Source organism: Mesorhizobium sp. B2-6-4 (assembly GCF_006441495.1).
In the GTDB taxonomy this organism is placed as follows: domain Bacteria; phylum Pseudomonadota; class Alphaproteobacteria; order Rhizobiales; family Rhizobiaceae; genus Mesorhizobium.
The window spans coordinates 166,477-222,368 of sequence record NZ_VFUE01000007.1 but is presented as its reverse complement, the minus strand read 5'-3'; the positions used below and the strand labels follow the sequence as shown (position 1 = coordinate 222,368).

General features: G+C 63.9%; 54 protein-coding genes and 2 pseudogenes (2 of these 56 only partly in view). 31 read left to right on the top strand and 25 right to left on the bottom strand.

What is annotated here, in order from left to right:
* A protein-coding gene (locus FJ426_RS12210) for a methylated-DNA--[protein]-cysteine S-methyltransferase (protein ID WP_140524866.1) crosses the window boundary here: on the top strand, positions 1–20 show its 3' end. Its footprint begins 550 nt before the window's first position; only the last 20 of its 570 coding nucleotides appear in the window; its start codon lies off the left edge, out of view; its stop codon occupies positions 18–20.
* 28 nt (positions 21–48) lie between these two features.
* Here the strand turns inward: FJ426_RS12210 and FJ426_RS12205 are convergent, their stop codons facing one another.
* On the bottom strand, positions 49–378 hold the full coding sequence (locus tag FJ426_RS12205) for a hypothetical protein (protein WP_140675544.1): 330 nt from the start codon (positions 376–378) through the stop codon (positions 49–51).
* Between the two features lie 275 nt (positions 379–653).
* Here FJ426_RS12205 and FJ426_RS12200 point away from each other — a divergent pair, with 275 nt between their 5' ends.
* The 3 genes and pseudogenes from FJ426_RS12200 (at position 654) to FJ426_RS12195 (ending at position 1,582) form a co-directional block, all read left to right on the top strand.
* Positions 654–866, top strand: coding sequence for a cold-shock protein (locus FJ426_RS12200; protein ID WP_010910991.1), 213 nt, complete (start codon positions 654–656; stop codon positions 864–866).
* 267 nt (positions 867–1,133) lie between these two features.
* A pseudogene (locus FJ426_RS31335) lies at positions 1,134–1,331 on the top strand (hypothetical protein); the annotation flags it as partial.
* Positions 1,329–1,582, top strand: a pseudogene (locus FJ426_RS12195) (hypothetical protein). The pseudogenes FJ426_RS31335 and FJ426_RS12195, both read left to right, overlap by 3 nt.
* Before the next feature lie 101 nt (positions 1,583–1,683).
* Here the strand turns inward: FJ426_RS12195 and FJ426_RS12190 are convergent.
* From FJ426_RS12190 to FJ426_RS12180, 3 genes are all read right to left on the bottom strand, one after another.
* Positions 1,684–2,292: a glutathione S-transferase family protein gene (locus FJ426_RS12190; RefSeq protein ID WP_140825216.1), complete on the bottom strand. Its 609-nt coding sequence runs from the start codon at positions 2,290–2,292 to the stop codon at positions 1,684–1,686.
* A 112-nt stretch (positions 2,293–2,404) separates the two neighbouring features.
* Positions 2,405–3,253: an EAL domain-containing protein gene (locus FJ426_RS12185; RefSeq protein ID WP_140495948.1), complete on the bottom strand. Its 849-nt coding sequence runs from the start codon at positions 3,251–3,253 to the stop codon at positions 2,405–2,407.
* On the bottom strand, positions 3,250–4,140 hold the full coding sequence (locus FJ426_RS12180) for an EAL domain-containing protein (protein WP_140556021.1): 891 nt from the start codon (positions 4,138–4,140) through the stop codon (positions 3,250–3,252). Before FJ426_RS12180 ends, FJ426_RS12185 begins: the two co-directional genes overlap by 4 nt.
* Positions 4,141–4,355: 215 nt before the next feature.
* Between FJ426_RS12180 and FJ426_RS12175 the strand changes: the two genes are divergently transcribed.
* Positions 4,356–5,558: a pyridoxal phosphate-dependent aminotransferase gene (locus FJ426_RS12175; protein ID WP_140728571.1), complete on the top strand. Its 1,203-nt coding sequence runs from the start codon at positions 4,356–4,358 to the stop codon at positions 5,556–5,558.
* Between the two features lie 56 nt (positions 5,559–5,614).
* On the opposite strand, the gene FJ426_RS12170 is transcribed toward FJ426_RS12175, so the two are convergent.
* Entirely contained in the window at positions 5,615–6,010 is a 396-nt protein-coding gene (locus FJ426_RS12170) for a cupin domain-containing protein (protein ID WP_140495951.1), read from the bottom strand.
* Between the two features lie 325 nt (positions 6,011–6,335).
* Between FJ426_RS12170 and FJ426_RS12165 the strand changes: the two genes are divergently transcribed.
* Positions 6,336–8,387, top strand: coding sequence for an elongation factor G (locus FJ426_RS12165; protein ID WP_140560644.1), 2,052 nt, complete (start codon positions 6,336–6,338; stop codon positions 8,385–8,387).
* An 880-nt stretch (positions 8,388–9,267) separates the two neighbouring features.
* A complete protein-coding gene (locus FJ426_RS12160) occupies positions 9,268–9,765 on the top strand; it encodes an isoprenylcysteine carboxylmethyltransferase family protein (protein WP_140560643.1) in 498 nt (165 codons plus the stop codon).
* A gap of 21 nt (positions 9,766–9,786) precedes the next feature.
* On the opposite strand, the gene FJ426_RS12155 is transcribed toward FJ426_RS12160, so the two are convergent.
* Both FJ426_RS12155 and trxB read right to left on the bottom strand, forming a co-directional pair.
* On the bottom strand, positions 9,787–10,683 hold the full coding sequence (locus FJ426_RS12155; protein ID WP_140495954.1) for a LysR family transcriptional regulator: 897 nt from the start codon (positions 10,681–10,683) through the stop codon (positions 9,787–9,789).
* A gap of 89 nt (positions 10,684–10,772) precedes the next feature.
* Complete coding sequence (trxB, locus tag FJ426_RS12150; protein ID WP_140516807.1) at positions 10,773–11,747, bottom strand: thioredoxin-disulfide reductase; 975 nt, start codon at positions 11,745–11,747, stop codon at positions 10,773–10,775.
* Positions 11,748–11,997: 250 nt separating this feature from the next.
* Between trxB and FJ426_RS12145 the strand changes: the two genes are divergently transcribed.
* Both FJ426_RS12145 and FJ426_RS12140 read left to right on the top strand, forming a co-directional pair.
* Positions 11,998–12,477 (top strand): Lrp/AsnC family transcriptional regulator, encoded by a 480-nt coding sequence (locus tag FJ426_RS12145; RefSeq protein ID WP_140495956.1) that lies wholly within the window; start codon positions 11,998–12,000, stop codon positions 12,475–12,477.
* Between the two features lie 173 nt (positions 12,478–12,650).
* The gene (locus tag FJ426_RS12140; protein WP_140560642.1) at positions 12,651–13,445 is read left to right on the top strand and encodes a glycosyltransferase family 2 protein; all 795 of its coding nucleotides are present in this window, start codon (positions 12,651–12,653) and stop codon (positions 13,443–13,445) included.
* 15 nt (positions 13,446–13,460) lie between these two features.
* On the opposite strand, the gene gmhB is transcribed toward FJ426_RS12140, so the two are convergent.
* From gmhB to FJ426_RS12120, 4 genes are all read right to left on the bottom strand, one after another.
* The gene (gene gmhB / locus FJ426_RS12135; protein ID WP_140560641.1) at positions 13,461–14,111 is read right to left on the bottom strand and encodes a D-glycero-beta-D-manno-heptose 1,7-bisphosphate 7-phosphatase; all 651 of its coding nucleotides are present in this window, start codon (positions 14,109–14,111) and stop codon (positions 13,461–13,463) included.
* On the bottom strand, positions 14,104–14,676 hold the full coding sequence (locus tag FJ426_RS12130) for an SIS domain-containing protein (protein ID WP_140556028.1): 573 nt from the start codon (positions 14,674–14,676) through the stop codon (positions 14,104–14,106). Before FJ426_RS12130 ends, gmhB begins: the two co-directional genes overlap by 8 nt.
* A gap of 7 nt (positions 14,677–14,683) precedes the next feature.
* On the bottom strand, positions 14,684–16,177 hold the full coding sequence (gene rfaE1, locus FJ426_RS12125; protein WP_140495960.1) for a D-glycero-beta-D-manno-heptose-7-phosphate kinase: 1,494 nt from the start codon (positions 16,175–16,177) through the stop codon (positions 14,684–14,686).
* Positions 16,178–16,299: 122 nt separating this feature from the next.
* Entirely contained in the window at positions 16,300–16,932 is a 633-nt protein-coding gene (locus FJ426_RS12120) for a LysE family translocator (protein WP_140495961.1), read from the bottom strand.
* A 215-nt stretch (positions 16,933–17,147) separates the two neighbouring features.
* On the opposite strand from FJ426_RS12120, the gene rfaD reads away from it, so the two are divergent.
* Genes rfaD through waaC form a run of 3 tightly spaced genes read left to right on the top strand, consistent with a single transcriptional unit; the run spans position 17,148 to position 20,064 of the window.
* On the top strand, positions 17,148–18,098 hold the full coding sequence (rfaD, locus tag FJ426_RS12115; RefSeq protein ID WP_140495962.1) for an ADP-glyceromanno-heptose 6-epimerase: 951 nt from the start codon (positions 17,148–17,150) through the stop codon (positions 18,096–18,098).
* Positions 18,071–19,078 (top strand): lipopolysaccharide heptosyltransferase II, encoded by a 1,008-nt coding sequence (gene waaF / locus FJ426_RS12110; protein WP_140516816.1) that lies wholly within the window; start codon positions 18,071–18,073, stop codon positions 19,076–19,078. The genes rfaD and waaF overlap by 28 nt, the downstream gene beginning before the upstream one ends.
* Positions 19,075–20,064 (top strand): lipopolysaccharide heptosyltransferase I, encoded by a 990-nt coding sequence (waaC, locus tag FJ426_RS12105; RefSeq protein ID WP_140516818.1) that lies wholly within the window; start codon positions 19,075–19,077, stop codon positions 20,062–20,064. The genes waaF and waaC overlap by 4 nt, the downstream gene beginning before the upstream one ends.
* Before the next feature lie 221 nt (positions 20,065–20,285).
* On the opposite strand, the gene greA is transcribed toward waaC, so the two are convergent.
* Together greA and FJ426_RS12095 are read right to left on the bottom strand one after the other, a co-directional pair.
* Positions 20,286–20,759, bottom strand: a complete 474-nt coding sequence (greA, locus tag FJ426_RS12100) for a transcription elongation factor GreA (protein WP_008877613.1) — start codon at positions 20,757–20,759, stop codon at positions 20,286–20,288.
* A 267-nt stretch (positions 20,760–21,026) separates the two neighbouring features.
* Positions 21,027–21,560, bottom strand: coding sequence for a tetratricopeptide repeat protein (locus tag FJ426_RS12095; RefSeq protein WP_140495965.1), 534 nt, complete (start codon positions 21,558–21,560; stop codon positions 21,027–21,029).
* A 150-nt stretch (positions 21,561–21,710) separates the two neighbouring features.
* On the opposite strand from FJ426_RS12095, the gene FJ426_RS12090 reads away from it, so the two are divergent.
* From FJ426_RS12090 to FJ426_RS12075, 4 genes are all read left to right on the top strand, one after another.
* Positions 21,711–22,136, top strand: a complete 426-nt coding sequence (locus FJ426_RS12090) for a DUF3775 domain-containing protein (protein WP_140524880.1) — start codon at positions 21,711–21,713, stop codon at positions 22,134–22,136.
* 199 nt (positions 22,137–22,335) lie between these two features.
* A complete protein-coding gene (locus FJ426_RS12085) occupies positions 22,336–23,316 on the top strand; it encodes an extensin family protein (protein ID WP_224646967.1) in 981 nt (326 codons plus the stop codon).
* A 109-nt stretch (positions 23,317–23,425) separates the two neighbouring features.
* A complete protein-coding gene (locus FJ426_RS12080; RefSeq protein WP_140524881.1) occupies positions 23,426–24,241 on the top strand; it encodes an extensin family protein in 816 nt (271 codons plus the stop codon).
* Between the two features lie 61 nt (positions 24,242–24,302).
* Positions 24,303–25,010: an LssY C-terminal domain-containing protein gene (locus tag FJ426_RS12075; RefSeq protein WP_140825215.1), complete on the top strand. Its 708-nt coding sequence runs from the start codon at positions 24,303–24,305 to the stop codon at positions 25,008–25,010.
* Positions 25,011–25,019: 9 nt separating this feature from the next.
* Here FJ426_RS12075 and FJ426_RS12070 read toward each other — a convergent pair whose 3' ends face one another.
* Positions 25,020–26,042 (bottom strand): NAD(P)-dependent alcohol dehydrogenase, encoded by a 1,023-nt coding sequence (locus FJ426_RS12070; protein WP_140560638.1) that lies wholly within the window; start codon positions 26,040–26,042, stop codon positions 25,020–25,022.
* A gap of 124 nt (positions 26,043–26,166) precedes the next feature.
* Here FJ426_RS12070 and FJ426_RS12065 point away from each other — a divergent pair, with 124 nt between their 5' ends.
* A complete protein-coding gene (locus FJ426_RS12065) occupies positions 26,167–27,081 on the top strand; it encodes a LysR family transcriptional regulator (protein ID WP_140556038.1) in 915 nt (304 codons plus the stop codon).
* Between the two features lie 81 nt (positions 27,082–27,162).
* A complete protein-coding gene (locus FJ426_RS12060; protein ID WP_140516828.1) occupies positions 27,163–28,473 on the top strand; it encodes a hemolysin family protein in 1,311 nt (436 codons plus the stop codon).
* A gap of 64 nt (positions 28,474–28,537) precedes the next feature.
* On the opposite strand, the gene FJ426_RS12055 is transcribed toward FJ426_RS12060, so the two are convergent.
* The 4 genes from FJ426_RS12055 to FJ426_RS12040 all read right to left on the bottom strand — a co-directional run bounded on the left by FJ426_RS12055 (position 28,538) and on the right by FJ426_RS12040 (position 34,356).
* Positions 28,538–29,854 carry an HlyD family type I secretion periplasmic adaptor subunit gene (locus FJ426_RS12055; RefSeq protein ID WP_140560637.1) on the bottom strand — a complete coding sequence of 439 codons (1,317 nt, stop codon included), beginning with the start codon at positions 29,852–29,854 and terminating at the stop codon, positions 28,538–28,540.
* 3 nt (positions 29,855–29,857) lie between these two features.
* Positions 29,858–31,603 (bottom strand): type I secretion system permease/ATPase, encoded by a 1,746-nt coding sequence (locus tag FJ426_RS12050; RefSeq protein ID WP_140560636.1) that lies wholly within the window; start codon positions 31,601–31,603, stop codon positions 29,858–29,860.
* A gap of 42 nt (positions 31,604–31,645) precedes the next feature.
* A complete protein-coding gene (locus FJ426_RS12045; protein ID WP_140560635.1) occupies positions 31,646–33,070 on the bottom strand; it encodes a family 16 glycosylhydrolase in 1,425 nt (474 codons plus the stop codon).
* A 407-nt stretch (positions 33,071–33,477) separates the two neighbouring features.
* Complete coding sequence (locus FJ426_RS12040) at positions 33,478–34,356, bottom strand: DMT family transporter (protein ID WP_140516990.1); 879 nt, start codon at positions 34,354–34,356, stop codon at positions 33,478–33,480.
* Between the two features lie 277 nt (positions 34,357–34,633).
* Here FJ426_RS12040 and FJ426_RS12035 point away from each other — a divergent pair, with 277 nt between their 5' ends.
* Together FJ426_RS12035 and FJ426_RS12030 are read left to right on the top strand one after the other, a co-directional pair.
* Entirely contained in the window at positions 34,634–35,011 is a 378-nt protein-coding gene (locus tag FJ426_RS12035; RefSeq protein ID WP_246675535.1) for a gamma-glutamylcyclotransferase family protein, read from the top strand.
* Positions 35,012–35,197: 186 nt separating this feature from the next.
* Positions 35,198–35,719, top strand: coding sequence for a hypothetical protein (locus tag FJ426_RS12030; protein WP_181169647.1), 522 nt, complete (start codon positions 35,198–35,200; stop codon positions 35,717–35,719).
* 61 nt (positions 35,720–35,780) lie between these two features.
* On the opposite strand, the gene FJ426_RS12025 is transcribed toward FJ426_RS12030, so the two are convergent.
* Positions 35,781–36,758 carry a zinc-binding dehydrogenase gene (locus tag FJ426_RS12025; protein ID WP_140560634.1) on the bottom strand — a complete coding sequence of 326 codons (978 nt, stop codon included), beginning with the start codon at positions 36,756–36,758 and terminating at the stop codon, positions 35,781–35,783.
* Between the two features lie 97 nt (positions 36,759–36,855).
* On the opposite strand from FJ426_RS12025, the gene FJ426_RS12020 reads away from it, so the two are divergent.
* Complete coding sequence (locus FJ426_RS12020; RefSeq protein WP_140560633.1) at positions 36,856–37,257, top strand: helix-turn-helix domain-containing protein; 402 nt, start codon at positions 36,856–36,858, stop codon at positions 37,255–37,257.
* Positions 37,258–37,310: 53 nt separating this feature from the next.
* On the opposite strand, the gene FJ426_RS12015 is transcribed toward FJ426_RS12020, so the two are convergent.
* Positions 37,311–37,916: an NADPH-dependent FMN reductase gene (locus FJ426_RS12015; protein WP_140495977.1), complete on the bottom strand. Its 606-nt coding sequence runs from the start codon at positions 37,914–37,916 to the stop codon at positions 37,311–37,313.
* A gap of 104 nt (positions 37,917–38,020) precedes the next feature.
* Here FJ426_RS12015 and FJ426_RS12010 point away from each other — a divergent pair, with 104 nt between their 5' ends.
* Entirely contained in the window at positions 38,021–38,389 is a 369-nt protein-coding gene (locus FJ426_RS12010) for a helix-turn-helix domain-containing protein (RefSeq protein ID WP_181165214.1), read from the top strand.
* A gap of 94 nt (positions 38,390–38,483) precedes the next feature.
* Here FJ426_RS12010 and FJ426_RS12005 read toward each other — a convergent pair whose 3' ends face one another.
* Both FJ426_RS12005 and FJ426_RS12000 read right to left on the bottom strand, forming a co-directional pair.
* Positions 38,484–38,879, bottom strand: a complete 396-nt coding sequence (locus tag FJ426_RS12005) for an acyl-CoA thioesterase (protein ID WP_140560632.1) — start codon at positions 38,877–38,879, stop codon at positions 38,484–38,486.
* A 128-nt stretch (positions 38,880–39,007) separates the two neighbouring features.
* A complete protein-coding gene (locus FJ426_RS12000; RefSeq protein ID WP_140560631.1) occupies positions 39,008–39,949 on the bottom strand; it encodes a phosphoribosylaminoimidazolesuccinocarboxamide synthase in 942 nt (313 codons plus the stop codon).
* 206 nt (positions 39,950–40,155) lie between these two features.
* On the opposite strand from FJ426_RS12000, the gene FJ426_RS11995 reads away from it, so the two are divergent.
* From FJ426_RS11995 to FJ426_RS11985, 3 genes are read left to right on the top strand one after another with little or no spacing between them, the layout of a single operon-like run.
* Positions 40,156–41,772, top strand: coding sequence for a GMC family oxidoreductase N-terminal domain-containing protein (locus FJ426_RS11995; RefSeq protein ID WP_140560630.1), 1,617 nt, complete (start codon positions 40,156–40,158; stop codon positions 41,770–41,772).
* Positions 41,769–42,983: a mandelate racemase/muconate lactonizing enzyme family protein gene (locus tag FJ426_RS11990; protein WP_140560629.1), complete on the top strand. Its 1,215-nt coding sequence runs from the start codon at positions 41,769–41,771 to the stop codon at positions 42,981–42,983. The genes FJ426_RS11995 and FJ426_RS11990 overlap by 4 nt, the downstream gene beginning before the upstream one ends.
* Positions 42,980–43,897 carry an NAD(P)-dependent oxidoreductase gene (locus FJ426_RS11985; protein WP_140560628.1) on the top strand — a complete coding sequence of 306 codons (918 nt, stop codon included), beginning with the start codon at positions 42,980–42,982 and terminating at the stop codon, positions 43,895–43,897. Before FJ426_RS11990 ends, FJ426_RS11985 begins: the two co-directional genes overlap by 4 nt.
* Before the next feature lie 90 nt (positions 43,898–43,987).
* Here FJ426_RS11985 and FJ426_RS11980 read toward each other — a convergent pair whose 3' ends face one another.
* Complete coding sequence (locus tag FJ426_RS11980; protein ID WP_140560627.1) at positions 43,988–44,926, bottom strand: diacylglycerol kinase family protein; 939 nt, start codon at positions 44,924–44,926, stop codon at positions 43,988–43,990.
* Positions 44,927–45,721: 795 nt separating this feature from the next.
* On the opposite strand from FJ426_RS11980, the gene FJ426_RS11975 reads away from it, so the two are divergent.
* The 3 genes from FJ426_RS11975 to FJ426_RS11965 all read left to right on the top strand — a co-directional run bounded on the left by FJ426_RS11975 (position 45,722) and on the right by FJ426_RS11965 (position 48,222).
* Entirely contained in the window at positions 45,722–46,852 is a 1,131-nt protein-coding gene (locus tag FJ426_RS11975) for a hypothetical protein (protein ID WP_140825214.1), read from the top strand.
* A gap of 208 nt (positions 46,853–47,060) precedes the next feature.
* A complete protein-coding gene (locus tag FJ426_RS11970; RefSeq protein WP_140495985.1) occupies positions 47,061–47,576 on the top strand; it encodes a hypothetical protein in 516 nt (171 codons plus the stop codon).
* A 151-nt stretch (positions 47,577–47,727) separates the two neighbouring features.
* A complete protein-coding gene (locus FJ426_RS11965) occupies positions 47,728–48,222 on the top strand; it encodes a DUF2314 domain-containing protein (RefSeq protein WP_140495986.1) in 495 nt (164 codons plus the stop codon).
* Positions 48,223–48,238: 16 nt separating this feature from the next.
* Here the strand turns inward: FJ426_RS11965 and FJ426_RS11960 are convergent, their stop codons facing one another.
* Both FJ426_RS11960 and FJ426_RS11955 read right to left on the bottom strand, forming a co-directional pair.
* Complete coding sequence (locus tag FJ426_RS11960; RefSeq protein WP_140560713.1) at positions 48,239–49,207, bottom strand: DUF3137 domain-containing protein; 969 nt, start codon at positions 49,205–49,207, stop codon at positions 48,239–48,241.
* Positions 49,208–49,371: 164 nt separating this feature from the next.
* Positions 49,372–50,400, bottom strand: coding sequence for a CapA family protein (locus FJ426_RS11955; protein ID WP_140524894.1), 1,029 nt, complete (start codon positions 50,398–50,400; stop codon positions 49,372–49,374).
* A 143-nt stretch (positions 50,401–50,543) separates the two neighbouring features.
* Here FJ426_RS11955 and FJ426_RS11950 point away from each other — a divergent pair, with 143 nt between their 5' ends.
* From FJ426_RS11950 to uvrB, 3 genes are all read left to right on the top strand, one after another.
* Positions 50,544–51,797 carry a hypothetical protein gene (locus tag FJ426_RS11950; protein ID WP_140495988.1) on the top strand — a complete coding sequence of 418 codons (1,254 nt, stop codon included), beginning with the start codon at positions 50,544–50,546 and terminating at the stop codon, positions 51,795–51,797.
* Positions 51,798–52,415: 618 nt separating this feature from the next.
* Complete coding sequence (locus tag FJ426_RS11945) at positions 52,416–54,101, top strand: DUF2778 domain-containing protein (RefSeq protein ID WP_140560625.1); 1,686 nt, start codon at positions 52,416–52,418, stop codon at positions 54,099–54,101.
* A 127-nt stretch (positions 54,102–54,228) separates the two neighbouring features.
* Positions 54,229–55,892, top strand: partial view of an excinuclease ABC subunit UvrB gene (gene uvrB / locus FJ426_RS11940; RefSeq protein WP_140560624.1) — the 5' portion only. It continues 1,498 nt past the right edge of the window; the window shows 1,664 of its 3,162 coding nt (coding positions 1–1,664); it begins with the start codon at positions 54,229–54,231; its stop codon lies off the right edge, out of view.

The window sequence follows — 55,892 nt, the reverse complement described above, 5'->3', positions numbered from 1 at the left end:
AGGTCTCGTTCGGATTTTGACGCGATAGCAGCCGCGCCAGGCTATGGCCTAGTCGTTATGAAAAAACCGCCGGCGGAAACGCCGGTCGTTGTCCGGTCGCTTGCAATTGTAGACCAGGCAGGATTTCGTATCGGCGCTCGGCACATAGGCGCGTGTCCTCACCTCGCCCATGGTGCAGAATTGCTGGCTCTGCACGTAGCGGTCGTAGAGTGGCAGTCCCGGTACCCGCCTCGACTGGTAACGCAGGATGACGGCGCCCTGCCGCGCGATCGTCGCCTGTACGCGGCCACACTCCATCCGCGTCGGATCGTAGCGCGAGATCGCCTGGGCCTTGGCGGCAACCAGCGTCAGGCATGCTGCCAGAACAACGGTCTTCATGGTCCTCTCCCCTGATGCGCGGCCCACGGACAGCGCCATCTGACGCAACGGTTTCACCGGATTGGGGCGGCCGTTGGGCGGTCCCTCGATCACGGCTTTCTCACGCAGTCTTGTATTTCGTGCGAAAGCAGCCTATATCAGCCCCATTGATATTTCGGCCGATCGATCCGGGCCTCGCGATCTTCGCGTTTGCTGACGTCTATCTCCAAAATCTCGATGCACACCGGCTGGACCTCGGTTCGGTCAAACCAAAGCAAATGTGAAGGACTATTTTTATGGCAACTGGAACGGTCAAGTGGTTCAACGCCACCAAGGGCTTCGGCTTCATCCAGCCTGACGCGGGCGGCGCGGACGTTTTCGTCCACATCTCCGCTGTCGAGCGCGCTGGACTGTCGACCCTGGTCGAAGGCCAGAAGATCAACTTCGAGATCGAGCAGGACCGCCGCACTGGCAAGTCGTCCGCTGGATCTCTGAGCAAGGCAGCCTGATTTTGAAAATGGCGCGCGCCGGGCGACAGCCCGGGGCGCGCGGCAAGTCACGGATGTACTGACGGTCGCGCGAGAAGCGCGCCGGAGCGGAAAGACCCGACAAGCCGGATCAGCAGATAGCTGCCAGCCCGGACCGGACGCTCCCGATCAGGCTACCGAAATGGGAAGGCGGGCATTGTCCCGCCTTTTTATTTGCCTGGATTCCAGGCATGTAAAGCCGAACCTGGAGTCCCACCTGTGGTACCACTAGAGTGGTATTATCCGGCCATGACCAAGCTTGAGCAAATCGAAAAGTCCATCACCGAACTGAGCCCCGAGGAGCTGAAGGCGTTTGCCGCATGGTTCGAGGCGCTCCAGGCGGACCTGTGGGATCGGCAGATCGAGACCGACGTGAGGGCGGGGCGATTGGACAAGCTTGCCGAACAGGCATTGGCTGACCATCGCGCCGGCCGGACTCGGCCTGTGAACAACGTCGCCTCTCCATCATTCTGGAAGGCTTATGAAAAACTGTCGTCGTCGAACAAAGCAAAGGCGGACAGGCGTTTTGTTATACTGCGTTCCGATCCTTTTCATCCCTCCTTACATTTCAAGCAGGTAGGTTGCTATTGGTCGGCGCGGGTCGACGAAACTACCGGGCTGTTGCCATACGCAACAATGAAGATGTGATCTGGTTCTGGATCGGCACCCATGCCTACTACGACCATTTGTTGAAATAGCTCCCGCGCAGCTTCTCGGACGATGGGTGGCCGGGCCTCGCGCCTGTTTGGCGCGCCTCGCCCAAAAGAGCCGCGGGGCGGTGGCGAGGTTGAGGATAAAATTACCCTACCCACTCCATAGAGACGTGCCCCGGATCCGCCACCACGCGGTCAAGCCACGCAGCCACCGCCGGATAGGCGTCGAGCTGGAAGCCGCCCTGCTCCGCCGTATGCGTATAAGCGTAGAGCGCGATGTCGGCGACGCTGTAGGCGTTTCCGGCGAAGAACGCGTTGTTCTCCAGGTATTTATTCATGACACCGAGCGCCTTGTTGCCGCGCTCCAGTGTCACCGCCAGCCGCTCCGGCGTCGCGTCCTTGGCCCTTTCGGGAAAGGTCAGCAGCGCCTTGCGCACGGCGATATAGGGCTCGTGGCTGTACTGTTCGAAGAACAGCCATTGATAGGCGAGCCCGCGCTCATACTTGTCCGCGGGCAGGAAGCGCGTGCCCTCCGCGAGGTAGAGCAGGATGGCGTTGGATTCAGCGATCCGCCTTCCGTCGTCGAGCTCCAGCAGCGGCACCATGGCGTTCGGATTCTTGGCGACGAAATCCGCTTTTCGCGTATCGCCCGTGTGCGAACTCACCTCGACAGTGGTGAAAGGGAGGCCGAGCTTGGCCATCAGCAGGCGCGGCTTGTAGCAGTTGCCGCTGTCGATCATGCTGTAAAGTATCATCGCTGGTCCCCGAGCGCTGCCATGTGCAGACGCGATTATCGTAGCCGCGCCGTCCTCACCAATGATTAGTTTTGGCGCGACGATCAGCGCCGCTGATGTGTAGCACACGGCGCTACCCGAACAGCGGCACCACCTTGCTGTCCCTGCCCAGCAGCGCGTCGATGGCGAGCGGTCGCTCGTCGAAGATCACCCCGGCCAGCGCCGGCCGGGCGAGTAGAAAACCTTGCAGCAGGTCGACGCCGCCATCGAGCGCGACGCGCAGATGGGTGGGCTGTTCGATGCCCTCGACCAGGACCTTGGCGCCGCGGTCGTGCAGGCTGGAGACCAGCGGGCGGAAGAACCGCTCGGCGGCGGCGTGGCGGCAGAATTGCGCGAACCAGCCACCGTCGATCTTGACGATATCGGGCTTGAGCAGGCTGACCCGCTCCTCGGTCGAGTGGCCGGTGCCGAAATCGTCGATGGCGATGCGGATGCCGTCGCGGCGCATCTCGCGCACCAGCCTGGCCAGCAGCGTGTCGTCGGCCGCCTGTTCGGTGATTTCGCAGACCAGCATGCCGGGGGCCAGGCCGAGCTCGCCGAGATGCCTGCTCATCAGCCGGATTTCGGCCAAGGCCCGGCCCCGATGGGCGTTGACCAATGGATTGTAGTTGAAGAACAGATCGAGCCCGTCGACGCCGATGTTGCGGAAGTTCCTGAGATGCAGCACGCGGCACATGGTTTCGACGAACAGCCGGTCCTCGGCCGCGACGCCTTCGAAGAACGCCCGTGCGGCGCCCGGCCGGCCGGCGCGATGCGGCTCTATCAGGCCCTCGACCGCGATTGCGTGCAGGAAGCGGCCGCGCGGCGCGAAGATCGGCTGGTAGGCGCTGCGCAGGCGGAAGTCGCCATAAACGCCATATTCGATACCGACCTCGTCCATGAAGATCGCATCGCCGACATCGCGCCGCCGCTCGGGCCTCATCGTGTGCCCCTGCGCCCAAAGGCTTTCGCCGCCCGCGCGGTATGCGGCGCGGCTGCCGGGACGGAAGATGCACTGTCGGCGGCAGGCGATGGCCCGTCCTCGCCGAAGACGCGGAAGCTGGTCGGCGCCAGTTCCGGCCGTGCCAGCACGAAACCCTGGACCATCGAAGCCCCGGATTTCTCGGCCAGCTCCAGCTGCCAGCCTTCCTCGATGCCCTCGAACACGGTGCGGATGCCTTGTGCCTCGAAGCTTTTCACCATGGACGTCAGCAGCGCGAAGCCGGCGCCGGACTCCATCAACTGCGTGATCCAGTGGGCATCGAACTTGACGATGTCGGGTTTCAACTCCTTGATGCGGTTGATGTCGGAATCGTCGGCGCCATAGTCATCGACGGCAATGCGAAAGCCGTTGCCCTTCAACGCCGCGACGAAACCGTGCAGGGTCTCCTGCGAGGCTGGACGCTGCTCGGTCACCTCGCACACGACACGGCCCGGATCGATGCCGGCCTCGTGCAGCACCAGGCGCATTTCGCGCAAGGCATTGTCGGCAACGGCGCGCTCGGTGAACACCGATGGATCGAAATTGACGAAGATCGACGCTTCCTGCGGCAGGCAGGCGCCGGCATTCAGCAGATGCAGCGTCCTAGTCAGCGCCTCGACATGGAGCCGGTCGGCGGCCGGGCAGGTGCTGAAGAAGCTCATTGGCGATTGCGGCTCGCCGTCGCGGAACGGCCGGATCAAGCCCTCGAAGGCGGCAACCGACAGCTTGCCTTCCCTGAAGGCGAAGATCGGCTGGAAGGCGCTTTGCAGCGTATAAATGCCCCAGACACCTGACGAGGTGCCGTCATCATGACGGATGATATGGGCAAGCCCGATGCTGCGCGACAAGGTTCCTCGCTCCGCGAACTGGCGCAATTGGGTTGCGATCCTGCCACGCAAGCCTCTACCGCCCGTTAATGAACTTTCTGTTGTCGATCACGGCTCATTGACCTCCTTGCGGCACTGGCCCAGCCGACAATGCTTGCACTCACGGGAATGATGCGACATGAGAAGCGCCGCGGCCGCTCCTGGCCGCGCTGATCCTTTCTGGAGAGAAAAAGGTCATGGCCTTCCTTGCCGACACCCTTTCACGCGTGAAGCCTTCCGCCACCATCGCGGTGACGCAGAAAGCCCGCGAGCTGAAAAATGCCGGCCGCGACGTCATCGGCCTGGGTGCCGGCGAACCGGATTTCGATACGCCCGACAACATCAAGAATGCGGCGATCGAGGCGATCCGCCGTGGTGAGACCAAATATCCGCCGGTGTCGGGCATCGTGCCGCTGCGCGAAGCGATCGCGAAGAAATTGAAGCGCGAGAACAATCTCGACTACAAGCCCGAACAGACAATCGTCGGTACTGGCGGCAAGCAGATCCTGTTCAACGCCTTCATGGCGACGCTGAATCCCGGCGACGAGGTCATCATCCCACGCCCCTATTGGGTCAGCTATCCCGAGATGGTGGCGATCTGCGGCGGCACCTCGGTGTTCGCCGACACTTCGATCGACAATGGCTTCAAGCTCACTGCCGCTGTGCTGGAAAAGGCCATCACGCCGCGCACAAAGTGGCTGCTGATGAACTCGCCGTCGAACCCGTCGGGCGCCGCCTACACCGAGGCCGAGCTTCGGTCGCTCGCCGACGTGCTGCTCAGGCATCCGCATGTTTGGACGCTGACCGACGACATGTACGAGCATCTGACCTACGGCGACTTCGTCTTCAAGACCATCGCCGAGGTCGAGCCGAAGCTCTATGAGCGCACGCTGACCATGAACGGCGTGTCGAAAGCCTATGCCATGACCGGCTGGCGCATTGGCTACGCCGCGGGTCCCGTCCAGCTGATCAAGGCGATGGACATGATCCAGGGCCAGCAGACGTCGGGCGCCTGCACCATCGCGCAATGGGCCTCGGTCGAAGCGCTGAACGGCCCGCAGGACTTCATCGCCAAGAACAAGGCGATCTTCCAGGGGCGCCGCGATCTCGTCGTCTCGATGCTCAACCAGGCGCGCGGCATCTCTTGTCCGTCGCCGGAAGGCGCCTTCTACGTCTATCCGTCCTGCGCCCAGCTGATCGGCAAGAAGACCAAGGCCGGCAAGGTGATCGACACTGACGAGGCCTTCTGCTCGGAGCTGCTCGAGGCCGAGGGCGTGGCGGTGGTATTCGGTTCGGCCTTCGGCCTCGGTCCGAACTTCCGCATCTCCTACGCCACGTCGGAGACGCTGCTGGAGGAGGCGTGCACGCGCATCCAGCGCTTTACGGCATCACTGACCTGATCGTGAAAACAAAACCCGGCCAAACGCCGGGTTTTTAGATCGGCTCGACACGGTACTCAGCCGCCATATTGGGCCGGCGTCACCGCTTCCAGCCAGTCGGCATGCACGCCCTCGAGCGCTTCCTGCATGGCTATATGCGTCATGGCCGTTTTCGGCCCGGCGCCATGCCAGTGCTTTTCGCCTGGCGCGAACGAGATGACGTCCCCTGCCCTGATCTCCTGGATGAGACCGCCCCAGGTCTGGGCGAGGCCGGCGCCCGACGTGACGTACAGCGTCTGGCCAAGCGGATGCGTGTGCCAGTGGGTCCGCGCGCCCGGTTCGAAGCTGACCAATGTCGCCCGCAGCCGTGCCGGAGCCTCCTTCTCGATGATCGGCGTCTGCAGCACCCGGCCGGTGAAGTACTTTTCCGGCGCGATGACGGTCGGCGTGCTGCCGCAAGCAATGATCTTCATCGTTCGATCCCTGGAACTGGTGGCGATGCGGGCGGCGGCGACGCCGCTCTTCTTTCGAGACCCTAGTTTCGGCCGATATGGCCGTCGACGCAACCGGTCTGTTCGGCTTGCAAATCAGCGGCAACCGCACCGCGCGCTCGGCCCTTGAGGCTACCTATTTTCCTTGCCCTGCCGGCAAACAAGTGGGACGATACCTTTGGGCCGGTTGAAGACAAGCCCGCCCGCGACGGTCGAACAGGCCGGCCGCCGCTCAGGACCGACTGACCTTGGCCTGAACCATGAATGCCAGTCGGTCTCCAGGGAAACGCCTGAGTGGAGGTCAGTCATGGGTAATCGCGCCGGAGGACGACGCACGGGACCGAAATGCATTGCCATAGTCGGTCCCTTCGCAAGCGGTAAGACGACACTTCTCGAAGCCCTATTGGCCCGCACGGGCGCCATTCCCCGCCAGAACCCGGTTTCCTCGGGAAACACCGTTTCAGATCATTCGCCCGAGGCGCGCGCGCACGCCATGAGCGTCGAGGCGACCTTCGCCACCACAGAATTCATGGGCGAGCAGTTCACCTTCGTCGACTGTCCCGGATCGATCGAATTCTCCTTCGAGGCCGAACCGGTGCTGGCCGCCTGCGACCTCGCGGTGGTCGTCGCCGAGGCCGACGAGAAGAAGATCCCCGCCCTCCAGCTCATCATGCGCAAGCTCGACGATCTCGGCGTGCCGCGCATCCTGTTTCTCAACAAGGTCGACAAGGCGATTGCCGGCGTGCGCGACACGTTGAAGATGCTGCAGCCTGCAAGTGCGGTGCCGTTGCTTCTGCGCCAGATACCGCTGCGCAAGGACGGCGTCGTCATTGGCTCGATCGACCTGGCGCTGGAACGCGCCTACATCTACCGCGAATATGCCGAGAGCGAGGTGGCCCAGATACCCGGCGACGAAAAGGCGCGTGAGCTGGAAGCCCGTTTTTCGATGCTGGAACGGCTGGCCGACCATGACGACCAGTTGATGGAACAGCTGCTCGAGGAGATCGAGCCGCCCAAGGACGCGGTCTTCGACGATCTTGCCGCGGATCTGCGCGACGGCGCCGTCACGCCGGTGCTGATCGGCACCGCAGAGAAAGGCAATGGCGTGCTGCGTCTCCTGAAGGCGATCCGCCATGATGCGCCCGACATCGACGCGACCCGCAAACGGCTCGGCGCCCCCGAAGGCAACGCGACCGTGGTTCAGGTGATGAAGACCATCCATACACCGCATGGAGGCAAATTGTCGGTGTCGCGCATCCTTTCGGGACAGGTCGCCGATGGCTCCGAGCTCTGGCTGCCCGGCGGCGACATGGCAAAGGTGTCCGGCATCTACAGGATGCTTGGCAAGGACCAGTCGAAGCTCACCGCGGCGAAGACCGGCGACACGGTCGCGCTCGGCAAGCTGGACGCGGTCAAGACCGGCCAGACGCTGACCTCGGCCAAGGGCGGCATGAAGCCGCTGCTCCAGTTCGAGCCGCCGCAGCCTGTCTTCGCTTTCGCCTTGCGGCCGAAGGAGCGCAAGGACGAGGTGAAGATGTCAGCCGCCATCCAACGGCTGGCCGAAGAAGATCCCTCGCTCAGCCTGCATCATAACCAGGACTCGGCCGAGACCGTGCTGTCGGGCCATGGAGAAATGCACCTGCGCGTCGTACGCGAACGGCTCGAGGGCAAGAACCAGATTCCGGTCGAAGGCCATCCGCCGGCGGTGCCCTACCGCGAGACTATCCGCAAATCGGCGCAGCAGCGCGGCCGCCACAAGAAGCAGTCCGGCGGCCACGGCCAGTTCGGCGATGTGGTGATCGAGATAAAGCCGCTGCCGCGCGGCGCAGGTTTCCAGTTCACCGATACCATCACCGGCGGCGTGGTGCCCAAGACCTACATCCAGTCGGTCGAAAGCGGCATACGCGATTACCTGAAGTCGGGCCCGCTCGGCTTTCCCGTCGTCGACGTCGCCGTCAACCTGTCGGACGGCTCCTACCACGCGGTCGATTCCTCCGACATGGCCTTCCAGATGGCGGCCAAGCTTGCCATGAAGGAAGGCATGGCGGGCTGTTCGCCCGTGCTCCTGGAGCCAGTGATGAAGGTCGAGATCGTGACGCCCTCCGATGCGACCTCGAAGATCATCGCGCTGATCCCGCAGCGGCGCGGCCAGATCCTCGGCTACGACGCGCGGCCCGGCTGGCCAGGATGGGATGTCGTCGAGGCGACCATGCCGCAATCCGAGATCGGCGATCTGATCATCGAGCTGCGCTCGGCCACCTCGGGCGTCGCCAGCTACCGCGCCGTCTTCGACCACATGGCCGAACTCACCGGCCGGCTCGCCGACGAAGCGATGAATGCCAACGGCAAGGCAGCCTGATACTGATGCATGTCGTCTAAAGTGATCTCGGCTTTGGGACATCGACATCCACAAAGATTTGGGTGAGTGCCCTCTCGAACCTTGTTCGAGAGGGCGCAAACAAAAACAAAAAACGACGCCCGGGGGGGCCGGACGCCGTTTTGTTTGCGGACCGTTTTCTTGGGAGGAGAAACGGCAGGTCCGCCGCATCTTGAAGTCGCCGCTTCGGCGGAAGAAGGTTCGGACGCGGTAGCCGCCTGAGCCCGGATCGTCCGAGTGATGCCCCCATCTCCCGTCCGACCACACCGCGTCCTATGATCTGCTTAGCAGGAGCCGAGCGCCTTTGACATGTTACCAGAGGTTACATGTCACTGTTACGTGGCTATTTCGGTGGATTTTCCCGCCCTTCCGGCAGCGTCCGGGCAACAAAAAAGCCGGATCAATGAAGATCCGGCTGAGTTTGATTGGAAGTGCCTGTTAAGGCTAACCTCCAGAGGGGAACACTCGAGGGCGCTAATGGGAGGAGAACGCGCCCAGGAGATGAACTATATATGTGCTCATCATGCCCAAGAAACAAGCATCTATTTTGCAACACACGCATGCAAAAAGACGCAGGCTGTGGTCTAAGCCATTTCTGGACCCAATAGGACCAGCAGAATCACCGAAGCGGAACCCGCAATGAGACAATTGTCACGGCGGAATCGCGAATCACGCTCGGTTTTCATCCCGAAATGTCAAAAATGCGCAATGGCGTGGAATGAGGCAGCAGGCGTTTATTTCCGAGGCAACTAATGCATGTCGCGCAAAGTGTCCTCGGTTCGGCAGCGACGTGAACAACAAAGACTTGCGCGCGTCGCGGGAATCGGTTTGGGCGTGACATGCTTCAGGCGGGAGACAAGCAATGCGGACCTTTTCGGCGATCGCCGGCAGTGCTGCGTTCTTCATCGCGGCACCCTGTATCGTCGCCGGCCTCGTGCCGTGGCTGCTGACGGATCGCTGGGACCGGCCATGGTCGAGCCTGCCGGGTCTTGCCCCGCTCGGCTGGATCCTCATCGCGGTCGCCGTGGCGGCGCTGCTGCATGCATTCGCCTGCTTTGCGCTTGAAGGCCTCGGCACGCCTGCTCCGGTCGCTCCGACCGAGAGACTGGTGGTCGGCGGGCTCTACCGCCATGTCCGCAATCCGATGTATGTGGCGGTGCTGTCGATCATCATCGGCCAGGCACTGCTGTTTTCAAGCTGGACGCTTGTCGCCTACGCCGCCATGGCAGCCGCGGCCATGGCCACCTTCGTCAAGCTGTACGAGGAGCCGACGCTCGCACGCCGCTATGGCGATGAATACGAAACCTACCGCCGCAACGTGCCCGCCTGGCTGCCCCGCCTGACGCGCTGGCGGGGGTGAGAGTCTGCGCGATCTCCGGGGTCAATACGACCAGCTCCGCGCCTTGGCGATGATGAAGTCGCGAAACACGTGCAGCTTCGCCTGGTTCTTCATCGCGTCGGGGTAGGCGAAATAGGTGTCGAAGGAAGGCACCTCCGTTTCCGGCAGGAGCTGCACCAGGCCGGAATCCTTGGAGATGACATAGTCGGGCAGCATGGCGATGCCGGCGCCGCCCTGGACCGCGCGCTTGATCGACAATATATCGTTGATCTGCAGCGTCGGCACGCGCTGGCCGCCCTCGAAATCGCCGACCGTCTCCAGCCAGTTCAGCTCCGACAGATGCGCCGGCACCGGCACGCCGAAAGTGACGATGCGATGCGCCTTGAGCTCGGCCACCGAAGCCGGCCTGCCATGCTTGGCGATATAGCCTGGCGAAGCATAGAGGTGGAAATGCACCGTGAACAGGCGGCGCTGGATAAGGTCCGGCTGCTGCGGCTGGCGCAGCCGGATGGCGCAATCGGCCTGGCGCATGGTCAGGTCGAGCTCCTCGTTGGCGAGGATCAGCTGCAGGCTGATTTCAGGATAGAGTTCGATGAACTCCTGCACGCGTTCGGTCAGCCAGCCGGCGCCGAGCCCGACCGTGGTCGTGACCCTGAGCACGCCGGAGGGGCGGTCCTTGGTCTCGGTCAGCCGCGATTTGATGGTCTCGAGCTTCATCAGCACGTCATGCGCCGTGCGGAACAGCATCTCGCCCTGTTCGGTCAGCACCAGGCCGCGGGCGTGGCGGTTGAACAGCGGCACGCCGACATCATGCTCGAGCGCGCTGACCTGGCGCGAAATCGCCGATTGCGACAGGTGCAGCGTCTCGGCCGCATGTGTAAACGACCCTGCTTCCGCCGCAGCGTGAAACACGCGTAGCTTGTCCCAGTCCAACGCCATGATTCCCCTCGTTCCTGTTTGGCGTCTGAATGAAAAATCAGGCTTTTACACGGCGTTTCTAAGCCGTTCTTTCAACAGTTTGCGAACCGCTATTCGGCCGCCTCGCGATGCACCTCGATGCCGGCCAGGTACTTCTCCGCCTCGAGCGCCGCCATGCAGCCCAGCCCCGCCGCAGTCACCGCCTGGCGATAGATATCGTCGGTCACGTCGCCGGCGGCGAACACGCCGGGCACGTCGGTGCGGGTCGAATCCGGCGCCGTCCACAGATAGCCGTTCGGCTTCTGCTTCAGCTTGCCGACGAACAGCTCGACCGCCGGCGCATGGCCGATCGCGACGAACACGCCGTCGACCTCGAGCTGCGTCTCGACACCCGTCACCACGTTGCGCAGCTTCAACCCTTCGACCGAAGGCGGCAGTGGCGTCTTGCCCGGACGGCCGGTGATCTCGTCGACAACCGTGTCCCAGATGACGCGGACATTGTCCTTCTTCAAGAGCCGCTCGCGCAGGATGCGTTCGGCGCGGAAGTCCGAGCGCCTGTGGATGACCGTCACGCTCTTGGCGAGGTTCGACAGATAGAGTGCTTCTTCCACTGCCGAATTGCCGCCGCCGACCACCGCGACATCCTTGCCGCGGTAGAAGAAGCCGTCGCATGTGGCGCAAGCCGATACGCCGAAGCCCATGAACGCCTGTTCGGTCGGAATGCCAAGCCATTTGGCCTGCGCGCCGGTGGCGATGATCAGGGCATCGGCTGTGTAGACGGTACCGGAATCGCCCGTTGCGCGGAACGGCCGCACGTTGAGATCGACCTCGGTGATGATGTCGGCGATGATGTCGGTGCCGACATGCTCGGCCTGCCTGAGCATCTCGCTCATCAGCCATGGACCCTGGATAGGTTCGCCGAAACCGGGATAGTTCTCGACGTCGGTGGTGATCATCAGCTGGCCCCCCTGCTGCAGGCCGGCGACCAGCATCGGCTTCAGCATGGCGCGGGCGGCATAGATCGCCGCGGTATAACCGGCCGGGCCGGAACCGATGATGAGGACAGGCGCGTGCTTGGTGGTCATGAAAAGCCTCTGCGGAGGGCTGCCGGCGTTTGCGGCATGGAAAACTCGTCGATGTCGCGCGTAATGTAAGTGTTGCCCACGACGCCAGCAAGGCAAGTTGGCGTTCGTCCCCGGAAAGCTTTGTCGCACCGGGCGAACCGCCCCGGTACGACGCGGATTTCTTCGTAGGGGATGGCGTGGACAGCAAAGTCGTTTAATTACAAAATCCCGCAAGATTCTTGCGCCACCCGCAATCATCGAAAGCCCCGAAATGCCGCTCAAGGCCGACCTCGACGCAATCGACTGGAAGATCCTGCGCGAATTGCAGGCAGATGGGCGCATGACCAATGTCGAACTGTCGAACCGCGTCGGCATTTCGGCACCGCCTTGCCTACGCCGCGTCAAGCGACTGGAGGAAGCCGGCATCATTCGCGGCTATCGGGCGCTGCTCAACGCGCCGGCGCTCGGTCTCGACGTGGTCGCCTTCTGCCTGGTCGGCCTGCACCATCAGGCCGATGCCGAGCTTCGCATCTTCGCTGAGCGCACGCGCGGCTGGCCGGTCGTACGCGATGCCTGGATGGTGTCGGGCGAATCCGATTTCCTCCTGCACTGCGTGGCAAGCGACCTCGGCGCCTTCCAGACCTTTGTCATCGAGGAACTGACCTCCACGCCGAACGTCGACACGGTGCGCACAGCCCTCACCATCCGCCGGGTCAAGGATGAAGGGTTGGTCTCGTTCGAGCGGCCGTGACGCCGATCGATTGCGGCGCCCGGCCAAAGCGAATTCCGGAATTTCGCCACATCGCCGCCGCGTTGATAACGGACAGGCGCAGGCAGCCGGATCGTCTTGTGCGATTTGGCGCCTGATTGGTTTCCTTGCCCAAGCAGCGTAAGTTCCAAGGACAATCCGCCGTGGAAGGGACCATGACCAGGTTTGCAAGCCCGATTTCGGCGCTCATCATCTGCATGAACGAGGCCGATATGATCGGCCCGTGCCTCGAAAGCATCGATTTTTGCGCCGAGATCGTCATCGTCGATTCAGGCTCCACCGACGCCACGTTGGACATCGTTCGGCAGTTTGTCGCTGAGGGCTATCCGATAAAGCTGCTGCACAATGGCTGGCCGGGTTTTCCGCATCAGCGGCAATTCGCGCTCGACCACGCCACGCAGCCCTGGTGTCTTTCGATCGACCCGGACGAACGCGTCGACGACCGGCTGCGGCAGTCGATCATGGCGGCGGTCGAGACGGCGAATGCCGGCATCAGCGGATGGTACATCCGCCGCCGCGACTGGCTGAAGGGCTACGGCTATGCCCATCGCTGGGTGCTGCACAACAGGCTGTTGCGGCTTTTCCGCCGGGAAGGTGCGACCATGGACGTGACCGCGCGGGTCCATGAATCCTTCGGCGTTTCCGGCGAGACCAGCACGATCGAAAGCGGCGTGCTGCTGCATCGCCGCGAAATATCGGTCGAGGAGGATCTGGCCCGGGCAAATGCCTATTCCAGCCTCAAGGCGGCCACCCTGGTCGAGAAAGGCAAGAAGCCGGGCCTGGTGCGGCTGGTGCTTTCGCCGCTCGGCAACTTCCTGAAATTCTACCTGGCCAAGCGCTACTTCCTGTGCGGCCGGCACGGCTTCGTCTATTCGATGTCGGTGATGATCTATTCCTTCGCCACCGAGGCCAAACTGTATGAGGCCTCGCAAGGCAGCGAACCGGCGTGAGCGGTCAGGCCCGGATCAAGACCGCTTATCCCGGCCATCGAGCCGCCCTATGGCGGCGATGAGACCGTCGAGGTCGCTGCTGTCCCGCAAGGGCCTGATGACGAAGCCGGAGCGAAGCTGCGCCTCGCCGCCGACGAGCCAGCCCTGCGGCAGGCCGGCGCCCAGGCCTGCCTCCATGTCGGCCAGCTTGTCGCCGACGATCACCGACCGCCGGAGATCGAGATCGAGGCGTTTCGCCGCCTCGAAGAGCATGCCGGGATTGGGTTTGCGCATCGGGTGATCCGATATGCCCAGCGGCCCCACGCCAGCTTCGTGGTAGGCGCAGGCCAGCACCATGTCCACGACAACGCCCTGATCGCGCAACAGCTCGAGCACGCGGCGGTTCACATCAGCGAAGGCACTCCAGCCGAAATAGCCGCGCGCGATGCCGGACTGGTTGGTCACCACCACGACCGGGATGCCGGCATTGTTGGCGGCGGCGATCGCCGGCAGCATCTGCGGCCGGAGCTCGATCTCGGCCGGATCGCTGGGATAGTCGGTATCGACATTGATGGTGCCGTCGCGATCGAGGAACAGCGCCGGCTGGCCGGCGGGAAAAACCCTGCCGCCTATCCGCTCCACCCACAGGCCCGGCTCGGCCAACGGGTGCGGCGCCTTGTCAGCCATTGCTGAGGCGCGCTTCCACCACCTCGCACAGGTGATGGTAGAGGCACAGATGCCCCTGCTGGATGATCGGCGTCGAGGTCGAGGGCACGTTGAGCAGGATGTCGGTGAGCGGCGCGAGCTTGCCGCCTGTGTCGCCTGTCAGGCTGATCACCGTCATGCCCATGGTCCGTGCCTGTTCGGCGGCCGCCAGGATGCTCGGCGAATTGCCGCTGGTCGAGATCGCCAGAAGCACGCCGCCGGCAGCGCCATGCGCCTCGACCTGGCGCGAAAAAACGGTGTCGAAGCCGTAATCATTACCCCAGGCGGTCAGCACCGCGGCATTGGCCGGCAGCGCGATGACATTGTAGCCCTTGCGCTCCTTGAGAAAGCGGCCGACCAGTTCGCCGGCGATGTGAATGGCGTCGCTGGCCGAACCGCCATTGCCGCAGATCAGCAGCGCCTTGCCCGACGAAAGGGCGGCGACGATCGCGCTCGCCGCACGTTCCATCGCGCCTGTGAGATCGCGCTCGACCAGCGCCGTGATCGCGGCCGCCGAGCGGACCAGGTAATCGTTCAGTTCGGACATGAAACCCTCAATTCTTGTTGCCGGCCGAGCGCAACCTGCCGATGGTGCCGGTCGTGCTCTTGCCGGCGACGAGATCGACCAGGACCACGCGCCCGCCGGCTTTCTGCACCACGTCCGCGCCGACCACGGTGTCGACCGTGTAGTCGGCGCCCTTGACGAGTATGTCGGGCAGAAGCGCCTCGATCAGCGCCAGCGGCGTGTCCTCGTCGAAGACCACCACCGCGTCGACCGACGCGAGCGCCGCCAGCACGCAGGCGCGGTCGTGCTGGTCGTTGACGGGCCGTTCCGGCCCCTTCAGCCGGCGCACCGAGGCATCGCTGTTGAGGCCGAGCACCAGCCGGTCGCACTGGCTGCGCGCCGCGTGCAGCAGGCTGACATGGCCGGCATGAAGGATGTCGAAACAGCCATTGGTGAAGCCGACGCTGAGGCCTTCCTCCTTCCACGCCGCCACCAGCCGTGCGGCCGATTTGGCGTCGAGGATGGCATCCCTGTGGACGCTCGGACCGTGCGATCGAAACAGCGCGCCGTTGAGTTCCTCGACCGTCAGCCGCGCCGTGCCTCGCTTGCCCACCACAACGCCGCCGGCTGCATTGGCGATCGAGGCGGCCGCGGCCGGATCGGCGCCGGCGGCAAGCGCCAGCGCGAAGGTCGCGATCACCGTATCGCCGGCGCCCGACACATCGAACACTTCGCGCGCCTGCGTGGCGATGTGGCGCGCCTCCGTCGGACCGACGACGCTCATGCCCTTTTCGCTGCGCGTGGCGACGACGAAGTCGAAGCCATGCGCCGCAAGCAGCTCGCGCGCCGCGGCCACGATCTCGTCATCGCTGAACACCGGCCGTTCGACCGCTTCGCCGAGTTCCTTGCGGTTGGGCGTGATGGCGGTCGCGCCGGCATAGCGTGCATAATCCCGGCCCTTCGGATCGACCAGCACCGGCTTTCCCGCCTCGCGGCAGATCGCGATCAATTCGCCGGCGACGCCGTCGAGCAGGATGCCCTTGCCGTAATCCGACAGGATGACGATGTCGGCGTGCGCCAGCGCGGCGCGGAAATGCCGGACCAGCGCCGCGCGCTCCGCCGCGCCGAGCGGCTTGATCTCTTCCTCGTCGAAGCGCAGCACCTGCTGGTTGAGCGCGCTGAAGCGGCTCTTGGACGACGTCATGCGGCCGCGCTCCCGCGCCAGGCCTGTCGTGTCGGCGCCAAGCTCGCCGAGCATGCGCACCAGGCTGTCGCCTGCCGTATCAGAGCCGATCACCGAGACCGGAATGGCGGCGGCGCCGAGCGAGATGATGTTGGCCACGACATTGCCGGCGCCGCCCATCGCCAGGCTCTCGCCGCGCCCATGGAGCACCGGGATCGGCGCTTCAGGCGAAATCCGCTCGATGATGCCGTTGACGAACCGGTCAAGGATGAGATCGCCGACCACCAGCACGGTGGCCTGGCCGAAGTGCGCGATGGCGCGGTGCAAGGGCTCGGGGGAAAGTGGGTCGTGCTTGGTCATGTCACTGGCAACGCGCAAAAACCGGTTTTGAAGATGCATGGAGGACAAATTGGCCGGGATCGGTCGTTCATGGCGATGCCGATATACCGCAATTCGAGCCAGCGCAACGCCGGCTGGCCTCGTCAACTCTTCTGCAAGGCGACATGGACGCCAAGCCCGACCAGCACCGCGCCGCCGGCTCGCTGCATCATGCGCTGGGCGCTGCTGGAGCGGCGCAGCCTGCCGATCACGGCACCAGCCAGGAACACGCAGACGATATCGGCCGAGGAGAACATCAGGTTGACTGTCGTGCCCAGCACGACGAATTGCAGCCAGACCGGGAATGCGGCAGAGGCATCGATGAACTGGGGCAGGAAGGCCATGAAGAAGATCGCGGTCTTCGGATTGAGCACCTCGACGGCGATGCTCTCGAAAAAGGCGCGGTAAGCCGATTTCCGCTCGATCGCCGGCAGTGCCATGTCGCCTTCCGCGCGCTTGCGGAACAGCGCCACACCGAGCCAGATCAGGTAGAGCGCGCCGACGAGCTTGACCGCCATGTAGAGCGGCGGCACGGCGTGGAAAAGCACGGACAGGCCGGCGGCGGCGGCAAAGACGTGAACATAGCCGCCCAGATGAATGCCGAGCGCCGCCGTCAGGCCGGACCAGCGGCCGCGCGCCATCGTCTGCGCGGCGGCATAGAGCATGGCCGGGCCTGGAATATAGGCGAAGATCGCGGTGGTGGCGAAAAACGCGACGAGCAGCTCTGTCGATGGCATTCCTGGCCCTCATGATCGCGTCCGGCGGCGCGAGCCGACTGAAGCGTCAGCTTTGCGGCGCCACTGTGGCGCGCTGTGCCGTGCAGGACAATCGCGGGCGGGTCCACCCCTCGATTGTTCTTGCGGATCCCAGTGCCGCCCGGCAACGCTGCTTTGTCGACAGCTTCGCAAGCCTCCCTTATAAGGGCCGGAATCGCAAGCAACCAGAGGCGTTCATGATCATCGTCACGGGCGGCGCCGGCATGATCGGCTCCAACATCGTCGCCGCGCTCAATTCGGAGGGCCACGACGACATTTTGGTCGTCGACGACCTGAGCGATGGCCACAAGATCGCCAACCTTGCTGACTTGCGGATCGCCGATTATCTCGACAAGGACGATTTCCTGGCCCGCCTCGAGGACGGCGGGCTCGGCCGCATCGAGGCCGTCTTCCATCAGGGCGCCTGCTCGACCACCACCGAATGGAACGGCAAGTTCATGATGGAGGTGAACTACGCCTATTCGAAGCGGCTGCTGCATGCCTGCCTGGCGCTGCGCGTGCCCTTCCTCTACGCCTCCTCGGCATCGGTCTATGGCGGCGGCTCCGAGTTCCGCGAGGACGCGGAGCTTGAGCGGCCGCTCAACGTCTACGCCTATTCAAAAAAGCTGTTCGATGACTATGTCAGGCGCAATGTCTTCGATACCGATCATTCGCAGGTCGCGGGCCTGCGCTACTTCAACGTCTATGGGCCGCGCGAGGCGCACAAGGACGCCATGGCCTCGGTCGCCTTTCATCTGTTCAACCAGGTCGGGCGTGGCGAGAATCCAAAGCTGTTCGGCGCCCATGACGGCTTTGGCCCCGGCGAGCAAAGCCGCGACTTCATTCATGTCGGCGATGTCGCCGATGTCAATCTGTGGCTGTGGAAGCGCGGCGCGAGCGGCATCTTCAACTGCGGCACCGGCCGGGCGCAACCCTTCCGCGCCATTGCCGAAACCGTCATCGACACGCTGGGCAAGGGCGAGATCGAGTACATCCCCTTTCCCGACCACCTCAAGGGCAGCTACCAGAGCTTCACGCAAGCTGATATGTCGCGTCTGCGCGCGGCCGGTTACAACGGGCAATTCCGCAGCGTCGAAACCGGCGTCAGAGACTATGTCGAATGGCTGAAAGCCCAGCGATCCTCGTGATCGGCCCACGCTGGGTGGGCGATATGGTGATGGCGCAGTGCCTGTTCTCGGCGCTGAAGGAGCTTCATCCAAATGCGGCGATCGACGTGCTGGCGCCAGCCTGGGCGGCCCCTTTGGTCAAGCGTATGCCTGAGGTCCGCCAGCAGATCGATTTCCCGCTGAAACCCGGCGCGCTCGAATTTGCACACCGCCGCCGCTTCGGCCGCCTGCTGCGCGGCCGTTACGACAGCGCCTATATCCTGCCGGGCAGTTGGAAGTCGGCGCTGATCCCGTTCTTTGCCCGCATTCCACGCCGTTTCGGCCATCTCAGGGAAATGCGCTACGGCCTGTTGACCGATATCGTTCCGCTGCCGGAGGCCGTGAAACGGCGCACCGCGCAGGCCTATTTCGGCCTTGCACGGGGTGGCGATTTTCGGGCGCCTCATCTGACGGTGGACGCCAAAAACCAGGCCACCCTGCTCGACCGTTTCGGCCTGGGGCCGCAGAAATTCGTGGCGCTGATGCCGGGTGCTGAGTTCGGCCCGGCCAAGCGCTGGCCGAGCGAACACTATGCCGGCCTTGCCCGGGAGTTCATGGCCAGAAGGTTCAAGGTCGCGCTGTTCGGGTCGAAGAACGACCGCGAGGTGACAGCGGAGATCGCAGCCCTCGCTCCTGGCGTGGTCGACTTGGCCGGCCAGACGCGGCTGGAGGACGCCATCGACCTGATCGCGGCCGCGCGGCTGGCGGTCTCCAACGACAGCGGGCTGATGCATGTTGCGGCGGCGGTCGGCACGCCGGTTGTCGCCGTCTATGGTTCGACCTCGCCACAGAACACGCCGCCGCTGGCCGAACGGCGCGAACTGGTCTGGCTCGGCCTGTCCTGCTCGCCCTGCCACCGCAAGATCTGTCCGCTCGGCCACCTCAATTGCCTGAAGACGCTCGAGGTCGCACGGGTCATGGCGGCGGCGGACCGGCTGCTGGACATCCCGGCCGGCGCATGAGGGTGCTGATCGTCAAGACATCGTCGATGGGCGACGTCGTCCACACCTTTCCGGCGCTCCAGGATGCGCGCCGCGCACGGCCCGATATTGCTTTCGACTGGTGCGTCGAGGAGGCTTTCGCCGGCATCGTCGCGCTGCACCCCGCAGTCGGAACCATCCACACGGTCGCCATCCGGCGTTGGCGAAAACATCTCTTCGACAAGGCCACCTGGCGCGAGGCGACCGCCTTGCGACGCGCCTTGCGTGCGTGCCGCTATGATCTGGTCATCGATGCGCAAGGCCTGTTGAAGTCGGCGCTGGTGGCCAGGCAGGCGAAAGCGCCGATCGCCGGCTTCGACCGCTCAAGCGCGCGCGAGCCTTCGGCAACGCTGCTTTACGACGTCGGCCACGCCGTCCCTCGCAACCTCCACGCCATCGAACGGACGCGGCGGCTTTTCGGGCTGGCATTGGGCTACCGGCCCGATCTTTCGATGCTGGATTCGGGCATTGTGCCGCCGCCCGGCAATCTGACCGGCATAGCCGGCAACACGGCCTTCCTGCTGCACGGCACCAGCCGCGAGGACAAGAAGTGGCCTGTTGAAGACTGGATCGAAACCGGCCGCCTGCTGGTTGAGCGCGGCATGACGCCGGTCACGACCTGGTCGGACGAGCGCGAACAGGCGGTGGCCGAAGCGATCGCCCGGGCAGTTCCATCGACGAGCATCGTGCCAAAATCACCATTGGCCGACATAGCGGCGATCCTGGGCAGCTCGAGGCTGGTAATCGGCGCCGACACGGGGCTCACGCATCTCGCCAGCGCCTTCGGCCTGCCGACGGTCGCGGTGTTTTTGGCCACGGAGCCGGGTTTGACCGGCCCGCGCGGCCCCTATGCATCGACGCTGCAGGCCGCGCCCGGTGAGCGAGTGTCGCCCGCGAGGGTGGTGGCTGAGGCTGAGAGGCTGCTGGAGCACCAGACGCATGGCCAGGCCGGCGCTGGCAAGAACTGATCTATTCAATCGGAAAGCTGGCGCTGCCCCTCATCGCCCTGCCGGGGAGAAGGACACCTTCACCGATGATTGCGCCAATTTTAAGCGTTTGCAGAATAGACGCCGACTTCGCGTTCAGCCGTCTTCTCCCCGTCACTATACGGGGAGAAGGTGCCGGCAGGCGGATGAGGGGCGGCGCCAACCTTGGCTAAAAACGCGCAGATCAGCGCCCCTCGAACTCCTTAGATAAACTGCACCTGTACGATCTCGTAGCCCCTTGCACCACCCGGCGCGTTGACCTCGATGGCGTCGCCGACTTCCTTGCCGATGAGCGCCCGCGCGATCGGCGAGGAGATCGAGATGCGGCCGGACTTCACGTCCGCCTCCTGATCGCCGACGATCTGGTAGGTCTTCTTCTCCTCGGTGTCCTCGTCGACCAGCACCACGGTGGCGCCGAACTTGACCTTGTCGCCGCTGAGCTTGGTGACATCGATGACTTCGGCCCGGGCGATGAGATCCTCGAGCTCGTTGACACGGCCCTCATTGAGGCTCTGTGCCTCTTTGGCGGCATGGTATTCGGCATTTTCGGATAGGTCGCCGTGCGAGCGCGCTTCGGAGATCGCCTCGATGATGCGCGGCCGCTCCTCCTGCTGGCGCCAGCGCAGTTCTTCCTTCAATGACGCGAACCCCTCGCCTGTCATCGGGACCTTGTTCATGATACCTGACCTTTCCTGCCGCCACCCCCGCATTTCGGGGAAAGCCTTATCGATGGTGCAAAAAGAAAACGGTCCGGCAGCCTCGGGCTAACGGAACCGTTCACCGCAATTTCCCTGAATATAGCAATCTTTGCGGGCTTTTCACGCCCAAAAATCGGTTTCTGAAGAAATCATCACCGTTTTCGCGCGCGCCGTCGCAGGAGCCGGCATGGCAACAAAAAACCGGCCGTGATTGCTCGCGGCCGGTTCGAAAAGGCATTGAGGGGGTCAGCTCCTCATGAAATGGTCGATCTGTTCGGCCAGCATGCCGTATTCGCGTGAACCCTTGCCGGTTCGCTTTTCGATCTCCATCAGCTGTTGCTGGGCGCCGGCCAGGTCGCCGATCTGGAGATGGGCTTCGCCGAGATATTCGCGCACCAGCGTGTAGTTGGGATCGATGCGCAGCGCTTCCTCGTAATAGCCGAGGCCAACGGCGACGCGGCCGGAATGGCGGTGCGAATAGCCGAGATAGTTGAGGATGCGCGGGTCCTGCTTGTTGGCGGCGAGGCTGAGCACGGCGATCGCCTCGTCATAGCGGCCGGCCATCGCCAGGTCATGCCCGGCATCATAGATGCTGTCGTCGTCCAGCATGCCTTCCTGGGGTGCGACGCACTTGTTCTTCTTCTTGTCCCAGACCATGCCTTTCTTGCATTTGGTGGTCGTACTGGTGTCGTCACCGCTGCCTGCGGCAAACACCGGAACGGCAAGGAACTGCAGAGCGAGAAGCGCGCTCGCCGCCTGGATCAGCACTCTTTTATGCATCGGAGCCTCCTGGAGGGGTGAGAATGCAACACTAACGCAGCGTGTCGGCGGTTTCATCCCGGAAAAAAGCAAGGGGCTAACATGAGGTGACGGATGCTCGAAATCCGCTATCATCGGCGGCGATGAAAGCTGAGCCAGCGGAGACCGCCAGTGCAGCGACGGCTTGAAAAGAACTGGGATTTGACGATCGGGCCCGACACCGTGCGGCTGTTCATCCTCAAATGCAAGGCGTTGAGCGCCGCCATCAATGAAGACTATGCCGACGGCGCCGAACACGAAATCGAGTTCGATGGAAACACCCGTGACAATCATCATCATGACGGACTCGCCGAGGAAAGCTCGGAAAACCTGACCGAAGAGGAACTGCGCGAGCTGATCAACGACCTCAATGTCGACGAGGCGGCCGAGCTCGTCGCGCTCGCTTGGGTCGGCCGTGGCGACTACGATGCCTCGGAATGGGCCGACGCCGTCGCCGCCGCGCGCGAGCGCGCCAACAAGCACACGGCCAAATACCTGCTCGGCTTGCCGTTGCTCGCCGATTGGCTGGAGGAAGGGCTGGAAGCGATCGGTGCGTAACGCGCTGGTAATCGATTGTGATCGGGCCTAAGCGCCTTCCAGGCAACTTCGAGCATCCCGGCACCGTTTCGAGGCGATGGCAACACTGAGCTTTTCCCGAAAATACAGGATTGCATTGGTCATGGTCGTGACAGCACTGCTGGTGACGCCGGCCGATGCCAGGCATCGTCACAGGCATCACGAGCCGCTTTCACCACGGGTGGAACAGCCGCTGACGCCGCGGGTTGACCGGCCGCTGAAACCGCGCGGCGAAAGGCATCGCAAGCCGAAGCCGGCACGGCAGAGGACGCAAAATCCGAAGCCGGTACGTGCGGATGTCCCCGTGCCTGAACCGCGCCCCGCTGACGCGCCAGAGGCGACAGAACCGAACACGCAAAATCCAGCCGCAACATCCGACCGGTTTCAGGAGGAAGGATCCCCTCGGAAGCAACAAGCCCGGCCCGAGCCGCCAGCCGATGCGAAAGGCGAACCGGAGCCGCCAGCCGTGGCGCCGACGCCGACACAAAGGCCTGAGACTGCGGAACCGGAGGTTGAGCCGCCGGCCCTCGCCCCGCCACCGCCGCCAAAGCCGGCGGACGCGGACAAAAAGGAGATGCTTCCCGATCCGCGTTCGGCTGACCTGCCAGACGCGAAAATGCCTGCCGAGGAAGTCGCCTGCCGCGAGCGGCTGAGGGGTCTCGGTGTCGAATTCGAGGAGCACAAGGCTGAAAGCGATCGCGATATCGGCTGTTCGATCCCCTATCCCCTGGTGCTGAAGAGCCTTGGCAAGTCGATCGCCATTGCCCCGGGCGCCGAGCTCAATTGCGCAATGGCCGAGGCGGCGGCACGCTTTGCCGGCAACGTCATCCAGCCGGCGGCGAAAGCCGAATTCGGCACCGACCTGAAATCGATCGGCCAGGCATCGGCCTTTGTGTGCCGGCCACGCAACGGCACGCGCAAACTGTCCGAACATGCCTTCGGCAATGCGCTCGATATTGCCAGCTTCACACTTGCGGACGGCAGGACGATCGAGGTCGGCCCGGCGCCACCGGACAAGGACGCCAAATTCCTCGACGCGGTGCGCAAGGCCGCCTGCGGGCCGTTCAAGACCGTGCTGGGCCCGGGCAGCGATGCCGATCATTCGCTGCATTTGCACCTCGACCTCGAGCCGCGCCGCCACGGCGGTACCTTCTGCCAGTAGGGCCGGCTCAGAAGCGATGCCGCAATTCGGCCGCAGGCATGAACGCCGGCGCTGATTTTTCCTTTACCGTTGATCGTTAAAATCCCGCCTATCGGGAAAGGGACTGCCGATGGACGGGATATTTCGTGCCGCGCTGGCGCTTGCGCGGCAATCGAAACGCGCGCGCGCCGCTGCCGGCGGGGTGGCCGCCCTGCTTGCGCTGGCCGCGGTGTCGGCCTGCAACACCGGCAACGTGCTGGCACTGGAGCCGGCCGTCGATGTCGGCGCGCAGACCGCGGCCGTGCCGCAATATTCAGGCATGCAGCGGCTGGTTCCTTCCAATCCCTACATGACGCAGGCCGCCTATCCACGCATGGACGAGCCGATGTCGCCGGTCGAGCAGATGCCGGCCAGCGAGACCGACTGCCGTCAGCAGCTGAGGCGCCTCGGCGTCACCTTCACCGACCTGGCGCCGATCCATGAAGGCCAGTGCGGCATCGACTATCCGGTGAAGGTTTCGGCCATCGGCAGCGTCGAGATGAAGCCCGCCGCGACGCTGACCTGCGACATGGCCGCCAGCTTCGCCGCGTGGACGAAGAACGAGCTCGTTCCTTCCGCCCGCTGGCGCTACTTCTCCGGCGTCAGGACCATCCACCAGGGTTCCAGCTATTCCTGCCGCAACATCGCCGGCGAAGGCGTGCTGTCGGAACACGGCAAGGGCAACGCGCTCGACGTGATGAGCATCGAACTCAACAATGGCGACGACATCGACGTGCGCAAGCCCGGCCTGTTCGCCTTCCGCACCCGCGGCTTCCTCAACAATGTGCGCGCCGACGGCTGCCAGTATTTCACCACCGTGCTCGGCCCCGGCTACAATTACGACCACCGCAACCATTTCCACTTCGACATCAAGAACCGCAAGAGCGGCTATCGCGCCTGCCGCTGATCCCTTTGCCTGGCGGCGGCTTCGCCGCGTACAGTGACGTCGTAGAACTCGAGCGGCATCGATGAGCCAACGAAGCTTCCGACGACGCGCTGCGACCTGGCTGGTGTTGCTTCTGGCGACCTATCTGGTGCTGGCCTATGTCGCCGCGCCGGAATTCTGGACGTTTCGCGATCGCGGCTTTCGCAGCCAAAGCTTCGAGATGGTGACGCACACCCCGCAAGGCATTCCGGGCGACCCGATCAATGTCGGCCTGATCGGCACGCAAAAGGAGGTTGTCCATGCCTTCGCCGTCGCTGGCTGGGACACGGCCGACGCCGTGACGCTGAGAACCGCGATCGACATTGGCGAAAGCGTCTTGTTTTCGCGCCCCTATCCGGACGCGCCGGTGAGCCGGCTGCTGTTCGAAGGCCGCGCTCAGGATCTTGCCTTCGAGAAGCCGGTAGGTGGCAGCGCCGACCGCCGTCACCATGTGCGCTTCTGGCAGACTGATGCCACCGGCGACGACGGCCGTCCGCTATGGCTGGGCTCGGCCAGTTTCGACCGTGGCGTGGGCCTGAGCCAGGACACCGGCGCCATCACCCATCATATCGGCCCCGACATCGACGCCGAACGCGACTTTCTTATCCAGGATTTGACCGCCGCCGGAATGCTGATCTCAACCAGCGACCTGGAAGGCATCGGCGCCACCACGCACGGGCGCAATGGCGGCGGCGACCCCTATTTCACCGACGGCAAGGCCGTGCTCGGCGTGCTGAAGCAACTGCCGTGATGCCTGAAGTCAGCTCGTGGCGACCACGACCTTGCCGAACGGTCCCTTCTCCAGATGCTGGAAGGCCTGCTCCACCTCCTCGAAGCCGAAGACCTTGTCGACCACCGGCCGGATGCCGAGCACCTCGATCGCCTGGTTCATCCGCTCGAAGGCGCGGCGATGACCGATCGATATCCCTTGCACGACGATGCGATTGCGCAGGAACGGCACGACCGGAAAGCTGAGTTCCATCGAGCCCAGCAGGCCGATGACCGACAGGCGGCCGTCGGCGGCCAGGGCATCGAGCGATCGCCGCGCATTGTCGCCGCCGACCATCTCCAGGATATGGTTGACGCCGGTTCCACCCGTCAGGTCACGCGCGGCTTCGTCCCATGCCGGCTGGGTGCGGTAGTTGATCACTTGCCAGGCGCCGAGTTTCCTGGCCCGTTCGAGCTTGTCGTCGCTGCTCGAGGTGACGATGGCGCGCAGGCCGAAAGCAGCCGCGAATTGCAGTGCAAACAGCGACACGCCGCCGGTGCCCTGGATGAGAACGGTCTGGCCGGGCACCGGCTTCGTCGCCTCCGCCAACGCAAACCACGCCGTCAGCGCCGCGATCGGCAGCGTCGAGGCCTCGGCGTCGCTGAGCGAAGGCGGCGCCAGCACGACGGCATCCTCGTGAAGCAGCACGTAGTCGGACAAGGTGCCGGGCAGTGACAATCCCAGCGTGTGCTGGTGAAGCACCGGCGGCGCATCGCCGTCAGGCCAGTCGGCGATCACTTGGCCCAGCACGCGTTGCCCGGCCTGGAAGCGGCTGACGCCGCCGCCGACCGCCACGACCTCGCCCACCGCATCCGATGTCGGCACGAAGGGAAAGACGAGGTCCGGGATCAGCACCCCGTCTAGGATCATTCGATCCTTGTAATTCAGCGATATGGCCTTGATCCGCACCAGCAGCTCATGAGGCCCGGGTGCGGGTATCTTTCCCTGCGCCGCTTGCAGCTTGGACAGGCCAAAACCGGTCATTTGCCAGGATCTGTTGATGTCTCTGTTCATCTCGTCTGCTCCGGATTGAGTTGCTGGCGAGATCTTTACGTCATTCCACTATGGAAAAAAGTGCTTCTATGTGGCATAATTGGAAACGAATTGAAGATCATTATTCTACAATAGGGGCACAGCCATGGAATCCGCCGATCTGCAGGGCATTGTCGCCTTCGTTCAAACGATCGAAGCCGGCAGCTTCACCAGTGCGGGAGAACGGCTGCGCGTGACGAAATCGGCGGTCGGCAAATCGATCGCACAGCTGGAGCATCGGCTTGGCGTGCGTCTGCTCAATCGCACCACCCGCAGCCTGAGCCCGACAAGCGAAGGCCTCAGCTATTACGAAGCCTGCGTCAGGGCGCTGTCCGAAATCGAAGCCGCCCAGTCGCTGCTTGCCTCGCACCGGCAAGTGCCCTCGGGCCGGCTTCGGGTCGATTTGCCGTCGGCCTTCGGCCAGCGCTGCGTTGCCCCAGTTTTGTTCGACATTTCCAAGCGCTTCCCCGATCTGGCGATGGAGATCTCCTTCAACGACCGTCGCGTCGATCTCATCGAAGAAGGCATCGACCTGGCAGTTCGCATGGGCGAGCTCGACGACAGCCTGTCGCTCGCGGCGCGGCGGCTCTATGTCCAACGCTCGTGCGTATTGGCCGCCCCCGCCTACCTCGAGGAGCACGGCAGGCCGCGAACGATCGAGGAGCTCGCCGCTCATAAGCTGATCGGCTACACCCGTAACGGCGTCGCCCATCCCTGGACCATAAGGCACGCCGACGGCCAAATCGGAAAGTTCACACCGCGGGCAAGGCTGGTCCTCGACAATGGCGAGCCGATGCTCGACGCCGCCCTTGCCGGCTGCGGCATCACCTTCCTGCCGACATGGTTGGCGGCGGACAGCCTCAGGAGCGGTGCGCTCGAAATGGTGCTGTCGGACCGCCTCGTCGAAAACATTGCCGTCCACGCCGTTTGGCCGGTGACGCGAGCAGTGACGCCGAAGGTCCGCGTCGTAGTCGATGCGCTGGTCGAGCATTTTTCGGCGCCGCCCTGGGATGCCGCCTGACGGGGCCGCATGCGCTGTCATCTTCCTGAAAACGGCTGCTGACTATTTTCCAATCCAGCACGGCAATGCTATTGACCCCTGATGCTATATGTTGAAATCGCCACCGTGGTCGTCCTCATCTGCGTGAACGGCCTTCTGGCAATGTCCGAGCTTGCCATCGTCTCGTCGCGGCCGGCCCGCCTCAAGGCAATGATCGATCGCGAGGTTAAGGGCGCCGGCCGGGCGCTTGCGCTTGGCTCCAACCCCGGCAAGTTCCTGTCCTCGGTACAGATCGGCATCACCCTGGTCGGCGTGCTGTCCGGCGCCTTTTCCGGCGCCACGCTCGGCGAAAGGCTGGCGCAGTTCCTGGCCTCGAACGGCATCCGCGAAAACATCGCCGATCCGCTCGGCGTCGGCATCGTCGTGGCCATCATCACCTATGCCTCGCTGATCATCGGTGAGCTCGTGCCCAAGCAGATCGCGCTGCGCGACCCCGAGCGGGTCGCCGTGCGCGCCGCCCCGGCCATGACCGTCCTCGCCACCGTCTCGGCGCCGCTGGTCTTCCTGCTCGATATTTCGGGCCGCGCCGTGCTTTGGCTGCTCGGCCAGCGCGGCGAGAGCGAGGAGAAGGTTACCGACGAGGAGATCAAGATGCTGGTCGCCGAGGCCGAGCATCACGGCACCATCGAATCCGACGAGCGCCGCATGATCGCCGGCGTCATGCGGCTTGGCGATCGCGCCGTGCGCGCCGTCATGACGCCGCGCACCGAGGTCGACTGGATCAATCTCCAGTCCGACGATGCCACCATCCGCAAGCTCCTGATGGACACGCAGCATTCGCGCCTGCCCGCCGGCGACGGCGGCGTCGACGCCATGATCGGCGTCGTCCAGACGCGCGACGTGCTGGCGGCGCTGCTTGGCGGCCGTGCGCTCGACCCGCGCCGGCACGTGCGCACCGCGCCCATCGTGCACGATCAGGCCGACGCGCTCGACGTGCTGCAGACGCTGAAGGAATCCGACGTGCCGATGGCGCTGGTGCATGACGAATACGGCCATTTCGAAGGCATCGTCACACCCGCCGACATTCTGGAGGCCATCACCGGCGTCTTCCGTTCGGACCTCGAAGCCGGCGAGGAAGAGAATGCCGTCAAGCGTGACGACGGCTCATGGCTGCTTGCCGGCTATATGCAGGCCGACGAGATGGCCGAGGTGCTGGGCATCGACCTGCCGGAAAACCGCGACTACGAGACCGTCGCCGGCTATGTGCTGTCGCACATGCACCATCTGCCGGCGACCGGCGAATGCGTCGACGCGCAAGGCTGGCGCTTCGAGGTGGTCGATCTCGACGGCCGCCGCATCGACAAGCTGATCGCCACGCGCCTGCCCAGCGGCCACCGCGAAGTGGTGCGCTGACTGTTCCAACGTTGCCTCGGGCCAAGAGCCATGGGCGTCGGCCGATCGATCTACCGGTCCGCGCCTACTGCTCCGTGAAGGCGCGGGCGAACGAATCGAGCATCGGCCGTGCGAGATATTCCAGGAAAGTCCGGTCGCCAGTGTTGATGAACGTCTCGACCGGCGTCCCGGGATAGAGCTGTTCGGGCCTCACGCGGGATGGCAGGGCATCGATCTTCAGCTTCGCCCGGAAATAGGGTTCACGCGTAGCCTCGTCGATCAGCCGATCCGCGGAAATCTGTGTCACGGTGGCTGGAACCTCGGGCGTGAGCCGCGTGTTCAAGGCGGACAATCGTAGTTTCGCCGGCTGGCCGACGCGCACCTGATCGATGTCCTTCGGCCGCAGCTTCGCGTCGACGACCAATCCCGATGTCGTCGGCAGGATTTCCATGATCTTTTCGCCCGGAGCAATCACGCTGCCCTTGGAATTGTAGGTCGACGCCACCACGATGCCCGCTGCCGGCGCCTTGATTGTCGTGCGCCGCAGCACCGCCGCGGCCGCCCTGATCTGTTCCTCGACATCGGCCAGGTTGGAGCGAACCTTGTCCAGCTTCGTCAGCGCCTCCTCCACCCGTTGCGTGGTCAAGCGCTCGGTCTGCTCCTGCGCCTCGACGATCTGGGTGCTGGCCGATGCAAGACTGGCCTCCAGTGCCCCCGCCTGGCCGACGAGGTCGGCTTCGCTGCGCAGGAGCTGGGAGTATTCGGTGCGGTTGGTCAGGCCCTTGTCCAAAAGGCTGGTCTTGATGCCGAGCTCCTTCTTCACCACCTCGACCTGCTGCTGGATGGCTTGTTTCTGGGCGTCCAATCCCACGACGGACTGCCGATGCATGGCGACCCGCTGCGCGAGGATCGATCGTTCCGACCGGAACCGGGCGAGCCTGGCGTCGAATTCCTTCTGCTGTTCCCGAACCAACATTTCGAAATCGTGCTGAAGCGGCGCCGGCGCCGCTGTTGTGATCGGCGCCAGCCTGTCCAGCCCGTCCCGCTCCGCCTCCAGCCGCGCCGCGCTTGCCCTGAGCGCGATCGACTGCCTCGTCAGCCGGTTGAGCTCGGCCTGCGCGGCGGTTGGATCCAGCACGATCAGGTCCTGCGCCTGCCGCACGCGATCGCCTTCGTGGACGAGCAACTCTTGGACGATGCCCCCCTCGGGGTGCTGGATGAGGATGTTCCCGCCCATCGCCGAGATCGTGCCTTGCGTGATCACCGCTCCGGACAAGGGGGCATAGGCCGCCCAATAACCGAAGCAACCTGCAAATACCGCTATCGCAGCATAGCCGGCCAATGCCACGCGTCCTGTGTCGGTGCGCGGGCTGCATTCCTCGGCGAGGCTGTGCACTGTCATCATTTACGATCCAAAGCGGGTGTTTTGCGGGGCACTGCGGAGGGTCGTGGCGAACGACCCCGTCACCACCGTATTCTGCCGGGAAGAATTGCCGGCGAGCGGCTGCCGCAGCAACTCGCTGCTCGGGCCGAAGGCTTCGATCGCGCCGTCGCGCAGCAGCATCACGCGGTCGCAGGCCGCTGCGATCGAAGGGCGGTGCGTGATCACGATCAAGGTAATCCCCGCCGACCGCGCATCCGAGAGCACCGCTTCGAGCGCCGCCTCGCCGGCGCCGTCGAGATGGGCGTTGGGCTCGTCCAGAACGAGAATTCTGGGGTTGCCGTACAGGGCGCGCGCCAGCCCGATCCTTTGGCGCTCGCCGCCCGACAGCGCCCTGTCAGAGAGACCGATCATCGTCTGGTAGCCGTCGCGCTGCGTCAAAATCAGTTCATGGGCCTGGGCACGCTTTGCCGCCTCGACGATCGAGGCGTCATCCGCGTCGGGGTCGAAGCGGCCGACGTTCTCCGCGATCGATCCCGGGAACAGTTCCACCTCCTGCGCGAGATAGCCGATATGCCTTCCAAGCTGCTTTTCGTCCCAGGTCCTGAGATCGGCACCGTCGATCCTGACCGAGCCGCTGACCGGTTGGAGCGCACCGACAAGCAATCTGGCGAGCGTCGATTTGCCGGCTCCGCTCGGGCCGACGATCGCCACCGCCTCGCAGGCCCCGATGTGGAAATTCAGCCTCTTGACGATGGGCGGACCGCCGGGCGTATTCGGCGCGACGTAGATCAGATCCTGCGCCGAAATCGCGCCTGACGGATCAGGCAAGGCCAGTTTTTGCACCGCGGACGGACGTGCCGAAAGGGTTGCCTCCAGCCGTTTCCACGATCGTCTGGCGTCGACGATCTGCCGCCACGAGCCGATCAGTTGGTCGAGCGGCTGCAGCGCGCGCGACGATACCAGGGAAGACGCGAATATCATCCCGGCCGTCATCTTGCCTTGCAGGACCAGCCACGCACCCACGCCCAGTATCGCCAGCTGCAGCATCATCCGCACCGCCCGCGACGTTCCGCTGAAGATCGCATTAGCCGTCGACGCGCGGTCGTGAACGATCAGCGCTTCGGCGACGTGCTTTCCCCACGCCCGCGCGGCGTTCTGGACCATGCCCATGGCGCGCAGCGTCTCGGCGTCGCGGGCAAAGGCCTGCTCCGACTGGCTGGCGACCGCCGAACGTCGTGAAAACAAGGCGTCGTTCCTGCCGATGGCAAGCTGGGTTGCCATGACCAGTGCAAGCAGCATCGCCACGCCAGCCAAGGTGAGCCAGAACAGGACGGGATGGATCAGGTAGAGCAGTCCGAGGAAGAACGGAGCAAACGGCAGGTCGAACAGGACCGCCACGCCGCGCGACCTGATGAAGGCGCATACCGAGGCGAGATCGCGCAATGGCGACAGGCCTGCGGAGGCATGGTTGGCCGCGAGCGAAGCGGCGAACGTCTCCGTCCCGAGCTTGCTGTCGATGCTGGCCGCGACGCGCTGCGTGTAAATGGAGCGCACCGCGTCCAGAAAGCCCAGAAAGACCAGCGCGAGAACCGCGATGACCGACAGGTAGACAAGCGTCTCGACGTTGGAGGAAGGCAGGACCCGATCATAAACCTGCAACAGATAGAGCGGGATCACCAGCAGCAGGACGTTGATCAGCAACGAGAAAACGCCGACATCGGCGATGGCGCGCCACAACACCGCCCGCAGACCTGACTGTCCCATCATTCCCGCGCTCCCTTGGCGGTTCATGTCCCGAGACATCGGCGCTCAGACCGAGTGGTCGCCCGCGACGTCCAGGGGGTGGTGCTGCAGGTCATCCAGCGTATAGGCGCGGATATAGTCGATCTTCATCTCCGCCGGCGTGGCGAGATGGTCGGGAGGCGCGCCGGCAAAACCGCCGACGGCTAGATCGGCCAGCATGTACATGGGCGTGTGCATGTCGGACGGCGTCGCGGCTTCGGCGACCTTTACGCCGTCATAGGTCCAGACGAGCGTATCCGGTGTCCACAGCAGGCCATAGGTATGGAAGCCGTCGGTGTCCGAAACATTCACCGAGGAAGAGACCTTGGTGTGCTGTCCCGTCTCGTTCGTGTGCGCCGTCATGATGAGCGTGTTCGGATCCTGCCCGCGCGCTTCCAGGACGTCCAGTTCCGGCGGCCACGAGCCGTCTTCCGGCAGCAGCCAGAAGGCCGGCCAGGCTCCGGCCGTTTCGGGCAGGTCCGCCCGCATTTCGAAATAGCCGTAGGTCTGCGAGAAGCTTTCGTGGGTCGTCAGGATGCCCGAGGTGTATTCGTAATTGTTGATCAGTGGCTTGATGTCTTCGGGCGCTTGCGCCGCAGTGATGGTGAGCACCCCGTTTTCCACGCTGAACGGGTGGACTGAGCTGGTCGGGCCGTAATTGGCGTCGATGTACCATTGCAGCTCCCCATTGCTGCTCAACGTGCTTCCGTTCGGCGCTCCCCACCAGAAGTTGGAATTCCAGGTGCCATCATGGCCGTTCCAAAGGCTGAGCGTGTTGAAGTCGTCGGAAAAGGACAGCGTCATTCCGGACTTGTCGATCGGCAGTTCGAACTGGCTGGGCGCCAGCTTGTCCACCGTCGTGTTGTTGAAGACCAGCACCTCGTCGGATCCGAGGTTCAGCAGAAGGTTCGATCCTGCCTGGGTCATATGTGCCTTGACGTCGTCGAAAGACATGAAGTCGTAGCCATTGAGGCGGACCGTGTCGTCCGCGCCGAAATCGGTGATCAGGTCGCTTCCATTGCCCTTGGTGATGATGAAAGTGTCGGCGCCGCTGCCGCCGATCAGCACGTCGTTGCCCTGACCGCCATCCAGCGTCTGATGGCCCGAGCCACCCTTGATGATGTTGTCCAACGCATTTCCGAACGCATAGCGATTGTTGCCGGTGACGACGAGATTCTCGAAATTGTCGGGGAGCTTGTAGCTCATCCATGTGTCGATCGTGTCGATGCCAGTCCCGGGATCCTCAACCACCTTGTTGTTGGTGGAATAGAGGTGATAGTAGTCGTCGCCCGCGCCGCCATAGATGGTGACGTTGACGCTGGCGTCCCCCCAGAAGGAGTCGTTGCCGGAGGTGCCGTGCAATTCCGGCCCGGATCCGGTCGCCGAGAACCAATGGGTGGACGTGCCCGTGTAGGGGAGAGGGATGCCTTTGGCGTTCACGACGGTGCTCATCAGGAAATCCTTTCCTCGCGCCTGTTCAGGTCATTCGAAACGGCAACCGCTTACGGAGCAACGTTGCCATGCACGATGTCGTTCCAGGAGCTTGCCACACAGTTCAGCATTACATCGACTGTTGGGTGACATTTTTCGAAACGAAAGCACTAGAGGCCAAGAAATGGTCTATAAATCGTAATGAAGTCAGTAAAACTTTTAATAAAATTTTCGCTTATACCGAGAAAACGGCGATATACTTGCTGCCACGCCTGGCGTAGGTCACAAAAAAGCGATTCCGGCTTTCTGGCGGGCCGTAACATTGCCGCTCTGGAGCGATGGGCGAATTCGAGGGCTGGCGCATCGAGCGAGGGAACAGGCCTCGGGCCGGCGGCGCAGTGCCTGCTATTTGTCGCAGGGGAACACCGTCAAACCGCGGCTTCGATCGGTTCGGAAAGCTTCGGGTTCGAGCGCGAGGCGATCAGGCAACTGGCCACGATGAGGCCCGCTCCCGCCAGCGTGGTCCAGGTCACCGCCTCGTCGAAGAAGAACCACCCAAGCGCAATCGCCCAGATGAAGGCGGAGTATTCGGTCGGGATCAGATATTGCGCTTCGGCGCGCGCGTAGGCCCAGCTCATCAGGAATTGGCCGGCGAGCGAAAGCGCCGTCACCCCGGCGAGAGGAAGCCAGAGCTCGCTTGGCAGCGCAATGGCAAGCCAGGGTGCCGCGAGACCGAGGATGACGGCAACGCAAAGGTTCTGGAACAGCATGATTTCGATCGGCTTGGCCAGCAGCGCCTGTTGCCGCGCGAGGATCAGATTGTAGGCGTAGAACACCGTCGATACCAGCACGGCGGCCGTGCCGAGCAGGGCATCCTCGGCATAGGTCGCATGCCCGAACTGTCCGGCTATTATGATTGCGACGCCGGCAATGCCGGCCAGCGATGCCCAGATCGCCTGTCGCTGTATCCGTTCGCCCAGCAACAGTGCGGCCAGCAGGAGCGCAAACAGCGGCGCCACGAAACTGAGGCCGATCGCCTCCGCCAGCGGCAGCCTGGCAAGCCCCCAGAAGAACGACAGCAAGACAATGCCGACAACAACGGCACGCAGCGCATGCAGCCTCAACACGGAAAGGGCGGGAAATGAACGCGACCCTGCCGACCAGCCGGCGCCCGCGACCACGGTTGCCAGCATGCTGCGCCATAGCACCGTGTTGTAGACGCCCACGGCAATGACCAGAACCTTCATCGCCGCATCCATCCCCGACAGAAGGAAGATGCCGAGCGCGCACACCAGCACCGGGATCATGGGGGAAACGACGCCTGCCAGGCTGGATGACTTCACGGGGCTTTGCTCATGTGATGGATCGCGGCCGGATATATCAGGGCAGAACGGCCGAGCCAGATGGCAGCTCCGCCCATATGGAGGGCCAACCCGTATCGGTCCGGCATCGCGCGAAAGCAACCTTCACAGCTCCACGCCTCAGCCCGGATACGATGCTGAATCCGCTGTCTTGCTCACTTCCGCTGCCCCGAACGCCGATGAAAACAGATGAACTCCCAAGCTTGGCCGGCGTTCCCCGCGCATGATGCGGAAACTCTTCGTGTTTGGTACCTTGAAGAAAGGCTTTCCCCTTCACGGCGAGGGTTTGTCCGAAGCCGCATTTCTGGGCGCCTACAGGACGCGAGAGCGCTTCCCGATGCTGATCGCTGGACCTCGCTTCGCTCCGATGATGTTCAATGAACCAGGCGTCGGCTTCCAGGTCGGCGGCGAACTCTACGCCGTGGACGATCGCGCCTTGGCAAACCTCGACAGGATCGAATCCGTTGGCAAGCCCGGAAATTTGCGCGTGCTGATCGAAGCAGAGCCTGTCGATGGCGGGCCGCCTGTCTCGGCGTATCTACATGAAATCCCGGCATCTCGCCGCGCCGATCCACTCCCGATATCTCAAAGACTACAATGATCGGCGCTTCGCGCTTTCATGGGGTGGCTAGAACAACTCCAGGAAACGTGCATGGCGTTTCCCGCCTGGTTCGGCTTTTCTGCGACGCCAAGTGGTTTCACCTCGCCACTGATGCTCCGGCACGTTTTAGCGCCAAGGGATTTTGAGCTAAGGTGACGCATCACCGATACGGCATAGAGCATTCTCATGACTGAACGTACCGGCGCCGGAGGCAGCAACACGGCAGTCGCAAGCGATCCTGCCGACGACGATCCTCGCCTGGCATTTATCTATCAGGAGGCAGTGCGAGGCCTCAATCATCAGCAGAATCTCGTCGAGAACATGAACACGCGCGCGGGCAGCCTCATCTTCGCCACCGCGTTTGTAAACTCGTTGCTTGGCGCAAGGGCGCTTTCCGACGGGCTCGGGCTCTGGGATTGGATCGCAGTGGCCCTGCTGTTCGGCATTGGCGGACTGATCGTCTTCCTGCTTTGGCCCTATCACAAATACACGTTCCGCTTCGATCCGGAAGAGCTGCTCCATCACTATGTCGATGGCGACAGGCCGCTGAAGATATCGGCCATGCAGCGCGCGCTTGCCCTTCGCATCAAGGCCGACATGGCCAGCAACTGGCGCATCATCCAGCGGCTTCGGGTAGCATTGCAGATCGCGCTGGTTCTTTTGTTGTTCGATATCCTGGCCTGGCTTTTCGCCGTCGCCGGCGTTTGACACGCACGATTTTGGGCCGAAGGCTATTTCTATCCCCAGCGGATTGCGCGGCAGCCCGACGCTAGGGTATCAGCACGACCTTGCCGATCGAGCGGTGCTCTTCGAGCAGGCGATGCGCCTCGCCGGCTTGGTCGAGCGGAAAGCGCCCACCAGTCGTGACGACAATGTCGCCGCTGGCAGCCAGATCGAAAAGCTCCGAAAGGCTCGCTCTCAGCACTCCAGGGGACAGCAGCGGGAGCAGCGCGAAGCCCTTCAACGACTGATTCCTGCCGATCATCGCCTCCAGCCGGGCAACGCCAAGCGCATAGCGGCCAAGTGCTGCAAACACGAGCTCGCCACCGGGCGCCAGGATATCGAGGAAGTCCCCGGTCATCGCTCCGCCGACGGTGTCATAGATCGTATCGAGACCACCCTGCGCGGCGTCTCTGGTTTCGGCCACCCAGTCTCCGGAATGACGATCGATGGCGATGTCGGCACCGTGCGACATGGCGACGTCGAGCTTGGCCTTGCCGCCGGCGAGCCCAATGACCCGGCGCGCGCCTTGGCGCTTCGCCAACTGGACGAGCAGCGAACCGACCCCGCCCGCGGCGGCGGGAACCAAAACCGTCCTGTTCGCCGGCGGACTTTGCCGCAACAGATGAAAGGCGGTCAGCCCCTGCACCATCAACGCCGTCGCCTCCTCGGACGAAAGCGGAGCCGGTAGGGGAAGGCCCAAGCCTGCGTCGATCGTCACATACTCGGCATAGCCGCCAAAGGGGCGTGTCGAGGCAAACAAGGGCGCGGCGATCCGGGTCCCGATCAGCGCACCGTCCACCCCTTGCCCGACGGCCTCGACGACGCCCGCCGCCTCGACGCCGGGAACCATCGGCAATTGCGGCGTCACCGCATAGCCATCCGCGCGCATCAGCACCTCGAAAAAGTTGATGCCGGCGGCATGAACGCGGATCAGCACCTCGCCGGCCTGCGGCTCCGGCGTCGGCAGGTCGACAATCTCCAGCACCTGGGGGCCGCCGAAACGGCTGAATTGTGCGGCTTTCATGGCAAACTCCGATCGCTATGGCATCGGCCGCGGTTTGCCACTATCTGCGAGACCTCGACTACACACTTATTTGTCCCCTGCTGACCAGGTGGTGACCATGGCCGGAATAACCAAGAGACTGCCGTTGCTGCCGGCGGAGCGTGCCCTGAAAGTGATCGCAGGGCGCTGGAAGGCGGTCATCCTCTACCATCTCTTCGACGGCCCAAGGCGGCTGACCGCACTCAAGGCGCTGATGCCGGGCATCACCCAGAAAGTGCTGATCCAGCAGCTCCGCGAAATGGAGGAGCACGGTCTCGTCAGCCGCGAAATCTTCGCCGAAGTGCCGTCGCGCGTCGAATATTCCGCCACGCCGCTCGGCCTCAGCCTCGAGCCCATCCTGCTGGCGCTGTGCCAGTGGGGCCAGCACCACGCCGACGAACTGAACGAAAAGCATCGCCTTGCTGACTGCGTCATCCGGCCACGGCCAGGGCGGGACGAGCAAGCAGCCTTCCGCAATTGAAAAGGGCGGCGCAAGCGCCGCCCCACATCCTTGGGAGGATGATTTCGAGGCGGTCAGGCCGCCTTGATTTCCTCGTCTATGGCGTCGGCCTGGCGCGCGGTCTTGAGCGCCTTGGCCCACCAGGCGACGTCGTTGACGAGCGCGGTCGCGGCCTGGTTCAGGTGCTCGATCTCCTCGAGCTTCTTCTCGCCCTGGCGCACCGCGAGGAAATCGCCCCAGGCGATATGGACGGCCGACTTGACCGGCGCCATCTGCAATTCGACCGCGTGGAGGCGCAGCTGCTCGACAGCGCGGGCACCGCCGACGCTGCCATAGCCGACGAAGCCGGCCGGCTTCTTGTTCCATTCATTGGCGGCGTAGTCGATGGCGTTCTTCAGCACGGCCGTCGGGCCGTGATTGTACTCGGCGGCGGTGAAGATGAAGCCGTCATATTCGGCGACCTTCTTCTGCCAGCGCTGCGCCACCTCGTTGGTCGATGGCACCCAGGCGGAGGATGCGACCTCGTCGAAGAAGGGCATCGGGAAATCGCGCAGGTCAACGACATCGACCTCGATATCGGCATGCGATTTGGCGATCTTGGCGATCCATTGGGTGGGCACGTCGGCGAAGCGCGCGGCGCGTGTCGAACCGACGATGATGGCGATCTTGGGTTTGGACATAGGGGCTCTCCTGGTAAGCAATTCCTGGGCAGGTAAGACTGGTATCGTTTGGATACCGGGGCTATATGAGTTCCTGTCAACTTCATGCGCAAGGAGGCACCTTTTTGTTACTGAGGAACCCGCACAACACCGAAGACTGCCGTGCCGTTTCGGAAATCCTGCAGCGCGTCGGCGACAAGTGGACCGTGCTCGTCGTCGGCAAGCTCGGCGACGGACCGCTGCGCTTCAATGAGCTGCGCGCGGCTGTCGGCGGCATCTCGCAGAAGATGCTGACCACCACCTTGCGAGGGCTGGAACGCGACGGTTTCGTCACCCGCACCGTGTTCCCGACCATTCCGCCGCGCGTCGACTACGAGCTGACCGAACTCGGCCATGAACTGCTGGTCCCCGTCAGCGCGCTCGGCGAATGGGCGCGCAGGAACACCACGCGCGTGCGGGCCGCGCGTGCGAAATTCGATGGCCTGCATGGCTGAAATTCTACAGTCGTTCAGCAATCATTGACTGATTGTCTTCGTGCCTGCACCGCCGCCGCAGGGCTGAAAGACAGTTTCACAGCGGTCCCAGGCTTTAGTTTTCGGCTGGAACGGCCTTCGGCTTGCCCTCGCCGTCCAGCGCCACCATGACGAAATCGGCGTGCGTGACCTTTTCCATCAGGTCGGAGAGATAGCGCTGCGCCCAGGCCTCGACCTTGAGCGTGATCGAGGTGCGTCCGACGCGCTCGACATGGGTGTAGATGCACAGCGTGTCGCCGATCTTCATCGGCTTGGCGAAGGACATCTCCTTGACCGCCGCCGTCACCACGCGGCCCTTGGCGCGCTCGGCGGCGCGGATGCCGCAGGCCAGGTCCATCTGCGCCATCACCCAGCCGCCGAAAATGTCGCCGGCGGCATTGGCGTCCGAAGGCATGGCCAGCGTGCGCAGCGTCAGATCGCCGATCGGCCGCCCGTCCGCGTAATGCACCATGCGAGTTATCCCCAGAGATTGACTGCCCTGATCCCGTATCGTCAAGGCGCCAACGCGTCAACGCGAGACGATCGCGATCCACGGCTCGGACCTTCATTTCGAGTCCCCCCGCAAGGGCTCGCGGCCTTCTATAAATAGCGCTCGAGGTTCGCTCGAATGCGATCGAGAACAGTATGCCCGGAAACGTCGGGGACGAACGTCTTGCCGGTGATGGCCTCGTAAGCCTGCGCATAGACTTTGGAGGCCTGTTCGACGATCTCATCCGGGATTTCCGGAATAGGCTCCCTGTAGGGATCGCAGCGCGCCGTCACCCACGACCGGATGAAATCCTTGTCGAAACTCTCCGGCCGAGTGCCGTTCGCCAGGGCCTGTTCGTAACTCCCGGCGATCCAGTACCGGCTGCTGTCGGGCGTGTGGATTTCGTCGGCCAGGATGATCGTCCTGTTTTGGTCGATGCCGAATTCGTATTTCGTGTCGGCGAGGATCAGGCCGCGTTCGGCGGCACGCGCCTGGCCGCGGGCGAACAGGTTCAAGGCGTAATCCGAGACGGTGTCCCACTGCGCCTGGGTGAGCAGGCCCTGTTCGATGATCTCGGTCCTGGACAGCGGCTCGTCATGGCCGCCATGCGCGGCCTTGCTGGTCGGCGTGATGATCGGTTCGGCCAGCTTCTCATTGTCGCGCAGGCCGTCCGGCAGCCGCATGCCATACATGTCCCGTTCGCCGCGACGATAGCGGGTCAGGATCGAGGTGCTGGTGGTGCCCGCCAGATAGCCGCGCACGACGATCTCGACCGGCAGGATGTCGAGCCTGGTGCCGACGACGACATTCGGGTCGGGATATTCGAGAACATGGTTCGGGCAGATATCGGCGGTTTCCTCGAACCAGTACCGCGCCGTCTGCGTCAGGACCTCGCCCTTGAACGGGATCGAGGTCAGGATGGTGTCGAAGGCGCTGAGGCGGTCTGTGGCGATGATGATGCGCCTCCCGTCCGGGAGGTCGTAATTCTCGCGGACCTTGCCCTTGTAGTGACCCGGCAGTTCGGGAATGAAAGCATCCGACAGGACGCGCATGGGATCTCCTGCCTTGCGCAGATTGGCCGATGTCCTCGCATAAGCTGTCGACCCCATGCGTATCAAGCGGGATTGTTAAGGGTTCCCCGCAACTGGATCCGGCATCGCGGTCGCTTTTTTCACAACGCATGCCGGAAGGCCCAGCGACGCGGCAAGCCCGCCCCGTCTAGGCTGCGGCCAGATTTCCGGAGCCGGCCATACCCATCATGCAGACCTACGACTTCATCATCGTCGGCTCCGGCTCGGCCGGTTCGGTGCTCGCCGATAAATTGTCGGCCTCGGGCCGCTTTTCGGTGCTTGTGCTCGAAGCCGGCGGCAGCGACCGCCGCTTCTACGTGCAGATGCCGCTCGGCTACGGCAAGACCTTCTTCGATCCCACGGTCAACTGGAACTACAAGACCGAGCCGGATACCGGTCTTGGCGGCGATGTCGACCACTGGCCGCGCGGCAAGTTGCTTGGCGGGTCCAGCTCGATCAACGCCATGGTGTGGATCCGCGGCGCGCGCGAGGATTTCGACGACTGGCGCGACGCGGGCAATCCCGGCTGGGGCTATGACGACCTGCTGCCGGCCTTCAAGGCGCTGGAGGACAATGAAGCCGGGGCCGACAGATGGCGTGGCAGAGGTGGCCCGCTGCACATCAGCGATACGTCTGATGCCGTCCACCCGCTGACGAGGCGCTACCTCGCCGCCGGCCAGCAGGCCGGCCTGCCGTTCAATCCCGATTTCAACGGCGCTGCACAGGAAGGCGTCGGCGTCTACCAGATCTCGACCCGCAACGGCCGCCGCATGTCGGCCGCGCGCGCCTTCCTGCGCCCGGCGATGAAGCGCGCAAACGTCCGTGTCGAGACCAACGCGCTGGCAAGCCGCATCCTGTTCGAAGGCAAGCGTGCCGTCGGGGTCGAATATTTACAGAACGGCCAGACGAAAACGGCCCGCGCGGGCCGCGAAATCATCCTGTCCGCCGGCTCGATCAACTCGCCACAGCTTCTGCAACTCTCCGGCGTCGGTCCGGCGGCGCTGCTCCACGGGCTGGGCATCCCGGTCATTCACGCCAACGAGAATGTCGGCGCCAATCTGCAGGACCATGTCGGCATCAACTACACCTTCAAGGGCAGGTTGCCGACGCTGAACCAGATCCTGCGTCCCTGGTGGGGCAAGCTCATGGTCGGCATGCAGTACATCCTGACGCGTTCCGGCCCGCTGTCGCTGTCGATGAACCACGGCGGTGGCTTCTTCCGCACCGACCCGGCCTTTTCGCGCCCCAACATGCAGCTCTATTTCCAGGCGTTTTCGACCGTCATCCCGAAGAGTGGCGAGCGCCCGATCCTGACGCCGGACCCTTGGCCTGGCTTCTCCATCGGCTTGTCCAACTGCCGCCCGTCGAGCCGCGGCGAGATCATGATCCGCTCCAGCAATCCGTTGGACCATCCCAAGATCGCCGCCAACGCCTATTCGACCAATGCCGATGTCGAGGAGATGCTGGCGGCGGTGAAATTCGTGCGCAAGATCGCCTCGATGCCGGCTATGGCCGAGATCATCGCGGAGGAGGTTTTGCCAGGCCCATCAATCACTTCGGACGCCGACCTGATCACGGATTTCAGGAAACGCTCCGGCACCGTCTATCATCCGGTTTCGACCTGCCGCATGGGACCCGATCCCGCGCGCGCCGTGGTCGATCCGCGGCTCAAGGTACATGGGCTAGAAGGCTTGCGCGTGATCGACGCCTCGATCTTTCCCGACAACATAACCGGCAACACCAACGCCGCCTCGATCCTGACCGGATGGAAAGGCGCCGAACTGGTTCTGGAGGACCAAGAATGAAGATCACTGACGTCAAGACCTGGGTTGTCGGCAATCCGCCGCCCGGCATCGGCGGCAAGTATTTCATCTTCGTCAAGCTCGTCACCGATGGCGGCGTGGTCGGATATGGCGAAGCCTACAACGCCACCTTCTCCGCCCATGTCACGGCCAGAATGGTCGAGGACATGGCCGAGCGCTATCTCGTCGGCCGCGATCCGCACGACATCGAGAATTTCTTTCGCCGCGCCTATTCCTCCGGCTTCACGCAGCGGCCAGACGTGTCCGGCATGGGCTGCTTCTCGGCGCTGGAAATGGCCTGCTGGGACATTATTGGCAAGGAAGCGGACAAACCCGTCTACAAGCTGCTCGGGGGCCAGGTGCACGAGACGCTGCGCTCCTACACTTACCTCTATCCGCATACCGGCAGCGTCCATTCCGAGGACGCCCCGGACGGCAGGAATGTCTACAACGACCCCGAAATGGCGGCGGCCTGCGCGCTCGAATATGTCGAGCAGGGCTTCAATGCCGTCAAGCTCGACCCGGCCGGTCCCTACACCGCCTTTGACGGCCACCAGCCGCGCCTGCTCGACATCGACGTCTCGACCCGCATGATCAAGGCGATCCGCGAGGCGGTCGGCACGCGTGCCGACATATTGTTCGGCACGCACGGCCAGTTCACCGCCTCCGGCGCCCTGCGCCTTGCCCGTGCCATCGAGCCCTATGACCCCTTGTGGTTCGAGGAGCCGGTGCCGCCCGATATGCCCGAAGTCATGGCGCAGGTCGCCCGCGCGACTTCCATCCCGATCGCCACCGGCGAACGGCTGACGACCAAGTTCGAATTCGCCCGCGTCATCGAGAACCGCGCCGCGACCATATTGCAGCCGGACCTCGGCCGCTCCGGCGGCATTCTCGAAACCAAGAAGATCGCCGCCATGGCCGAGGCCTACCACATCCAGATCGCACCGCATTGTTATTGCGGACCGATCGTCGGCGCCGCCAACATCCAGCTGGCGGTGACGCTGCCCAACTTCCTGATCCTGGAATCGCTGAAGCAGTGGGACGGTTTCCACGCCACGTTGCTCAAGAAGAAGATCGAGTGGCAGGACGGCAATGTCATCCCGTCAAAGGAGCCCGGCCTCGGCGTCGAACTGAATGAAGACGTCTGCGACGCCTATCCCTACACCGGCAAGGACCTGCATTTGCAGATGATGCAAACGCCGTTGATTCCGTGAGCGAAGGCTACGCCTTCATCGGCCTTGGTCATCTCGGCGGCAAGCTAGCCGCCAGCCTGGTCCGAAATGGTTTTGCCGTCACCGTGTTCGACCGGGAGCCCACCGCCGTCCAGCGCCTCGTGGCGCTCGGCGCTATTGCTGCCGGCAGCCCCGCCGAGGCGGCTGAGCGGGCGGGCAATGCCATAACTTGCCTGCCATCGCCGAAGGCCAGCGAGGCGGTTCTCGCCGGGCCTGTTGGACTGCTCAACGGCCTCCCCGCCGGCGGCACCTGGATTGAGATGTCGACCAATGGCCGCGACGAGATCGTGCGCCTCGCGGGCCTCGCCTCGGCCAGGGGAATCGAGACCTTGGAATGCCCGGTCACCGGTGGCGTGCATCTGGCGGCGGCTGGGAAAATCACCGCGCTGGTCGGTGGCGATGCCGATCTTTACGGGCGTCATCGCCCTGCCATCGATGCGATGTGCGCGAAGTCGTTCCTGATGGGCCCGATCGGCTCGGCGGCGGTGATCAAGGTCATCACCAACATGCTGGCCTTCATCCATCTCGTCGCCGCCGGTGAGGCGCTGATGCTGGCTAGGCAAGGCGGGCTCGACCTCGCCCAAGCCTATCACGCCATCGTTGCCTCCTCCGGCAACAGCTTCGTCCACGAAACCGAAAGCCAACTCATCCTGAACGGCTCCTACGACATCGGCTTCACCATGGACCTGGCGCTGAAGGACCTCGGCTTCGCGCTGGGCATGGGTCGGGATTTCGGTGTGCCGGTGGAACTGGCATCGCGCGTCAATGCGATTTTCGAGCAGGGCAAGGCGGCTTACGGCGGCGGCGCCTGGTCGACCCAGATCGTCAAATTGCTCGAGGACGCTGTCGGCGCCGACCTGCGCGCGCCCGGTTTTCCGTCCAAACTGGAAATCTGAATCCGGGAAACTTCAAGCGGTTTCAAAAGGTTGAGCGTTCATCTGGAATCAGGACCGGAGCGACCTGAATCAAAGCCGCAACGTCTTGATTCAATATCTGAGCGTCAGAGCGCCGGGCAGGATCTCGAAGGTCGCTGGTATGCGCCCGGGCGACTCGCCGTCGATGTCGACCAGCGCGCCGTTCCTTTCCACGTCGCCGAGCGGTTCGACAACCACTTTCTTGCCGCGCAGGATGGTGATGGCCGGATGGTTGCGATGCCTGCCGCCATAGAGCAGGCGGATATCCCAGATCAGCTTCAGCTTGCTGGCCGCGCGCAGGATGACGATGTCGAATTGGCCGTCGGTCAGTTCGGCGTCCGGCGCGATCATCATGCCGCCGCCGAAGAATTTGCCATTGGCCACCGCGACCAGTGCCATGCGCGCCTCGACCGGCGCGCCGTCATCGACTGAAATCGTTACATCCTGGAACCGGTAGCGGGCGAATTCGACCACGGTGCGACACAGGAACAACGTCTTGGCCGCAACCTTGCCCTTGCGCTTGTCGGCGTTGACGGCGCGATCGGTAGCGCCCGAGAGCCCCAGGCTCGCAATGTTGACGAAGTGCCGGCTGGCCAGCGCGCCATGGTCGTCGATATAGCAGATGCGCCCTGCATCGACCGCCCTGCCCTTGGCCCCGGCGATCCGCTTCAGCGTCGCGTCCACCTCCTTCGGCAGGCCGAGCCCGCGCGCGAAATCGATACCCGTGCCGCACGGCAGCAGACCGAGTTCGGACGCGCGGCCGTTTTCCTTGGACGCCTGCAACAGGCCGTCGGCCACCTCGCTGGCCGTGCCGTCGCCACCGGCCGCGATCACCAGGTCGAACCCGTTTGCCGCGAGGTCGAGCGCCAGCCTTTCGGCATCGCCTTCGGCCTGCGTTTCGCGCAGTTCGAAATCGCCGAAGTGATTGTTCAACGAGGCGGCGACCTCGGACCAGTGCCGTTTCAGCCAGCCGCCGCCGGCAATCGGATTGAGCACCACCCCGACCTTCAATGCGCATCCCTCCCCGCAAGGCGCCGGGCACGCACTGCCCGATCCTTTGCCGGCATTGAAGCCCGCGCCCGTTGGCGGAGCAATAGGCGCTCTCGGTTCGCGTGCCGAAAAAGCAGGGCAGGCTGTCTAAGGCCTTGGTGCCTGAAATTCCGAGGCTTCTGGCAATGGTCCCCGATAATCCCGCTATCCACAGGCCCGCGGGCATTCCCCAACATCCTTGGCCGGCGTAAGTTAACCCATCTCAGGCGGCTACCGATCGCCCAGCCGAAAGGCGAAGCTGAAAGGCGGATTTCCTGAGGCCCGTACGGCCCGAAGCGAGAGCAGGCTCGCCTGCTTCGAGGGACGGAAGCCGAGACCTACGGGGCCGCGGAAAGCGTGCCAACGCCGACGGCGGACCGATGCTGCCATGAAGGACGGCAAAAACCTTCGATGGCCGCAGGGCAAAGCCCGCAAGGGTGGAGACCGGCGTGGTCTGGAACGGGCGCGGCCTTCGGGCGGCGACTGGCAGGACCGTCAAAATCAAGGCCGGCTTGGTGCGACGACTTTAGGGGAGTTGCTGCCGTGACCGTGTCCTGGTCTGACAGGGAGGCGCTGGGAGAAATCCCGGCGCCGACTGTCTTTTTCCCTCCCGCTCAAGCGCCTTCCCGGCGAAGTTGCGGGCGCCGCTTCACCGCGCGCCAAAATCGGTTAGTATCGCCGTGTCAGAGTCCGTTTGCGTTTGCAGGCGGGTTCGCTGAAGGGGGATACTTCATGACATTGATCCAGAAGCTTGCCGCCGCCATGGCCTGACCGGCCATGGTCCTGTTTCGCTTCATGAAGCGTATCATCAGGACGATCCTCTGGCTGATCGTCATCATTGTCCTGATCCCGATCGCCGGGCTGGCCTACGGTTTCCTGACGACGCCGTCGCTGGACAAGACACCGTTGCCGGGTATCGCCGAAGGTGCACCGCCGCCGGCGCTCGCCGCCAGGGTGCGCGCCGAAATCCCCGGCTACCAGCGACCTGAGGAATCGACCTTCCTCACCTACCCGGAATGGGTGATCGTCTATGCTGCGCGCGAATATGCCGGCTTCGTCGCCAAGGACCAGCCGAGCGGCTTTCCCTATTTCGCCTATGTCGGCCGCTTCTGGCAGGACTACGCCATGGTGATCCGCGCCAGCTCCGCCTACAAGTTCAACTACGCCAACCACCAGATGCCGGTCGTCATCGGCACCAGCCACACGATCGAGCATGCCCTGCAATGGGCTTATGAAAACACGATCGGCCGCATCACCGAGGCGATTGCGGGCAGGCGCACGGCGACTGACATCTACCAGGGCAAGGTGGCGGCCGAATACGCCGCCTTCCTCGACCAGGGGCCGTGGTACCAGTTTCCGTATGCCGAGAAGCGCGCCGGGCTTTTCGCCGTCCAGCCGGCGCCGGGCGACAGCGCCGTGCGCTCCAGCGAACGAAAGCTTGCCTTCGGCCTCGCCGACACTATCAAGCAGTTCTCTGCCGACCTGATCAGACAGGCGCTCGCGGCAACATCCGATCCGGCCTTGCTCGACGTCCATGTCTGGGCCAAGGGGCCGGTCGGCGAAGCGACGCGCAACGAAGCCGACACCTTGCTCGAACGCGACTACGGCCCCGACGGCACCGTCTTCGTCACCAAGCGCTACCAGGTGTTCACCGAGATGATCCCGCGCCTGATCGACAAGGGCGTCTCATTCGTCGAGATCGGCGGCAATGACGAGATCATGATCACCGTGCTCTCCACGGATTCGATCGCCATCCCCGAAGGCATGCGCATCCTGTTCAGCTATCCGCTGCCGGCCGATCCATCGACACGCCGCACCGGCATGGTCGTAGCCGTACCCAGGCTGCATCTGGTGTTGCCGGCGCTGATCAAGTCAGGCGCCAGGCTGGAGCACGTCTACGACTACTGAGGCCTTTCCGCCTCGCTCCGCCGAGAACCGCAGTCTGGAGCGCCACGCCACGCTCATTTCACAATCGCGGCCAAATCCCGCCTTGTTCGCGGGCGATGGACTGTCGCATGTCGCCCAAAGCGTGCCCGCGGGCTCCGCTCAGGGACCGGTTTGGACAGCGACATGCACCTGAATGGGCTGCCGAGGGGCACATCGAGGGGACGAGACCGTGATCAAGACCGCCCTTGTCGCCATGACCATCGTCGGCTGCGACTGCGACGCCAAGCTTTGCGAATATATCGGCGAGACGCCGGCCAAATGGTCGACCATCGCCGAGTGCGAAGCGGCGATGAAGAGCCAGATGCTGCACGAGCGCAATTTCAACTATCCGCTCGTCTCTGGCATCTGCCGCGCGAAAGGTTCCGCGTCCTCCTCGCAACTGGCCGCGACCGCTTCGCGCCCGGAGCTGAGGCCCGCCAGCCGCGCCGTTGAACCGACGCTGCCGCCCGAGCTGAGCCACAGGCCGACGGTCCCGGTCGGCTCGCCGACGACGGCGATGGAAGCGGCCGCCGCGCGGCCGGTCGCCTATGAACAGGTGGTCGATGGCGGCACCGGCGTGCTCTATCGTACGAAAAACGGCTATGCCGTCGTCAAGACCGATCTTGGCCGCGCTGTATCGGCGACCGCCGACATGGCCAAGCGGTCAGCCAACTGGCTGGCTGGCCTGGTGCCGAGCAAGCTGTAGGGACGAAACTTTCTTCACCGGCGTCACCATCCCGGTCTGTCATCAACGGTCGCCGCCACCTTGGACCTGAAGAGACAAGACTCGCGCAAAGGTTGCAAACCGGATGGGGATGCAGCATTGTGTCGACCGCAACGATGAAGGGGGGCCTTCCATGAAACCAGCGGTTCGAACTGCGGCAGCCTTGATGCTGGCGCTTGCTCCGGGATCGGTCGGCGCGCAAGGCGTGGATCCAGGTGACGACAAGGGGATCATCTTCGCTCCGGGCGATCCCGACATGGCGGCGGCGACCGCGCAGGCGCTCGCCGGCCTCGATGAATTCCTGGCACTGTCCGAAATGCCTCCCTCCGGCACAGGTAGGTTCAAGTTGAAGGTCAAGGTGCGGGATGGGCATGTCACCGAGCACTTCTGGGTCATACCGTTCCGCCGTGCCGGGACAGGGTTTGTCGGCATATTGGCCAATGAGCCGGAGGCCGTGCACAACGTCGTGCTCGGCCAGAACATAGAATTCACCAGGGACGACATTTCCGACTGGGGATATACGCGGGACGGCCATCAGGTCGGCAGCTTCACGATCTGCGTGATGTTCAAGCGAATGTCGAAAGAAGAGGCGGACAACATGCGCGAAAAGTACGGCTTCGATTGCTGACGGGAACGCCGGCTGATCAAGCCGCTTCGTCCCTGGCGCCGATCTTGCGCACCAGCGCTGCCGTCGCCAGCATCGCGCCCATATCCGATATCATCGGCGCGACATGGGTCTGGTAGTCCAGTGGCACCGAAATGGCGGGCAATTCGAAGAAATTCTTCGCCTGCGGCAGGAGCAGAAAACCGTCGCTGCCGTTGAGGGCCACGCGCGCGGGTTCCTCCGGCCAGGTTTCGCCCAGCCATTTCAGCGCTTGCGCCAACCGGCCGGTCACCAATGGCTGCGCCGCCTCGGCATTGTCGGTGCGGAACTCATAGGCGGCATCCAGTTCCGGCACGCCGGATGACAGTTCCTGCATCTTGCTGGCGAACATGCCACGGAAGAAGCCGACGACGGCATTGGTCCGCCGCGTCGCCACCAATATTCCCGGAAACGGTTCGATGGCTTCGAAGGCGACGATCACGCCTTTGAAGGCCGTCGATGAGCCCTTGCCTGTCCCTTCCCGCAGTTCCGCTTCGTAGAGCTCGAACGAAAACTCTTCGTAGCGGCCGGAAACGACATCGTCGAACGACTCCCGGTTGAACGGCCCGACCGCCTCGCGCGGCAGCCGGTCGAAGGAATTTGGCCGCCCGCCATGCGCGTAGCGCACGTCGCGGATGAAGCCGAAGATGATGGGCAGCAGTGTTTTGCGAAATGATTGCTGCAGCCGCGTCGCCGGCTTCATCGCCTGGAAATAAAGCAGGATCGAAGCTGCGAAACCGACGACATAGAGGAACACATGCGGCGTCGAGAACCATTGCTCGTTGGGATCGGCGACCTTGTTGAACAGCCAGGCGATCAGCACTACCGTCGCCAGCACCAAACCGACGAACAGCGGCACCCGCCAGCGTACCTGCCGCACCACGGAGGCCCGCGCCGCTTCATAAGCCTCGATGTTTTTCCGGATGCCGGCAACCACGGCGTCGCCGGGCATGAAATCCGCTGTTTCCACCGCCACCCCCGCTTGCCTGGACCGGTTCATGATAGCCGGTTTTGTCTGAAGTATCGACTGTGGCGCCTCTTCAACAGATGCTTGCGCCGCCCCTTCATTCGCCAATCATCAGCGCTTGGAAAAGCGCCGACATGGCGATTTTGGCCAATGTCCACCACCTGTAGTTACGGAAAGACAGCGCTCAACCGCCTTTGCACCTTGTCACGCATGCGGCCCTCCAATCCTTCCACCGGCGCCAGCCGCTCATGATCCCCGGCGCGCAGCCGCACAAAGGGATGCATCCGGTAGGAAATGACTGACCCCCGCGTTCCCGCATCGGCGCTGACGTCGGCGACAAGAATCCCGCCAATGCGTCCCGGCCAAGGCTGGCGGATAAGGGCGGTTCCGAGGAAATCGCCAAGTCCATAGGCGACAATCGTATCGCCGATCCGCTCCACCGGCTGCACGACATGGGCGTGGTGGCCGGCGATCAGCCCGACGCCCTGCCCTGCCAGGCGCCTCGCCAGTCTCCGCGTTTCGGCGCGCGGAAAGTGGCGGAACTCCCAATCCCAATGCGGCACGGCGCAGAGGAGATCGAACCCGTCACCTCGCAGGTGGGCAATATCGCCGGCCATCGAAACGCGGCCGGCGAACAGGTCCTCGCCCGCATTGCGCCACAGCGTGAAGGCGGCGAACCCGACAGTCAGCGGCCCGACTTCGACAGGCTGCACCGGGCTGTTGCCGGCGAGGCCAATAGTGCCGATACCGAGCCGCTTCAGCGCCGCCACGGTCTCATCGAAACCGGCGACGCCCTGGTCGAGCACATGGTTGTTGGCCAGCGACAGCACCAGTCTTTCACGCGAGATGCCGACTGCCGCCAACGCGTCGCCGAGAAAGCGCTCGCTCATCGCGTGATGGGTGCCGAGCCTGGTGCCGAGCACGGCGCTTGGCTTGTCCACGATCGGGCTTTCGCAATTGCCGATCACCAGGTCGGCCGCGCCAAGCAGCGTTTTGATCACCGGATCACAGTCGGGCGCGCTGCGGTTGGCCACCGCCGAAATGTCGCCGACGAAGGCGAGCCGCACCGTCCGTTTCGGCGCCCGATCCACCATCGTTCCGGCCACGGGCGCGAAGCCTTGCACACCACCGGACAGCGACGGTTTCAGGAATCGCGGCAGCCACGACAGTTTGTAGGAGAGCGGATAGTTCGACACGCGATGTCCAATCGTTTGCCCTGTGTAGACCGTCTGCCGGGCGCGTTGAAGCCAGCCAATGGCAATCATGCATCAGCGCCCGGCAGACGCGGCATTGCAAATGCGTGTATGATTGCCGGCACGACGCGCATGGGAGGGGGAAAATGACACCACTGGCAAGTCTGCTGGCATTGGCACTTGCTCTGGTTCTGCCGATGTCTTCGGCGCAGGCCGCCATGCCCGAAACCGCGGCCGCTCTGTTCGAGGCCAAAACCGTGGTCGCGCGCGACACGGCGCTCTCGACGCTGGAGGCAGCCGCATCCACCGACCCGGCATCCGCCTATGCCGCCGGCGCCGGCGAATTCTTCACCGCGCTGGAATTGCTGGCCAGCGGCCTGCACCGCCACGGCTTCGAGAGCCCGCGATCCTTCATGCTGCCGCTGATGCGGCTGCCTGTGCCGGAAAACCCGAACCCCGAACCGCTGACCTACGAACAGTTCCGCGCCATATTGGTCGCCTTCCGCAACCGGCTCGAGAAATCCGCAGCCACGCTGGGCTCGGTGCCTGCCGATGCCGATATCGGCATTGTCATCGACCTCACCCAGGTCGGTATCGACCTTAACGAGGACGGCACGATCGCGCCGGACGAAAGCATTGCCGCCATAATGGCCTCGCTGTCGCGCGGCGTGGCGCCCGACGATGCCGCGCCTGCGCTCACCTTCCGCTTCGACCGCGCCGACGGTTATTGGCTGCAGGGCTATGCCGAGTTCCTGATGGCGCAGGCCGATTTCTGGCTGGCGCATGATTTCAGGAGCACGTTCGACGGTTCCTTCCACATGCTCTTCCCGCGCGCAAAACTGCCGTTGCAGGACATCCTCGTTCCGCCGGCTGGCGACATGGGCAGCAGCATCTTCTCCTCGGAATGGCGCATCGCCGATTTCATCTCGCTGGTGCATCTTGTCAACTGGCCGGTGGTCGAGCCCGAGCGGCGGCAGGCGGCGCGCCGTCACCTGCTGGAGATGATCCGGCTGTCGCGCGAGGACTGGAAGGCGATCCGCGCCGAGACCGACAATGACCGCGAATGGCTGCCGGGACCGCAACAGAAGGGCGAAAACCCGCTCACCGGCCTCGAAGTCGGAGAGCAGCAGGTCGCGGCCTGGCTCGCCACCTTGACCATGGCCGAGGACCTGCTCGAAGGCCGCGTGCTGCTGCCGCATTTCCGCATCACCGGCAAGGGCATCAACATGAAGCGCTTCTTCGACGAGCCGAAACCCTTCGACCTGGTGCTGTCGATCACCGGCCCGGCCATCGCGCCCTATCTCGAAAGCGGCAGGATCCTGACCAGCGACGATTTCGACCAGATCCAGAGCGAGTTCGGCGGCGGTGGCTTCCTGACGTTTGCGCTGTGGTTCAACTGAGGGCCCAAGAGGGCTGCGTTCCTGGGCGGTCAGCGCCAGCCCCCCACCCGGACCTGCGGTCCAACCTCCCCACAAGGGGGAGGTAGAAGCTCCATTGCAAACCCTAGAAAATCGCGCCTTGGTACAGCACCGCTTCCGCCTCCTCCGGCGCGAACCGCCGCGCCAACACGGTGGCCGATCAATGGTCGCCGCGAAACCGCGGTACGGGCCGGTTATCTGCTGCGGGCGGATAGCAGTTTTGGGGCGACGCGCTGGGCCTTCTCGGGAGTACGGAATGACACGCGCCACCGTCGCGGCCCCGCTGAAACGGCCATTCGCTTCAATTAGCAAGAGCTGTTTTGCTTGACTCGGCCGTTAAAAGCAGGCAGCAAAATACTCTTGGAAGGGCTGTAATACCGCGTTCATGGTCGTGGACGAGCCTTTTTTGGCACAAAGTCCACGTCTCTCGGTTGGTTTTGAGAGGGATTGGTTAACCAACTTTGTCCATATTTTGAAGCAATCGGCAACCAAAGACAGGCGCGGCAAACGCGTCGGGGACCACCTGGGATCACTCACAGAATGGTCGTCGCGGCTATCACAGCCGCGGACGTGGGAGCCGATTGGAGCAAGATTGGTTGAATGGCGTTCTTGAGTAAGAAAATTGTCGGGGACAGGCGTTGGGACGGCGAAGCTGCCGACAACGCGTCACGTGCCTCATCCTTCAACTCTAAGCGGATCGTCCGCTGGGTCGCCGTGCCCGGCGTCAGCGCTGCCGTTGGCCTGTGGCTGGTCGGGACAATGGCTGGTCTGAGCTCCGTCGGCGCTTCGCTGTCGTCGACGTCGAGCGTCCTGCCTCAGAGGCTGGCCATGCCGGGCTCGCTCGCTCTTGCCGATCCGCTGAAACAGCATTTCCTGATGCCCGCTGCGCCATTCGCACTGGCCAACGCCGATGGCGGCACGCAGGCGCTGCAGAACCACGCCGTGCAATGCGGCTCCGGATGCTTCAGGCTGGCCGCGCTCGCTCCTCGGGCGGAAAAGTCGGCGCGCCTCGTGGCCGCGTCCACGGCACACCCTGTCCCGGTCGCCAAGACGACCTCGCAGGAGCGCTTCGAGCGCATGGAAGCATCTCTCTCGCCAAGCAAGCTCGCCGCCGCCTTCGCCAACGCGGCCAAGCCCGTGGCCACGGCCGGCGCACCCGCCCGTCCTATCATCTCGACCTCCGCTCCACAGGTCGCCGAGGCATCGCTGGTGCCGGGCGCCAAGCTCGTCGCCAGCCTGTCTGAAGACTTGCCGGCACCCGCGGCGGAGCGCTTCGCCCGGATCGACACCGGCTCGGTGGTTGTCCAGACAGCGCCGCAGCCGATGCATTTTGCCCAGCCGGATGCCGGCACGCCGGACAATTCGCAACTGGCCCTCGCGCTTGCCCGCTCGCTGCCTGTCGAGGACGAGGCATTCGCCTCGCCATTGCCGATGACGGACTCTTCGGCCGATGTCGCGGTTTCGCCTGTCGAAACCCAGCAGGAACAGCCGGGCGATGCCGCGGCCTTGCCCGACGCGCTCACCGATGACGTGCCGCTGCCGACCCGTCGGCCGCAATTCGACGCGCCGGAGCCGTTGAAGTCCGTGGAGCAGGAAAAGCCGACTCAACAGCCCAAGGTCGTGCAGCAGAAGCCGGCACCTCAGACAAAGCCGGTCCAGCAAGCCCAGCCGGCGAAGCCGATCCAGCAAGCCCAGCCGGCGAAGCCGATCCAGCAAGCCCAGCCGGCAAAGCCGGCCCGGCAGGGCCGGCCGGCGGATGGCGGCGACGCGTTGGCCTATGCAAAGCCAGACACGCCTTCGGGCGGCCTCGGCCAGGCGTTCAGGAACCTGTTCAACGCGCCGGGCGGCTCCAGGAGCGGAGCCGGCAGCGGTGTCGCCATCTATGACATCAGCGCCAAGACCGTCTACATGCCCGACGGTTCGAGGCTCGAAGCGCATTCGGGCATCGGCGCCATGGCGGACCAGCCGCGCTATGCCGATCAGAAGAACCGTGGGCCGACACCGCCCAACACCTACAATCTGTCGCTGCGCGAGTCGCGCTTTCATGGTGTCGAGGCTTTGCGTCTGACACCCGTCGATGGCCGCAATAAATACAATCGTGACGGGCTGCTGGCCCACACCTACCTGCTTCGGGGCCGCTACGCACAGTCCAGTGGATGCGTCGCCTTCAAGGACTATGCGCGCTTCCTCGCCGCCTTCAAGAAGGGCAAAATCAAGCGCCTCGTCGTGGTGCCGCGCCTGAACGGATCGCCGACACGCGTGGCCGACAACGCACGCGGCGCCTGACCGCAATCGGCAGGCATCACCGGCACTTGCCTCCTCCTGACAGCCTTCTGTCAGGAGCTGCATCTGGTGATGCGCCTCGGCTGATCGCGCTCTTTCCATTTTCGCCAAGACCTCCCATATTCCGGCCATGGCCAAATCCACCGAAAAGAGAACGCCGTCGACGGCGAATGACGACCGCGCCGCGCCCAAGCGGCGCAGCCCGCTGACCGATTTCCTCGACGCCTCGGAGCCGCTGCACGAAGGCGGCTTCGCCGAGATGCCCCAGCTCGAACTGTCCGGCACGCCGCTCACCGGTTCGGTCGCGGACTGGGCCGAGCAGATCGAGCAGGAAGCCGAACGCGAAGGGCGCCAGGCCGGCAAGGACGGCGGCAAGTCGCCGAAGCCATCGAAGAAGATCCCCGAGCGCTCCGCGGCGCCCGGGCGCACGGCGCGTGGCACCTCGATGGGCGGCGCGGCGACAGCCCGCGAGCGCGCTGCGGCCGGCCTCAATCCCGTCGCCGGCCTCGACGTCTCGCTCGAGGAAGCCGAGACGATGACGTCGAGCGGCGTCACCGCGACGGTGGCGGCTCTCTCGGCTTTGATTGAATCCGGCAATCCGCTGCACAAGGACGGCGTGCTGTGGACGCCGCACCGGCCTGCCCGGCCGGAAAAGTCCGAGGGCGGGATCACCATCAAGATGGTGTCGGATTTCGAGCCGGCCGGCGACCAGCCAACCGCCATCAAGGACTTGGTCGAGGGCGTCCAAAACAACGACCGCACGCAGGTGCTGCTCGGCGTCACCGGCTCGGGCAAGACCTTCACCATGGCCAAGGTGATCGAGGAGACGCAGCGTCCCGCCTTGATCCTGGCGCCGAACAAGACGCTGGCGGCGCAGCTTTATTCCGAGTTCAAGAAATTCTTCCCGGACAATGCGGTGGAGTATTTCGTCTCCTACTACGACTATTACCAGCCGGAAGCCTACGTTCCGCGCACCGACACCTTCATCGAGAAGGAATCCTCCATCAACGAGCAGATCGACCGCATGCGCCACTCGGCGACGCGCTCGCTGCTCGAACGCGACGACGTCATCATCGTCGCTTCGGTCTCCTGCATCTACGGTATCGGCTCGGTCGAGACCTATACGGCTATGACCTTCCAGATGCAGATCGGCGACCGGCTCGACCAGCGCGCACTGCTCGCCGACCTCGTCGCCCAGCAATACAAGCGCCAGGACATCAATTTCGTGCGCGGCTCGTTCCGCGTGCGCGGCGACACGATCGAGATCTTCCCGGCCCACCTTGAGGATCGCGCCTGGCGCATCTCCATGTTCGGCGACGAAATCGAGGCGATCACCGAATTCGACCCGCTGACCGGCCAGAAGACGGGCGAGCTGAAAAGCGTCAAGATCTACGCCAATTCGCATTATGTGACGCCGCGCCCGACGCTGAACCAGGCCATCAAGTCGATCAAGGAAGAGCTCAAGCACCGTCTGGTCGAGCTCGAGCGCGCCGGCCGCCTGCTGGAGGCGCAGCGTCTGGAACAGCGCACCCGCTTCGACCTGGAAATGCTGGAAGCCACCGGCTCCTGCGCCGGTATCGAGAACTATTCGCGCTATCTCACCGGCCGCCAGCCGGGCGATCCGCCGCCGACCCTGTTCGAATATATTCCCGACAACGCGCTGGTCTTCATCGACGAAAGCCACGTCACCGTGCCGCAGATCGGCGGCATGTATCGCGGCGACTTCAGGCGCAAGGCGACGCTTGCCGAATACGGCTTCCGCCTGCCTTCCTGCATGGACAACCGGCCGCTGCG

Coding starts and splice junctions, on each gene's coding strand:
- FJ426_RS12095 (WP_140495965.1), bottom strand. CDS start 21,560: ATGCATAAAAGAGTGCTGATCCAGGCGGCGAGCGCGCTTCTCGCTCTG.
- FJ426_RS11995 (WP_140560630.1), top strand. CDS start 40,156: ATGCAGACCTACGACTTCATCATCGTCGGCTCCGGCTCGGCCGGTTCG.
- FJ426_RS12170 (WP_140495951.1), bottom strand. CDS start 6,010: ATGAAGATCATTGCTTGCGGCAGCACGCCGACCGTCATCGCGCCGGAA.
- FJ426_RS12175 (WP_140728571.1), top strand. CDS start 4,356: ATGGCCTTCCTTGCCGACACCCTTTCACGCGTGAAGCCTTCCGCCACC.
- FJ426_RS11965 (WP_140495986.1), top strand. CDS start 47,728: ATGAAACCAGCGGTTCGAACTGCGGCAGCCTTGATGCTGGCGCTTGCT.
- waaC (WP_140516818.1), top strand. CDS start 19,075: ATGAGGGTGCTGATCGTCAAGACATCGTCGATGGGCGACGTCGTCCAC.
- FJ426_RS12035 (WP_246675535.1), top strand. CDS start 34,634: ATGATGCGGAAACTCTTCGTGTTTGGTACCTTGAAGAAAGGCTTTCCC.
- FJ426_RS12005 (WP_140560632.1), bottom strand. CDS start 38,879: ATGGTGCATTACGCGGACGGGCGGCCGATCGGCGATCTGACGCTGCGC.
- FJ426_RS12045 (WP_140560635.1), bottom strand. CDS start 33,070: ATGAGCACCGTCGTGAACGCCAAAGGCATCCCTCTCCCCTACACGGGC.
- FJ426_RS11950 (WP_140495988.1), top strand. CDS start 50,544: ATGACACCACTGGCAAGTCTGCTGGCATTGGCACTTGCTCTGGTTCTG.
- trxB (WP_140516807.1), bottom strand. CDS start 11,747: ATGACCACCAAGCACGCGCCTGTCCTCATCATCGGTTCCGGCCCGGCC.
- FJ426_RS12050 (WP_140560636.1), bottom strand. CDS start 31,603: ATGATGGGACAGTCAGGTCTGCGGGCGGTGTTGTGGCGCGCCATCGCC.
- greA (WP_008877613.1), bottom strand. CDS start 20,759: ATGAACAAGGTCCCGATGACAGGCGAGGGGTTCGCGTCATTGAAGGAA.
- FJ426_RS12080 (WP_140524881.1), top strand. CDS start 23,426: ATGGACGGGATATTTCGTGCCGCGCTGGCGCTTGCGCGGCAATCGAAA.
- FJ426_RS11990 (WP_140560629.1), top strand. CDS start 41,769: ATGAAGATCACTGACGTCAAGACCTGGGTTGTCGGCAATCCGCCGCCC.
- FJ426_RS12185 (WP_140495948.1), bottom strand. CDS start 3,253: ATGAGGCCCGAGCGGCGGCGCGATGTCGGCGATGCGATCTTCATGGAC.
- FJ426_RS12000 (WP_140560631.1), bottom strand. CDS start 39,949: ATGCGCGTCCTGTCGGATGCTTTCATTCCCGAACTGCCGGGTCACTAC.
- FJ426_RS12030 (WP_181169647.1), top strand. CDS start 35,198: ATGACTGAACGTACCGGCGCCGGAGGCAGCAACACGGCAGTCGCAAGC.
- FJ426_RS12160 (WP_140560643.1), top strand. CDS start 9,268: ATGCGGACCTTTTCGGCGATCGCCGGCAGTGCTGCGTTCTTCATCGCG.
- FJ426_RS12015 (WP_140495977.1), bottom strand. CDS start 37,916: ATGTCCAAACCCAAGATCGCCATCATCGTCGGTTCGACACGCGCCGCG.
- FJ426_RS12155 (WP_140495954.1), bottom strand. CDS start 10,683: ATGGCGTTGGACTGGGACAAGCTACGCGTGTTTCACGCTGCGGCGGAA.
- FJ426_RS11945 (WP_140560625.1), top strand. CDS start 52,416: ATGGCGTTCTTGAGTAAGAAAATTGTCGGGGACAGGCGTTGGGACGGC.
- FJ426_RS12200 (WP_010910991.1), top strand. CDS start 654: ATGGCAACTGGAACGGTCAAGTGGTTCAACGCCACCAAGGGCTTCGGC.
- FJ426_RS12165 (WP_140560644.1), top strand. CDS start 6,336: ATGGGTAATCGCGCCGGAGGACGACGCACGGGACCGAAATGCATTGCC.
- FJ426_RS12040 (WP_140516990.1), bottom strand. CDS start 34,356: ATGATCCCGGTGCTGGTGTGCGCGCTCGGCATCTTCCTTCTGTCGGGG.
- FJ426_RS12205 (WP_140675544.1), bottom strand. CDS start 378: ATGAAGACCGTTGTTCTGGCAGCATGCCTGACGCTGGTTGCCGCCAAG.
- gmhB (WP_140560641.1), bottom strand. CDS start 14,111: ATGGCTGACAAGGCGCCGCACCCGTTGGCCGAGCCGGGCCTGTGGGTG.
- FJ426_RS12130 (WP_140556028.1), bottom strand. CDS start 14,676: ATGTCCGAACTGAACGATTACCTGGTCCGCTCGGCGGCCGCGATCACG.
- FJ426_RS12075 (WP_140825215.1), top strand. CDS start 24,303: ATGAGCCAACGAAGCTTCCGACGACGCGCTGCGACCTGGCTGGTGTTG.
- FJ426_RS12120 (WP_140495961.1), bottom strand. CDS start 16,932: ATGCCATCGACAGAGCTGCTCGTCGCGTTTTTCGCCACCACCGCGATC.
- FJ426_RS12060 (WP_140516828.1), top strand. CDS start 27,163: ATGCTATATGTTGAAATCGCCACCGTGGTCGTCCTCATCTGCGTGAAC.
- FJ426_RS12025 (WP_140560634.1), bottom strand. CDS start 36,758: ATGAAAGCCGCACAATTCAGCCGTTTCGGCGGCCCCCAGGTGCTGGAG.
- FJ426_RS12145 (WP_140495956.1), top strand. CDS start 11,998: ATGCCGCTCAAGGCCGACCTCGACGCAATCGACTGGAAGATCCTGCGC.
- FJ426_RS12055 (WP_140560637.1), bottom strand. CDS start 29,854: ATGACAGTGCACAGCCTCGCCGAGGAATGCAGCCCGCGCACCGACACA.
- FJ426_RS12065 (WP_140556038.1), top strand. CDS start 26,167: ATGGAATCCGCCGATCTGCAGGGCATTGTCGCCTTCGTTCAAACGATC.
- FJ426_RS12140 (WP_140560642.1), top strand. CDS start 12,651: ATGACCAGGTTTGCAAGCCCGATTTCGGCGCTCATCATCTGCATGAAC.
- FJ426_RS12070 (WP_140560638.1), bottom strand. CDS start 26,042: ATGAACAGAGACATCAACAGATCCTGGCAAATGACCGGTTTTGGCCTG.
- rfaE1 (WP_140495960.1), bottom strand. CDS start 16,177: ATGACCAAGCACGACCCACTTTCCCCCGAGCCCTTGCACCGCGCCATC.
- rfaD (WP_140495962.1), top strand. CDS start 17,148: ATGATCATCGTCACGGGCGGCGCCGGCATGATCGGCTCCAACATCGTC.
- waaF (WP_140516816.1), top strand. CDS start 18,071: ATGGCTGAAAGCCCAGCGATCCTCGTGATCGGCCCACGCTGGGTGGGC.
- FJ426_RS11975 (WP_140825214.1), top strand. CDS start 45,722: ATGGTCCTGTTTCGCTTCATGAAGCGTATCATCAGGACGATCCTCTGG.
- FJ426_RS12190 (WP_140825216.1), bottom strand. CDS start 2,292: ATGATACTTTACAGCATGATCGACAGCGGCAACTGCTACAAGCCGCGC.
- FJ426_RS12020 (WP_140560633.1), top strand. CDS start 36,856: ATGGCCGGAATAACCAAGAGACTGCCGTTGCTGCCGGCGGAGCGTGCC.